Genomic DNA, 57,671 nt, shown 5'->3' with positions numbered 1-57,671 from the left:
GCGCTACCGATGCCGGATCAGGCTGCCATGGCAACCCATACTTATGTCGAGCCGCTGGGTGAAAGGGAAATGGCACTGGCTGAAATTTGGCAAGCATTATTAGGGCTGGAAGAGGTTGGGCGTTATGACCATTTCTTTGAACTGGGCGGTCATTCTTTGATGGTTATCAACCTGATTGAACGACTGCGCAACCGAGGTTGGCAGCTTGATATTCGCGCTGTATTTTCCACACCAACACTGGCTGACATGGCAAAAATAATGCAATCAATTCAAGGTGATGAAGCTACGTTCACTGTGCCGCCCAATCTCATCCCTGAGGGTTGCACTGCCATCACCCCTGATATGCTACCGTTGGTGTCTCTGACGCAACACGAGATTGATACTCTCGCCGCCACCGTTCCCCATGGGGTCACCAATATTCAGGATATCTACCCACTTGCCTCCTTACAGGAAGGCATGCTGTTCCATCATCTACTGCAAACACAAGGCGATGTTTATTTGCTGCACCTCTTGCTTGCCTTCAACACCCGCGAGCGTCTTGATGCTTTTCTGGCTGCTTTGCAACAGGTTATTAATCGCCACGATATTCTACGTACGGCCATCTGCTGGCAGGGTTTAACGCAGCCTGTACAGGTTGTTTGGCGTCAGGCTCCCCTGCGCATCAAGACTTTTGTGCCGGATAACGATAAGGCGGTGCCGTCCCAGTTGTTGGCACACACCGATCCCTACCAGAAGCGCCTTGATATCAGTCAGGCGCCACTATGTTCTGCTGATATCACCTATGATCCCAATCAGGGTGAGTGGTTGTTGGCGCTCTGTTGCCACCATATCCTCAATGATCATATGTCGCTGGATATTATCATGGCTGAAATTAATGAACTTCTGCATCATCATACTCAGCAACTCCCGCCCGTATTGCCGTACCGCCATTTTATCGCCCAAACCCTGCGGAAGCCGATGCCCGATCACGAAGCCTATTTCCGGCAAAGACTTGCTGATGTCGATACACCGACAACGCCTTTCGACATCGTGGATGTTCATAGTGGGGACAGGCCAGCAACGGAGGTGACCAGGCCACTGAATGCGGCACTGGCCAGGGCTATCCGCAAACAGGCACGCCGGCAAGGCGTCAGCTCAGGCGTCATGTTCCATGTTGCGCTGGCACAAGTTCTGGCAAAAATCAGTGGGCGAGATGATATCGTCTTCGGGACAGTCTTGCTGGGACGCATGCAAGGCAGTGTCGATATAGAGCGCATTTTGGGGCTGTTTATCAACACCCTGCCCGTGCGGATCACGCTGGCGGGAAACAGCACACAGGAAACCGTGCAAGCGGCTTACCGCAATTTGACGCAGTTACTTGAACACGAACAAGCACCACTGGCACTGGCTCAACGTTGCAGCGGCGTAGCACATCCTTTGCCGCTTTTTAATACACTCCTGAATTATCGCCATAGCCCATCGAATGTTACCCATACCCTATGGGAAGGCATACGGCTGGTGACAGGGCGAGAAAGGACTCACTATCCCATCTACCTGGCCGTCGATGATTTGGGTAAAGGTTTCCTGTTGACAGTTCAGACTACATCAGGCATCGATCCGGCACGCCTGATGACTTATATGACTCATGCTTTAGCGGATCTGGTAAAAACATTGGAAACCGAGCCCCAAAAACCCATCATGGACATTGCCACCCTGCCCGCCACAGCACGCCAGCAGTTACTGACTGATTTCAACGCTATTTGGGCTGACTTACCGCAAACTGCACTGACATCAGGCCAATCTATGGTCGGAACAACTTCCGATTATGAAGCGCCTCTTGGTGAAGTGGAAACTGCATTAGCCGAGATTTGGCAAAAATTGCTGAAACGACCACAGATCGGTCGCCATGACAATTTCTTTGTATTGGGAGGACATTCATTGATAGCCATACAGTTGTTGGCGCGTCTGCGTGAACAAAACATAGAAATTCCCTTAGCAACTTTGTTTACCCATCCTACATTGTGTGAACTGGCCGGGGCTATCAGCCTAAGTCTTTCAAACTGACCACAAAAATCAAGTGGTTCCACGCCCCCGTGGAGCCACTTTTCAATTGCTGAGCTAACCGGCAATACCTTCGCTGATAAGCCCTATTTTCTGGAACGTATTTTTCAGAAAACCCCGTTAGTTAAAATTAGGTTGGCCATTGGATGCCGTTACGCCGCCATCTATCGGCAAATTCACCCCATTAATGAAACTGGCATCTTCGCTGGCTAAAAAAGCAATGGCTGCCGCCACCTCAAAAGGTTGACCCGCCCTTTTTAACGGAATACGGCTATCGAAATACGCCAGGGTTTCATCATCAAAACGTTCAACCATCGGGGTCAATACTAAACTGGGACAAACCGCATTGACACGGATCCCCTGTGAGCCGTAATCCAGCGCCATTGCACGGGTTAGATTCACGACAGCGCCTTTCGCAGCGCAATAGTGAGCGCCGCCCCAATCCCCTCCCAAGCCAGATACCGAAGCATTATTGACAATACACCCTTTGCTTTTCAGCAAATGAGGCAAGGCAGCATAACTGCAATTAAGTACACCATTGAGATTCGTCGCCAGTACTGTATCACCCTCTTCTTGTGAAACGCTTAATAAATCACCCACTACGTACAAGCCCGCGTTATTCACCAGAATATCTATCCGGCCAAAATGCCTGAGCGTTTCATCAACCATATTCTGCGCCGATCCCCGGTTAGCAACGTCAGTCTGGATCACCAACGCTTTACTCGATGGCAGTTCACTGAATACACGGTTAAGTTTCTCCGTGTCCCGTCCAGCCAATACCACAATGGCACCCTCTTGTGAGAAACGCTTTGCTGTAGCCTCGCCAATACCGCTACCTGCGCCAGTAATAATGACAACCTTATCCTCAAATCGAATCATGTTATTACCCTTATGGAGATATTTTTAAAGCTCATCGTGTAATATCAAATACAATTAATGCATTGGTTTCATTTTTTAAAATTTCAAAAAACAAGATATTCAATCATCACACGCTCTATACCAATCCAACTTCAAGTTTCAGTTTGCAAACCAATGGAAGTGCTTATATCTCCCCGCTGCGGGGAGATATAAAACGCATCTTGAAAGGCGATGGGTATATACGCATGCAACTTCAAGTTGCAATTTACAACACTATATGAAACCTGATTTCTCCCCGCTTCGCGGGGAGAAATCACACGCATCTTGAAGTTAGATTGTATATAATATTATTTATCAATCATCTTACTATGTCTTTTTTTATATCTTGTTGACCATTAAAGAATAGATAGCAATCAGGCCAGAATTTGTCCACCATAAATTTTAAGTTGCAGATCTTTATTATCATCAATAAAAATTAATCAGTTAATTGCCATGTAAAATATAACTTGTTTAACATTAAAAAAGAGCGTATTAATTTATGTGGTTAACTATTATAACCAGTTATCAACAATTTTTAGTACTGTTTATATATTACCACTCATTTAGCTTACCAGGTAAAATCAATCAACTGATTTAAGGATATCAATATGACAATTGAAGAAATTTTGCATGATGCCATGCAAGCGGCCAGAGCAGTATTTAAGGGAAAATCATGTAATGTTAATTATTATGATCCTAATATTTTGCCAGCCGAAAAGAGGATTTTTTATTCTGACCTAGGAATTGAAAAAAGGGGCGAAATTTTTATCACTTTACGCAATAGATTATTAGAAGAACATTTACCTTACAAAGAAATATATGACTTCCTGAACAGGAATAAAAATAAACTTTTAGTCGGCAATTGTGTGTTATTATCTCTTTATGCCTTATATTATTTAAAGAAAAAACATAAAGATAGACTCTTTCATTTATTTTATAACCCAACATTATCCTATACAGGTTATCAGCCATTATCTTTACAGATTGTTGGTTTGTTACCCCCTCATGGTCATGCTTTTGTTATGGTTTGCCCTCCCAGTAACAATCAAGATATCCCAAGACTTAATATGGAATCCCCTCCCAACATATTTCCGCAAAATGCATGGATATGTGATCCGTGGGCAGGTATTGTTTGCCCTGCGATCAATTATAATGATAGATGGAAAATTAAGATGGCTGAATGGAGTTTGAGAGGAAAAACCATTTATATCAATGACAATGATAATACTGACCCTGAGTTTAATGAATCCCCATTAGGTAAATATACTTACACTGCTGTAGGGCATGGAAATAAATTGACTATTTCTAATATTGAAATATACCCAGACAGGAAAGTTATAATAGATGGAGAACCTTCAGCCAGAAAGTGTATAATAATGTGAAAGAACAAGGGAGGTTATGCTAATAAGCATAACCTCCCTTTTCAATGAAAGTTTATAAAATCTGGATACAAATCCTAAACCAAAACATTAAAAGAGAAAAGGCACATATCAAAACAATATGCCATTGAATTAAACTCATTTTTCTAAGAACATCATTAATACGTAACAATATATTTTGCGATTTAGGGGTTCAATGGATCAGATTTTCTCACAAGAAATCTTTTCTTAAGTACGCGTTCCCCTGATTCTGTCAATACCAACTCCCGGCTGAAAGTCGCCGCCATTATCCGTGATTATGGGATGCACATATCGGAGGGGTAACCTGAAAATTAAGGCATAAAAGGAAATCAATAAGCCCTTACTTTCTTCTGTTTGAGAGAAAAAGTAAGGGCGATATAACGGGAGTCAGAGTGTACGGCCAATAAGCTGTAATGTGAAAATTAGGAACGATACCAAGCTTAATTAACGAGACATCTCAAATAAAGACATGCCCTTTAAGTCAGAAAAAACTTTATAGGAAGCCTGTAACGCAGTCTTCTCTTGTTGATAACTGGAAATGGCGGAAACCCAATCGGCATCGACTAATTCACTCATGCGGACTTGATTGGCAATACTGCGTTCACTGGCTAACGCATCCAGTTTATCCATTTCCTGAAGTTGTAGCCCCAAGGTCGCGTTTGCCGAATATAAGTTGTTCAGGCTATTATGTATACCGCGGTTAGCCTTATCAATCAAACCCCGTGCTTCCGCTTTTTCTGCTTCGCTGGCGTCCGTAAATGGCTTTCTAAGCGCTTCGATAGCGAAATCAATAGTGGCAAAAATATCTGATTCTACACTGCCATCAGGCTCTTTTTTCGGGTTGGACGTTGCCGATAAAAAAACCTTGTCCCCGGTATGGGCGATAATCATGGAACGATTGTCATCCACATTTTGGGTTATCGCCTCATACCCACCTTTGTAGTGAACTTTTCCACTGCTATCCGCCTCGAAAGGTGGAACATCAGTCTTATAACCCGCAAAAATATAGCGGCCATTGCCATCGGTTTTATTACCTAGGTTCAGCAGTTGCTGTTTAAGCCCGTCTAACTGCTGGGCATAAGATTCACGATCGTGATCACTTTGTTCATCCGCCGCTGCAACTAATGTTTCCAGAACATTTTGGGCCACCAATACGGCACTGTCGATCGTGCTCGATTGGGTTGACATCGTGTTTTTGGCAAAGACACGTGCCATTAAAAATTGCTGATTCTGTGATTCAGACTGGGCAACCATAATACTCTGTGAAGCCGCCAAGGGATCATCAGAAGGATTGAGAACACGTTTCCCGCTGGATAACTGTTCACCGTATTGCATCCATTTCGCCTGGGAGCCTAAAATGCCATCCATTTTTTGGCTATATAAAAGATTCGTACTTATGCGCACAATATGATTTCCTTTTTCTCTTTAGCCACTGATGATTAACGAATGTCCAAAATGGCATTAAACAGTGTCGATGCAGTCTGGATAACACGGGCATTTGACAAATAGTATTGCTGCAAGCGTTGCAGTTCACCGTATTCCTCATCCAGACTGACCCCAGAAATAGACTCGCGAACTTTTTTAAGCGCCTGTACGTTGATATTTTGCGCTTCCGCACTACGTTGGGCGCTATTGGTTTTACTGCCTACCGTACTGACCAGCGATGCATAAGCATCAGTCAAACTATGCTTGCCGTTAATCAGCTTTTCTTTTTGCAGGTTAACGAATTTCTTTGCATTGTTGTTATCACTTGGGCCAGAATCTTTGGCACCCGCCATTGCCAGTTGGGAGGGATCCTTAATATTGACTTCAAGTGTCGCGATGGCACTACTGACTGTTTTCAGTGTATACCGATCATTATCTTGTGGATGAGCCGCAGTGATTTCGACTGTCAGGCCGTCAAATTCCAGCGTATCACCCTTTTTGGTGACAGCGATCATTTCCCGGTCAGCAACACGCTGTACTTTCCAATCCCCGCCTTCGTACTGGAGGGTGTAGTCGCTGTCTTTGACTTTAGTGGTATCGGCGTATGCCACTTTAATTTCGGCCGTACCTTTATTATTGCTGTTAGCAATAGTCTCTGGCTGCGAAAAGTTGAAGAAATCAATACCGGAATTACCGTTTAGATCGAAACCCTTGCGTTGAACCTGATTGAATTGATCCGCCATCACTAAGCCCAACTGGTTTAATTGATTGCGGGTTGTATCTATCATTTCACTACGCACCCGCAAGGCACCACCCAGCATGCCTTGCGAGATAAAGCGTTCATCAATCTCTTTCGTTCCTACCGTGCCGTTATTATAGCCCAGCGTAATACGACGACTATCTGCACTGGAGGGGATCGCTTCCAACCGATAAGATTTACTGCCCGACACCAGTGACATGCCACCACCAAATGAAACGTTGTAAACCCCCCCATCTTGCTGGGTCATTTCCACGTCAATCCGTCGATTCAACTCATACAGCGCATTATCACGTTTATCCAGTAAGGCCAGCGGTTCGCCATCCCCGGCACCACGCATGCGAGAAACTTCACCGTTCAGGAAGGCAATTTCTTCCGCATATTTATTGATATCTTTGACATTTTGCTCAATTTGGCTATTGAGACCGCTGTCCATATCACGGAGAGAGAGATCGGCTTCTTTAAATCGGTTAACCAGCCCCTCCGCTTTGTCCCGCACGGTGGTTCTTGCCGCACTGTCTTCTGCATTACCGGCAAGTACACTCATGCTGTTAAAGAAATCGTCCATCGAGCTGGAAAGGCTGGTTACCTTATCCGCCAGTAGGTCGTCAACTTGGAAGGCCTGATTTTTGTATGTGACCAGTGCATCAAGTTTGGTCTGTGCGGTGCTATATTGCTGATTAACAAATTCATCATATTGACGATTAACGGAGTTAACATGCGCACCATTGCCAATAAAGCCAACGGGTGACATGCTGCCACTATTTTGCGACATGACTGTTGTCTGGCGGTGATATCCCTCAACCCTGGCATTAGCAATATTATTACCCACTACGCTCATCGCCACCTGCGCAGAATTAATACCACTCATGGCAGTATTTATCAGATTATTGGACATGTGTAGATCCTTTTACGTTTTCGTTATGCCTCCATCGTGGGAGGTAATGCACTGCTACAGTTATCGGCAAAATCTCCTGATCCTTGAGCGAAAATAGCACTAAACTCAGTGCCACTTTTTTTGGCGTTATTTCAATAAGCATCCCTGAAATTAATCGCTTCAAAACAGGTTATCGAAATCATAGGCATAGGCTTTTGCCATTTGATTGCCGGTGATTTTTAACTGCTGGATCAATGACACTAATTTTTGGGCATAGCCGGGATCGGTGGCGTATCCTGCCTCTTGTAAGGAATAGGCACCCTGCTCCGCTGTGGTTGACTGTACAACCTTGGCGTAACGGGGGTTTTCCGTCAGCAAGTTAACGTAATCCGTTATCGCTTCCACATAAGAGCCATAGACGCGAAAACTGTCCTGCATTTTTTTCGGCTCACCATCAATATATTCTGTCGTCATAATCTGGGTAACTGGCCCTTGCCAGTGTTTCCCTGCCTTAATGCCAAACACGTTATAACTTGGTTTGCCTTCTTTCGTCAGGATCTCCCGCTGCCCCCAACCAGACTCCAGTGCAGCCTGTGCAATAATCAATAAATGGGGAATACCACTTTGCTGGCTTGCCAACTGTGCCGGTACGGAAAGCATGGAAACAAAGCGGGTGCTGTGCATCGGCAATGGCTTTGGCTGGGTTGGGTTATATTGAGAGGCGTCATACTGAGTCGAACCCTTGGCGAGCGCCGAAGAAGAGCTTTTAGACAGTGTCCTAAAATCAGGTATCGCGCGACGGATAACTTGCTCCAATGCCTGCTTTGGTAAGGTTTGCAGGGTTTCATTATCCAGTGGCATCGGCATCGTGCCCGCTAATTCACTGGGCATATTATTGGCATTAGAGAATTGCTTAACGATCATGTCAGCAAATCCCAATCCCTTTTGGGAAAGATCCTGGGCAATTTGTTGGTCGTATATCGACGTATAAAACCGGGTCTGCTCACTGCTTAACATGCCATCCTGCGGCAATGAAGAACGCATACTTTTCAGCATCATCTGCACGAAGACGCCTTCCAGTTGTTGGGCTACTTCCCGTAGCCCTTGTTGTGGTTCCTGTGACAGTTTAGCTTTCAATGAATGCAATGAGTTAACATCGTAAGCCGCATTGGACATCGTCAGAACATCATTCATCAGATAATCTCCAATTTCGCACGCAGACAACCTGCGCTCTCCATTGCCTGCAAGATCGACATTAAATCTGTCGGCGTTGCCCCCAACGTATTCAATGCACGCACAACTTGCGTCAGATTCGCACTGGCACTGAGCTGCTGCAATGCACCACCCTGCTCCTGAATCCCAATGCCAGTATTACGGGTCACGACGGTATTACCTCCCGCCAATGGCGTATTGGGCTGATTGACCACGACCTGACGTTCAACCGTCACCGATAAGCTACCATGCGCAATCGCACAACTGTCGAGGGTCACATTGCGGTTCATCACCACGGAGCCTGTTCGGGAGTTGAAAATCACTTTGGCGTCACCGGCATCCACACGGATAGACAAGTTTTGCACTTGAGCCAGAAACTTCACCTGTTCGCTGTTATCAATCGGCAAACGTAACTGAACCGTGCGGGAGTCCAACGGGGTTGCTGTCCCTGTTCCCTTCAATCGGTTGATCACATCGCTGATTTTCTGAGCCAGCCCGAAATCATCATCATTCAGTTGCAGGTTCAGCGTGCTTTTCTGGCCGAACTGGGTTGGCAATTCACGCTCAATCACCGCACCGTTGGAGATCCGCCCACCGGCAAGCTGATTAACTTTGATGCTGTTCCCACCGGCACTCGCACCGGCTCCCCCCACGAGAATATTGCCCTGAGCCAAGGCGTAAACCTGGTTATCGACCCCTTTTAACGGCGTCATCAACAAGGTGCCTCCACGCAAACTTTTGGCATTGCCCAGCGAGGAAACGACAATATCAATGTTCTGCCCGGCACGCGCAAAAGGGGGCAATTTTGCCGTCACCATCACGGCAGCAACGTTTTTAAGTTGCATATTCGTCCCGGCGGGTACGGTGATCCCTAACTGCGACAACATGTTGTTCAGGCTTTGGGTGGTAAAGGGCGTCTGCATAGTCTGGTCACCCGTTCCATCCAGACCAACCACCAGACCATAACCAATCAGCGCGTTATCCCTGACGCCCTCAATCGTCGTCAAATCACGAATGCGTTCTGCAAAAACACCGGGAGAGGTGAACGTACTGGACAGCACCAACAAAAATGTAAAAAGGCTGGCGACTAATTTTCTCATCCTGACCATCCTGTTTTAAAACGGTGAGATATTGATAAAGAAACGTTGCAACCAACCCATGTGTTGTGCTTCGTTGATATAACCATCACCAACATACTCAATACGGGCATCAGCAACCTGATTAGAACTCACCGTGTTGTTGCCCGTGATCGTGCGCGGGTTAACAACACCAGAAAAACGAATGAACTCCGTTCCCTGATTAATCGCGATCTGTTTTTCCCCCACCACATGCAGGTTGCCATTGGCCAGCAGTCTATCCACCGTCACCGTAATTGTTCCCCGGAAGGTATTGTTGGCATTCGCACCACCTTTACCGCCAAATTCGTTATTTCCTTCCATCCCTAAATCGGTTTTTCCACCGCCCATCAAGCCCTGTAAAAAACGGGGGGTCAAAGCAGCCGCGAAACTGGTTTTCCCATTACGGCTGGCATTGGCGGAAGAGTTTTTGCTCGCACTGACATTCTCTTGCAAGATAATCGTCAGCGTATCACCGATATTACGTGGACGGCGGTCTTCAAACAGCGGTTGATAGCCGTAATAGACCGGTTGGACAGTTTGAAAAATGGAACCATTTGGCATTGGCGCGGGCGCTTCGGCAGGGTTTGCTGTTGTTTGCCCTTTCACCAGCGGTTTGTGCGGCAGATAAGCACAGCCCCCTAATGTCAGTGCCGACAATGCGAGTACCGCCACAGATATACTGATACGCCACTTATTTCTCTGGTTTTTCCGTAAACCAGTGGAGCCATAAGCTACATGGTTGCTAGCATGGCTTTCGGCAACGGGCATTGTATCCATCTTCTATGCTCTTAAATTTATCGTCGAAATAGTGGAGGAATGTGTTCCCCCACCTTTAACGGTTAGGTTATAACTGAGTCAGTTTTTGCAGCATCTGATCAGAGGTCGATACCGCTTTGCTGTTGATTTCATAGGCTCGCTGAACCTGAATCATATTGACCAACTCTTCCGCCACATTGACGTTAGAGGTTTCAACATAGCCTTGGTAGAGCAATCCAGCGCCATTAATGCCTGGTGCGTTTTCCACGGGGACACCAGAACTGTTCGTTTCCAGATACAGGTTTTCACCGATACTTTCCAAACCGCTCTCGTTGATGAACGTGGTCAGTGTCAGTTGTCCAACCTGCTGGGGCGCACTTTGCCCCTGCACATTGACACTGACGATACCGTCACGGGCAATATTGAGTTTGGTGGCGTTGTCTGGAATGATGATGGCCGGCATAACCTGAAATCCCCCGGCTGTCACTAACTGGCCATTTTGATCCACCTGGAATGAACCATCACGGGTATAGCCCGCAGTACCATCCGGCATCTGGATCTGGAAAAGACCCTGACCCTTGATGGCCACATCTTTGCTGTTGCTGGTCTGTGCCAGATTACCTTGATTGTGCAACCGCTCGGTTGCGACTGGACGTGCCCCCGTACCAATCTGCAAACCGGATGGCAGGTTAGTCTGTTCAGATGACATCGCCCCAGGCTGGCGTTCAGTTTGATAGAGCAAATCTTCAAACACCGCACGCTGACGTTTAAAGCCATTGGTGCTGACGTTTGCCAAGTTGTTAGCAATAACATCCATATTGGTTTGCTGAGCATCCAGCCCAGTCTTTGCAATCCATAAAGATCGGATCATAAATTTATCCTCCCGATTAGCTCATAGCGAGAATTTGGTTGGCCCGCTGAGCATTTTCATCGGAACTGTGTATGACTTTCATCTGCATCTCAAAGCGACGCGCATTGGCGATCATATTCACCATGCTTTCCACTGGATTAACATTGCTGCCTTCCAGTACACCCGGCATGATTTTTACTTCTGTGCTGGCGGCTAATTCATCGCCCTGCTGTGCCCGTGCCTGTGGCGTTAAATGGAACAAACCATCATCGCCGCGCACCAGTTGGTTGGTTTCCGGTTTGACGATTTTCAGCTTGCCAATCTGCCCCAACAACGTTGGTGGATCGCTGGCAATCAAGGCAGAAATGGCACCATCAGCCGCAATAGTCAGTTCGGCCTGCGGCGGAACATCAATTGGCCCGTTCTCCCCCGATAACATGCGCCCCTGTACCATCAGTTGCCCTTCGGATGAGATCTGAATGCTGCCGTTACGGGTATAGGCTTCGGTCCCATCTTCGAGCTGGACAGCCAAAAAGCCCCCCTGTCCGACAGCCACATCTAACGGCCGGGAGGTATAATTCATTGGCCCTTGACGGCTATCCATGCCGGGGGTAGAAGCAACGACCAGTGCGCGTGTCGGCAAGGTGTCACCTTCAACTGGCACGGCACGCAATGCGGCAAGCTGGGCTTTAAAGCCCGGCGTTGACGCATTGGCAAGATTGTTAGCTGTGACAGCTTGATGCTCCAGCGTTTGGCGCGCAGCTCCCATAGCGGTATAAATGACGTGATCCATAAAGCTATCCGCCTGAGCTTATTAACGCATGCTGACCAGCGTTTGCAGGATTTGATCCTGCGTCTTGATGGTCTGGGCGTTGGATTGGTAGTTACGCTGGGCGACGATCATACTGACCAGCTCCTGGCTCATATCAACATTTGATGATTCCAATGAGCTACTGATCAATTTACCGAAGTTACCTGAACCCGCAGTGCCCACAACCGGGCTACCGGATGCACCGGTTTCGATCCAAACGTTATCACCCTGTGAAGCCAGGCCGGCTGGGTTGGAGAAATTCGCCAGTACGACTTGTCCCAACACTTGTTTCTGTTCGTTAGAATAGAGGCCGTAAATCTTGCCATCACCTTCAATCTGGTAGTTGGTAAAGTGACCGGCCGCATAACCGTCTTGCTTCTGTTTAGAAACGGAGTTTTCCTTTACGCTTAGCTGTTTACTACCGTTAAAGTCAAACTCAATTTCCGTGGGGTTAGAGCCATTCAAGGCAGGCATATTGAATGTAAATGTGTTGTCCGCTTTGACTAATTGGCCGCTGCCATTAAATTCAACGCTATCTGTATTCAATTTTTGCGGTGTTGCGCCTTTAACCGCCGTATCCAGGGCATGGATATCCCACTTATTATCATCTGTCTTGACAAAGAACATGTTGATATTGTGCTCATTGCCGAGACTGTCGTATACCGTGATACCGGAGCTGTAGTTAAACGTATCTTTATTATCTGAGGCGAATTCTTTGCCTTTGACTGTCCCGTCGATTTTTTTACTCATCGAATTCAGGTTAGCCGTCATGGTGACTTTTGTTGTCGCCTTGGCGGGTAACATGTCAGTGGGGATTGAGATGGGTCCAGGTGCTGCACCTTGTTGGATTTCAGGCCCATTATTGCCCTGAATGGCCGGATAACCCGTTAACTTCATCCCTTGCATATCGATCACATTGCGATCGGCATCCATTTTAAATTGACCATTGCGGGAATAAAAAATATTGCCGTTGGTATCCTGCATACGGAAAAAACCGCCTTGCGTGATCGCCATATGCAACTGTTCATTGGTTTTAGTGATTGAACCATCCTTAAAGTTCTGCGCCATGCCAGAAACCTTAACGCCCAACCCGACATCTGAACCACTGAATACATCGGCAAAAGCCACTGAGCTGGATTTAAATCCATAGGTTGCCGAGTTTGCGATGTTATTACCAATAACATCTAAGTTGCTCGCTGCCGCATTCAAGCCACTGACCGCTTGTGAAAAAGCCATATGTCCTCCGTTTAATTAAAGAATCTGACGAACTTCGTCCATGTTTACCGTGCCCCCTTTCAGCCCTAAATCCAATTTAGTGCTATTTTCCTGCCGCATAACGCCATAAACCTCGGCATATTTCAGGGAGTCGACCATCAACACTTGATCTTGCTGGCTGGCGGAAACGGTGAACTCATAAGCCCCCGCTTCCACGACATTGCCGCCCGCGTCTTTACCGTCCCATTTAAAACTGTGTACACCCGCATTCAAATATTCGTTGGATAAGTTAGGATCTGTTTTATTGAATTCTATCTCCTTAACTACGGTGCCATTTTTACCTTTGATGGTGACTTTAACGATATCTGCGGGTCGGTTCAGTTCGAAGCCAATGGGTGCTACGCTGATGCCTTCTTTTTCATTCACACCAACCAATAAATCATTGCCTGGGATCATGACACCTCGACCAATCAATGCCACTGTCTGCATGGCCTGATTACTGGCATGATTACTGTCCATTTGTCCGACAATGGAACCCAGTGTCTTATTGAGTTTCTCAATCCCCTCAACAGCACTGATTTGCGCAATCTGTGAAGTCAATTCACTGTTTTGCATTGGGTTGGTCGGATCTTGGTTTTTAAGCTGGGCAACCAATACATTCAAGAAGTTATCTTTAATATCACGACTGCTTTGCGGTTTTTGGCTGTTCAACTTAGACAGTTCACCGACTGTTGAACTATCTAATGATTCATTAATTGAAGCGGTAATTCCCATAACGTAATTCCTGTTATTGGCCCAGCGTCAGTGTTTTCAACATGATGGACTTAGTGGTATTAAGCACTTCAACGTTGGCCTGATAACTGCGGGAAGCCGAGATGGTATTCACCATTTCCCCGACGACATCCACATTTGGCATACGGACATAACCTTTTTCATCGGACAGCGGGTGGCCTGGCTGGTATTCAAGGCGGAAAGGTGAAGGATCATCCACCACTTCGCTAACGCGAACGCCGCCAATTTCTTGCCCCGCGGGGGCGGCAACCCGGAAGACCACTTGCTTGGCTCGATATGGCTCACCATCCGGCCCCACGACACTGTCGGCATTCGCCATATTGCTGGCGCTGACATTCAATCGCTGGGATTGGGCAGAAAGCGCGGAGCTGGCAATATCAAAAATACTCAGTAAAGACATTCCCATTATCCTTGTGACTGTAGAACTGACATCATGCTTTTGATTTGCGCATTCGTCATAGTAAGTTCGGCCTGATATTTCAGGCTGTTATCTGCGAAATTGCTGCGTTCTATATCCATGTCAACGGAATTTCCATCCATGGACGTCTGGTATGGCACACGATACAGCAAATCCATCTCCAGACGTTTTTGCGGCTGAACAGGAATATGTCGATCGGAAGTCAGCGTTAGCCCAATTCCATTTTCCGTCACACGACCCTGTGCCATGACTTTTTTTAGTTGAGCAGCAAAATCGATATCACGCGCCTGATAGCCGGGGGTATCCGCATTAGCAATATTGGCAGACAAAATTTCCTGCCGCTGGTGGCGGAGCGCCAGCGCTTCTTGTCGAAATTGAAAGGCGGCGTCTAATTTATCGAGCATATTCCTCCCTCAGTTTAGTTCTGTCGGGGCAAGCCCCAATAACGCATCAAGAGCCTATCGCCCTGTCTTCATTCATGGGGCGGTACACCCACCGTGCTGTACATGAAATCTCCAGATCATAAGCTCCAGGTAGCTAACAGAATAAACGGAGAAGAAAAAGGTAATTCGAAGAATAGAAACAAATTGAATTGCTATTTATCCCATTAACGAATGATCAATCGAGTTACACTACTCATATCCAACAGGTGCTGAATATTTTTTGAAATCATGGCTCACTAACGGGTTTTAAGGTGGTGACATGCCTGCATTAAAGTTTATCGGGTTCTTTACCTTTTCCCTTAATCTATTTTGGGGTTTTGGCAGCCCTTTAGCTTGGGGAAATCCTTTACCACAATTAATAGACGACTATTTCAGGCAGCTCCATGACACAGCGAACCGTAAAGTCTCAGTAGTCATTAAAACCCCTGAGCAACAATGGCCGACTTGTGGATTGCCTGAAATACAGCCGTTACTTAATAACAAAAATTGGGGTAACCTTTCCGTTCCTGTGACTTGTGACCAGCAACGCCGTTTTATTCAGGTTTACGTCAATGTTATCGGCCCTTATTTGGTTTCTAAGCAGGCCATTAATCGCAATGCAGTCCTGACAGAAAAAGATTTTCAAGTCAAAACAGGCTCATTAGATAAACTGCCAAATGACATCATCCGTAACAGAAAGGCCATACAAAATGGTATTGCGCTTCGCAACATATCTGCCGGACAATTCATCACACGCAATATGATCCGGCGTCCGTGGGCAATTAAAGCCGGACAAAATGTGGTCGTCACCGTAGATGGACACCATTTTCAGGTACGTTATGAAGGAAAAGCGATTAACAACGCCGCAAGTTTTGATAATATTCGTGTCCGCCTGAACTCCGGACAGGTTATTACTGGTGAAGCTCAAGAAAATGGTAGTGTAAAAATGATGTTATAAATGGCTAAAGTTTTATTTCCTCAAGCCGATATAACCAACAGACCATGATTTACAGGCATGCCAGCGGTATATCGCCTGCTACCTAAGACAAATAAATAATGCCTGATTAAAGGATTACGATTATGAGTATTGAACGCACTCAACCTCTACTGGCTATTGCAGCTTTGCAACAACGTAATGCCAATGAAGGTGCTCAGAGCACTCGCAGAATTGTGGCTGTCGCAGAAAAAAGCGCTGATACACAAGTTAAGTTGAGCGAAGCGCAGAAAAAGCTCGTTCAGCCAAGCAGTCAGGATATCAATATCCAGAAAGTACAACAATTAAAAGAAGCCATTGCAAAGGGAACCCTAACGATGGATAGCGGCAAAATTGCTGATGCCCTATTCAGGGAGGCCCTTGAAAACATGGAATATGATAAATAAACAGTAAAATCATAAAGAGCCATAAATGGAAGAACTTCAACTCTTGCTTGAACAGCAAAGCGCGCATTTAAATTCGCTTTCGCAAACTATGGCAGAAGAACAACGCATATTGAACGAAGGCTTTATTGAAGTGAATCATTTACATCGCGTGACGGAACAAAAAACATTTTTGCTTTCAGCACTCGATCACGCTGAACGAAAACGCCAGCAATTAAATGAAACGCTGAAAATAAATGCGCCTTATACTGACCATAAAAGACTGGCAGTATTATGGAGCCAAATTAGTCAATCTGTTGAACGTATTCGTGATTTAAATTCGCATAACGGATTTTTACTGAAACAACATATTGAATTGAACAGTCAAGCAATCGCTTTTCTGAAAACTCACCATAGCCCTTCTCTTTATGGGGCAGACGGCCAGGCTCGTCGTCATTCAACGCTATCAGGCCACAAGATCAGCGTTTGATTTATCCGATTACTGCCCAGCAGTAAGCTCTACAGACCTCTTGGTTTATTGGCAATGATAAGGGGTCTGTTTCTGTATATTTATATTTTACTTTCTTATAGAAAAGAAAATGATTCTCATTATTATATTTAAGTAGTGATATACCAAATTGGAATAATCCACCAGCAAGAATAAGCTCAAAAACACGACCTCCCCAGGGAGTGGTTTTAGAATAACAATAAAAATAACGAATATTTATTGAAAGTAACCCCCATTTAATTAATAAATAAAAAAACATCAAATAATTTGAAAGATGATAAATGGTGCAAGCTTATATTACTCATAACTCATCGTGAATGTTGCTGTCGCATTCACTGTCCCTTCTTTAACGCGACCATAGCGATAATAACGCGCTTTCAATGGAATAGTGGCAGGCCCTTCTGTTCGCGTTTCGATATATCCAATTTTTTTACCCAGGGGAATAGGTATTGACTTCTTACCATCCAAAATTTGAATACCAAGACCACTGGCTGAATAGGCATTAGGATTAAGTTTGATAACCCCGTTTTGCGGATCATAAGCTCCCTGCGAACCCGCCTGCAAAAGCATATTAACTTTGATACGTGCGTCACAATTTAACGGAATAGCAAATGCCCTTTCTGCGGCCGTAGAACCCAATTGGGGTAACTGCGTACTCGTTATGGGTTCCAATGCAACCGGAATGGGGTTGTTATCAAAAGCACAGGATCGCGACTCAACGATGATATTGCCCGTGCTGAATTGCCCTGCTTCGATAAACTTACCGGAACCACTTTCCCCCCTATTTCGTAACGTTACCGTCGCATTTGCCACCGGCTGGGAAGGATATTGGCCAGGTCTCACTTGACCGATACGGTAAAATACCAATGCAATGCCAACACTGATCCTTCCTCCCTGATCTCGTAAGGCAACCGTTTTAAGTACCGTACTGTTATTATTTCCCCGGACATATTTTCTATCATAAGGATCACCCGTCAGACCTCGAATCGCATACCCAATGCCACTATTTCCCAACAGAAAAATTTTTCTGCCATTAATGATTTTTGACGATGCGCCATATGCCTTGATACCAAGAACAGCTTCAATGTTGTCCAGAGACTTTCCTTGACAAGTAATCATCGGGCTGGCATCCATCCTCAATCTGTTATCCGATTTTTCCAGTTCTTGGCCTACCGGTGTATCGGCGGGAATGGATATCTTATAGGGATTCAATGTCTGAGCAGGGGCAGTGCAAGTCACATCGGTATAAGCGTACCCTGTGCAGGAAGACAAAAATATTGGTACAAATAGCAACCATGAAGAAATTGATACATTCACAAGTAATCCCTTTATCATTTATCGTTATGTCGAGCTTCTATACCCGTCGTCTTTCAAGATGCGTCTTATATCTCCCCGTACAGCGGGGAGATATAAACACGCTCATTGGTTTGCAAACTGCAACTTGAAGTTGGGTTGGTATATGCTGATTTACCTTGATGGATGACAATCCGCCTTTATTGAAACCACCATAGCTTTACTTTTCGGCAACAGAAAATGTGCCTTGCATTGTTCAAACTGACCACCTCCCCATTGGACTGACAATTGGCCTTGTTCTGGAACCCCGCCGAAATAGACTTCTCCCCCGTTACCAACAATGCCTTGGTTTACGGCCAAAGGATGGGCGTTATTTTCCTCATTCAAAGTCGCTATTGCGCCAAAAGGAATCGGTTTGCCCTGATAAGCTAGGTTGAACAACACCCTGTGACCGATCCGGGTTTGGAAATCCGCTAAAACCATGGCGCCCTGTGTTGGGATCACCGTCTGGATATTCGATCCAATCTCCACCCCTTCCCCAAAAGAGTCCGGTGACAAAGCGATACGGTTACGGTGATAAGGGCTGACATAAGGTAGTACAGCGTAACCTTGTCCATCCGTTTCCACACCGTTATAGCCTGTAACCTTAACGCCAGCAGCCCCCGATGTTTTGACCAAAACCAGCGTCTCACCCAGCGGTTGCGATAAAGTCAGCCCATGACGATGGGCAACTACACCTCCCCTAAGGCCATAGCTCATTTGCCGGGAGTTATCACTATAGTGATACCCGCCAGACAACACACCATAGCAACCTTTATAGCTAAGGTTTATATTACCGCTACTGTCCTGACCGTGATTACTATGACTTTGTTGCAGGGAGTAGTTCAGCCTACCTAACGCCGTACCATTTAATCCAACCGACTGGTTGATGTCTCCCCGACGGTTTTGATTGATACCGTAAGTTACCCAGCTCCCTGACAGCCAACGGGCGAGCGGGATCTGTACATTAAACGCCAGTTGATTATCCCTCCTTGAGCGGCCTTGATCCCTGTTCTGGGCGTAATTCAGGGTGTAATGAATATTGGAATAACTGACACCGTACCCAATATTCAAACTGCGTGTTGTACTTCTATCTTCCCGATTATTCTGCAAATAACCGGAAAAATAGAGGCTGCCGTAATCTGACAAGCTCTGGCTCAATGTGAATTGAAATTTATGTTTATTTTGATTTGATGGTTCATCATCATACATCGCCCTGTTATTGACATCCTGAAATTCATAAAAATGCGCTGAAGGGTAATAATGACTGGTCAGGGACACGCTCGTACCCGTCTGTTCGAAGTCTTTGGCGTACTGTGCCCGATAGACCCAGCCCCGTTGTTGGCGCTGATTGATAGCATTAACTTGTGACTGGGTGATATCTAATGCCAACGATCCCCAGTCACCAAGGCTGTATCCTATACCCACGGTATACGCCTGATATCTTGAGGACAGCAACATACCGCCATACATTGTTGTTGCATATGGCAGACCGTAATAAACCTCACTCTGCATAAAGAATGGCTGATAGTCATTGGCATGCGAATTACGGTATTTTCCCGCAGTAAAACTGTATTTGAAGCGTCCTTCCCTCAACATAACCGGAATTGATGAAAATGGCTGAACAAAATGGCGTTCACGGCCATCAGCTTCCCGGATCATAACATCCAAATTCCCCCCAGAAGAGGTTGGATAAAGATCATCAATGACAAAAGCGCCAGGTGGAACATTGGCCTGGTAAATGATGTAGCCGTTTTGACGAATAGTGATCTGCGCATTGCTTTCTGCGATCCCCCGTACCACTGGGGCAAACCCCCGTTGACTATCCGGTAGCATGTTATCATCCGACATCAAGGTGACCCCTCGAAAAGCAAACCCACTAAACAGATCGCCTGATGTATTTGTTTCACCCACCACGAACTGGCTTTTTAGGGCATGGATATCACGCTGCAACGAGGTACTCAGGTTTTCCCAACGGGATTTGTCATCACTGTTATCACGATGATGTCTGCCAAAATTTCGATAATAGGTGGAATAATTTCGTAAGCGCCAGCTTCCCCAATTTAATCCACTACGCAGATTCATATAGACATTATTCGTACCTGAATTTTCCCCCCAAGTGTTAACACCACTGAAATCATAACTGGCCCATAACGCGGGTTCACCTGACTGCCAAAGTGACGGATCAATCGCATCATGGGCGACTATTGTCATCGCCGCCTGGGGAACAGTGATCAGCAGAGTTTGTTGGCTCAGTTGTAGTGATGAACTGGCATAAGGAATAACATCAGCGAGATCAGATAATGGCGCTTCTGGCTTCAAACCCTGAAAAGCAGATACATTAACCCCCCAGTCAACTAATTGTTGAACCGACAAAACAGGCTGTAGTTTTTTGCCTGCCCCGATCACAAATTGGATATCCTGTGTGCCTTTGTCCTGATCATTGACACGGATAGCAACCCTGTACGTTCCCGGCGCACTGCCACCTTTTTCGGCAAAATAACTTAAGTCCGGCAGAGGAGCGGATGGATCATCGACTTCCAAGGCATTTAAATCAAAATATTCACTGGCATACCCAACGGTCGGCACCAGCAGCAACATGACAACCAACAATAACCGTCTACAGACAGCAAGAATAATCAAGCTCATGACACCAGGCATCTTTTAACTGGTAAGTGATTACAGGGGTGATAATGTTTGGTGCTGAGGTTCAGTAACGCCACCATAATCATTGATGGCTCTCCAGCTAATGCTATCACCAGAGCCTATGGGTAACGGCCATTGCCGACGGCCAAACGGCGCCACCATGCCAGCCTCTGGTAACGCATTTTCCCCAAGTTTAATGTCATAAAAAGTGATATAAAAAGGCGTGGGATTTTGCACCGTCAACTGCCCTGCCTGACGGGAAAAAATGAGTTGTTGGTAAGCCATCGCCGCGAGTTGTTCGGTCAATCCCGCTGGACGATAAAAAAGTTTTATCCGGTTTTTCAGCGAGATCAACAAACGATTTGATTCCTCTTTTTTCAAGGCAGGAATGGCCTTAACATTAAACCAAAAGAGTGATTCACGATCCTGCGGCAGTGTGTTATCCATTAAAACAATGCGCAGACGATTTTCCTGTTCACCATCCAGACGAAATAAAGGTGGCGTGACTAAAAAGGGGGCTTTGTGGTCAGTAGATCCGACCGTTGGGGTAAACATATCGACCCAAGACTGGATCAGATAGACATCATTTTTGCCATCATTGATGACTGAAATCGCGACTTCACGTTGTGAGGCTTCATAGATCACACGGGTACTACTGAGGGCTATTCCTGCATGGGCGGGAATGGCAAGAAGAAATAATAGCCCAATTAAAAGACATTTTGACATAACGATATATCCCTACATAAATTCAAAACAAGGGATATTCCCACCCAATATGGCAGGAATATCACAGATACCCTAAAAAGAAAAAATGAAAATGTAAGGAATCGGAATTAATCGTATTCTACAGTAAATCCTGCTCCGGCCTGAACCAGACCAGATGTAATTTTATCTTTTGTCGCGACATACTTAGCAATAAAGTGCAATTCTTTAGTCGTATCTCTAGCCCTTAAGGTATCAACTGCCACAACTGAATCCCCTATGCCGATTTGCTCCCCTGAAGACTTATAAATGCCAATGCCTATCCCTTGGGCAGAAGATCCCGGAGCGCTATTCTTTAATATCTTGCGATTGTCATTATCTGAGTAACCCGTAAATCCAACTTTTACTGAGGAATCATTCGATGACTTACAATGGGTTAGTTTTATTATAAAACGTGTATCACCTTTAGTGTCACCTGCTTTGGAAAAATCCCCCACCCCAACGTCAGCCATAGAGACATTGCCACTATCACCCGCTACAGCCGAAGAACAGGTTCCTTTAGTCACTTTACCGGTAAAATTAATATTGCCATAATTACTAATAGCAAATGCAGAAACGATCATAGAACTCCAAATTGCCACGACACCCACTGATTTCACTAATAACTTCATTTCTTTTTCCATTTATATATTATGTGTATAAAATTTATCAAAATGAAAATATCTTCGATTAAAAGATCAGAAGATATATAAAAAAATAAACAACAATTTTAAAGCGCTATATTTTAGCATTTAATAAATACACCACTAATATCGGGTATTATTAACAAATATATCCCTGATGATAAAAAAAGGGAAAGGAGATATATCTACCCCTATTTTAGATCACTATCATCCAAACATCAGTCGCTAATTTTTAATATTTTTCTGCTAATCATGCGATTATATATTTATAAAAATCACTCAATTTTTTGGTAAAACACCATCCCGCTTGTGACAAATAGGTTATCTTTTATACTGCAGAGAGAGAATGTCCATACCTAAAAATACACTCACACTCTCCATTTCCTACATTGTTATTATAAATTTAGCTTATATCAACATATTGTATGAACAAGAATAATAAAACCCCTATTTTCGGAGGAGCAAAGATACACTAACTCATTTTGTCATTAAAATTGTTATTAACTATTTATTAGAATTTATCAATAGTTAAAATCTATCAAAATACGTACTTAGAGCGCCATATCCCCACCGCCTTCCAAGATGCGTCTTATCTCTACTTCACAATAGTTAATTATTTTGTCGAAACGTGAGAGCCTAACTAGAATAAGTAAATTGCGACATGCATTCAGGCAATCAATAGCCAAAATAAATATTATCACCCCAAATTATGTCTATGAGCCGTGAGATGAAAAAAGATTAATTGATTTTTAATCCCCTGATAATGAGGGGAAGTTTTAAAAAATAAATTTTATACTCGATAAACTTCAAGTTGTAATCCGCAAAACGGAGCAAGGCCTTATATTTCCCCGCTGCGCGGGGAAATATAACACGCATCTTGAAGTTGGGTTGGTATATGTACTCAATCGATAAAAAGGTGATCATCGAAACGATCACCTTTTTTCTTGTCAACACACGGTACTTGTCGATAACTATCTTGTACCACCAATCGTTGCCGTCATCCTGATTTGACGGTTATCGGTGATTTCAAGGTTGGACAGTACAACCAATCGAGGCAATACCCGACGCAAGAAACGAGACAACAGAGGACGAAGTGCATGGTTGACCAAGAGTACTGGAGGCGCACCCAACATTTCCTGACGCTCCAATGCCTCTGCCGCCTGACGCTCCAGACTCTCTGCCAGGCCAGGCTCCAACCCGCCGCCATTTTGCAATGCCTGGAGCAGCAATCTTTCCAACCCGGCATCCAAGCCTATGACGTTAATTTCATCCGCACCTGGGAACCATTTCTGGGCAATCGCCCGGCCAAGTGCAATCCGGATCACGGCAGTCAATTCATACGGATCTTTCTGTACCGGAGCATGTTCTGCCAAGGTTTCGATAATGGTTCGCATATCGCGGATCGGCACTTGTTCCGCCAGCAGGTTTTGCAAGACCTTATGCAAGGTTGTCAGGCTCACAACATCAGGAATAAAATCTTCCGTTAATTTTGGCATTTCCTGACTGACGCGTTCAAATAATTGCTGCGCTTCCTGTCTTCCAAACAGTTCACTGGAATGCTGGGATAACAAATGGTTTAAGTGAGTGGCAACAACAGTGCTGGCCGCCACAACGGTATAACCTTGGACTTGCGCCTGCTCCCTTAAGCTGTCATCAATCCAGACCGCAGCCAGACCAAAGGCCGGATCGGTCGTCAAGTCACCTTGCAATTCCCCCACCGCTCCCCCCGGATTAATCGCCAACCAACGTCCCGGATGGGCTTCACCCCGCCCAATTTCTACGCCTTTCATCATGATACGGTAGCTGGCCGGTGCCAATTCAAGGTTGTCACAAATATGCACGACAGGTGGCAGATACCCCACTTCTTGGGCGAATTTTTTGCGAATACTGCTAATACGGCCAAGTAATTCACCGTCTTGGCGAAAATCCACCATGGGTATCAAACGATAACCCACTTCCATTCCCAGTGGATCTTCCAGTTGCACATCTTCCCATGAGGCTTCTGCGGTTTGTTGCTGCTCTTCCACCGCTTTCATCTCTTCATGTTGTGTCACCCGCGGATTTTTGTCTTTGCGCAATAAGAAATAACCCACGCCCGCTAAGGCCGCCGTAAATAACAAGAAGACGAAATTAGGCATTCCCGGCACTAAACCCAACAGGCCGAGGACACCCGCACTTAACATCAATACCTTGGGGTTGTTGAAAAGCTGGGTCACCATTTGTTGACCAACATCTTCATCCGTCGCGACGCGAGTGACAATAACCCCCGCTGCGGTGGAGATGATTAATGCCGGTAACTGGGCAACCAATCCATCACCAATGGTCAGCAGGGTATACGCTTCTGCGGCATCCCCCAAAGACAACCCGTGTTGGGCAACACCCACGATCAGCCCACCAATGATATTAATCACCAATATCATCAATCCGGCAATCGCATCACCGCGCACGAATTTGCTCGCACCGTCCATGGAACCGTAAAAATCCGCTTCCTGTGTCACCTCGGCACGACGATTTTTAGCTTCATCTTCGCCGATTAACCCGGCATTTAAATCAGCATCAATCGCCATCTGTTTGCCAGGCATTCCATCCAGTACAAAGCGCGCACCGACTTCGGCAATACGCCCTGCACCTTTGGTAATCACCATAAAGTTAATCAGGATCAAAATCACGAAGACCACGATGCCAATGGCAAAATTACCGCCAACCAGAAAGTGACCGAAGGCTTCCACAACCTGCCCTGCCGCGGCAGATCCTGTGTGCCCTTCCATCAGGATAATTCGCGTGGAAGCAACGTTGAGTGACAGGCGCAATAAGGTCGAGAACAACAAAATGGTCGGGAATGCGGCAAAATCCAGCGTCCGGCGGGTGAACATGGCCACCAGCAAGACCATAATGGACAGTGCGATGTTGAAGGTAAATAGCAGATCCAACAGAAATGGTGGTAACGGCAATACCATCATCGACAAGATCATGAGGATCAATACAGGCCCCGCAAGCATTTGCCACTGGGAGCCTTTTATATTCCCCGATAAACGAAGTAATGAGGCCAGATTAGCCATGACGATTATTTTCTCCAGCAAAATCCAGTGCTGGCGGCACTGGCAGATTTTCAGGTTTTTTCGGTTTCAGGCCACCTTCCTGTTTCCAACGTTTCAATTGGTAAACCCAGGCAAGCACTTCTGCGACCGCAGCATAGAGCGCCGCAGGAATAAAGCCGCCGATCTCAGCATGACGAAACAGCGCCCGTGCCAAGGGCGGGGCTTCCAGTAATGGAATGCGATTTTCTGCACCCATTTCTTTAATGCGCAAGGCAATGAGTCCGGCTCCTTTTGCCAATACTTTGGGCGCACTCATTTTTTTGCTGTCATATTGCAAGGCAACGGCATAATGGGTCGGGTTTGTGACAATAACGTCCGCCTTCGGCACATCCGCCATCATGCGCTTACGCGCTGCCGCTCGCTGTTGTTGACGAATTCTTGCCTTTACATGCGGATCCCCTTCTTGCTCCTTAAATTCATCCTTGATCTCTTGACGGGTCATTCTCAATTTTTTCAGGTGGCTGCGGATTTGATAAAGCACGTCAAACGCCACCATGGGGATCAGCATAAATAAGACAATATAGCTGGCAAAAATCAGCATCATCATGGCATCGCTCAGTGCTATCAACGGATGTTGACCCGTCAGGTTGAGCATGGCGGGCCAATTAAGCCAGATAAATAAAGCCGCACCACCTCCCACGAGTGAAGCTTTCAAGATGGCTTTGAACAGTTCCGCCAACGCATTCATGGAGAAGATTTTTTTCAAGCCAGAAATGGGATCCAGCTTAGTCAGGTCAAATTTGATGGATTTTGAGCTGAAGATAAGCCCGCCCATTAGCGCTGGCGCACCAAGGGCAACCAAGACTAATCCGGCAAAAACCGGCAACAATGCCCAAACCGCCTGTTTGAGTAACCGGCCGACTTGTTGCACCATCTGTTTGTCATTACTGACCATGTTATGGTCGAAGTTGAACCCTTCAAACACCATCAGGGAAAGTTCATGGGTGATCGATTGTCCGCTCATCCAGAGCAGACTGACTCCTCCCGCTAACATCAGGATTGAGGTGAGCTCCTTGGAACGCGCAATTTGCCCCTCTTTGCGAGCTTTTTCCCGTTTATGGGGCGTGGGTTCTTCGGTTTTTTCGAGATCGCTATCTTCAGCCACAGCTTTCCTTGGTGAGCTTGCGTGATTACCTGCAGGAAATTTGCCTTTAGGAAAGGACAAATAAAATTGTGCTAAGCATGACAAAAGCCCAGAAATTCAATGGCGGGAACACTGCAAAATTTACGAGGGTATTTGAGGCATTATGACAACTATCTTGAAGAGAGATGGCTGGTGACAGCCATCTCTACACGTTTTTCAATCCGTTTTAACGGGCGCCTTAATATCAATATTATCGGCATTCACATCATGGATATGTTCTTTCGTTAGACGGTAGACAACCGGACTAAGAAAGGCAATCGCTATCAGGTTGGGGATCGCCATCATGGCATTGAGGGTATCCGCCAGCAACCAGACAAACGACAACGACTGGGTGGCACCAATCGGCAAGGCGATGATCCAAACAATACGGAAAGGGATTATGGCTTTTGGTCCCAACAAATATTGGATACATTTCTCACCGTAAAAGCTCCATCCCAAAATGGTTGTAAAGGCAAAAATGGCCAAAGCAACAGCAACGACATAGTTGCCACCTGGGATCACTGATGAGAAGGAAGCCGCGGTCAGGGTGGCGCCGGTTTGGCCGGTCAGCCAACCACCCGTGATAATAATGGTTAAGCCGGTAATGGAACAGACAATAATCGTGTCAATAAAGGTCCCCAGCATCGCAATTAATCCCTGCCGGATGGGGTTTTGGGTTTTTGCCACGGCGTGGGCAATAGGTGCACTTCCCATGCCCGCTTCGTTAGAAAATACACCACGGGCAATACCAAAACGGATCGCCGCCCAAACGGCTGCGCCGGCAAATCCCCCCTGTGCCGCAACGGGAGTGAAAGCCGATTTGATGATTAAAACAAATGCATCGGGAATAGCTGTAAAATTGAGTCCCAGGACAATAATACCTGCCCCAAAGTAACCGACAGTCATCACAGGCACTAGCTTACCGGCAACATCAGCAATGCGCTTGATGCCGCCAATCAACACGGCACCAACCAAAACGACCAATATCCCGGCTGTGATGGTTTTTTCAATCCCGAAATTACTTTGCAACACATCAGCGACAGAGTTGGCTTGCACGGTATTGCCGATACCAAAACCGGCAATACTGCCAAAGAAGGCGAAAAGTGTTCCCAGCCAAACCCATTTTTTTCCCAGGCCATTTTTGATGTAATACATCGGGCCACCAACGTAATTCCCGTTTTTATCGGTTTCACGAAAGCGTACCGCCAGCACCGCTTCTGAATATTTCGTCGCCATACCCACCAATGCGGTCATCCACATCCAGAACATAGCGCCAGGCCCGCCCAAAACAATGGCGGTTGCCACTCCTGCGATATTTCCAGTCCCGATTGTCGCTGACAGTGCTGTCATGAGTGCGTTAAAAGGTGAGATTTGGCCGTCACCTCGTTGTTCATTTTTTTGAAAGAGTAATTTGAACCCCATGCCTAATTTACGGATCGGTAAGAAGGACAATCGGATTTGCATGAAGATACCAATACCCAACAACCCAATTAGCATGGGAACTCCCCATACTACCCCGTTTAGTGCACTTAACCATTGTGTAATCAATTCCATATACACCCCCGGCATTTAACATAACAAGTTGGCAACAAAATTATTTCAATTAAATAAAGAGCATTTTGGGAAAATAAGCGAGGATTAATTGAGTCTCTTTGGCAAGAAAAAATCGATACTGTGAGTTGAGTCACTCGTTATGGTTAACCTTTATCAATCTTATTAATAATCATTCTTACGACATCACTTATCCTGATATCCCCTCTCCGAAGCCAGATTTTTATCTCGACATTAAATAAATTAAAGATTTTTTATAGTAAATAAATAGGTATTATTTGCTTAGAAATAGTTTCAAGTGAAACAAAAGGATTATCTGTGGCAAGAATCGGTTACATCAGAGTGTCAACAAATGACCAAAATAGTGATTTACAAAGAAATGCGTTAGTCGGTATTCACTGTGAGCTGATTTTTGAAGATAAAATCAGCGGGAAGACGGCTAATCGACCAGGGCTAAAACGCGCCTTAAAACATCTTAAGCCGGGTGATACGCTGGTGGTCTGGAAACTGGATCGGCTGGGGCGCAGCGTGAAAAACCTGGTCACGCTGATTTCAGAATTGCATGAACGCGAAGTGCATTTTCAAAGCCTCACTGACAGTATTGATACCAGCACGGCAATGGGGCGGTTTTTCTTTCATGTGATGAGTGCACTGGCAGAAATGGAACGTGAACTGATTGTAGAAAGAACGAATGCAGGCTTAGCCGCGGCACGGGAGCAGGGGCGAATTGGCGGGCGACCGGTGATATTTACTGAAGCAGATCGACAACAAGCCGCCAGATTACTGAGTAAAGGGCATAGCCGGAAGCAGTTGTCGATTATTTACAATGTATCGTTATCAACGATTTACAAGTATTTACCAGTAGGGAAAGTGGTTAATTAGTTTATAAAAGATTTTATCAAATTAACCCACTCTGTCGGCTTTTCCATTTACACTGCATGGCCGCTATTGATTTCTTTGTACGTACTATTGTTAATATTTTTATAAACATCACGTACCCGATAAGGCGGGATTAACGTGTCATTGTTTAACCCAATCACCAACGTGTCTTTATCTATTTGAATAAGATGTTTTTTTATATCTATGGATAACCCCAAAGCAATACGTTTGGCTATCCCTTTTTCTGCCGGTTGAGCGCAGATCCGCTGTAGGGTTTCATATCCCAGTGATGAGATAAATTCAGGGCTTAAGGCATGTGACAAAGCGAAAGCCATTGCCGATGCATGATCATTCAATTCCAAATGCAACCAGGTATTGAATATCAATTGATGGCGCGGATCATCATTTGTCGCCCACGGTGCAGTCAGTATTAATTTATCGATAAGATTCGGGTACTTAGCGGCGACCACCGCTGCGACCTCCGCTCCCAAAGAAACCCCCACCAAATCAACAGAAATGTGACTGCTATCTTCGATTACGGCAGCAACTTGCTCCGCCAGATGCTCAATGGTTAATGTTTCTGGTGGCAGTTCAGAATTCCCACATCCGGCATAATCAGGCATGATAACGATCCGGTCACGGCTAAATGCTTTTTTTATCTCGCCAAAACTACTGTTACCACTGCTATTTGTGCCATGCAGAAAAACAATGGGGTTTTTATTACTTTGCGGATCTTCTGAAAATTCCTTACGGTAAGAAATCAATGAACCTTTTAACTTAATGGCCTTATCAATCGATTTCACAATATTGCCCCTGCATTATCTGAATTAATGTGTTTTTATACACTAAGTCACATAGATAACGCTGTGATCTAATCTTCTTTTCGATATCAGGCCGTCAAAACAGGCGCCTGGGTCAGCCATCCTGCTCACCCAAGCGCACTTAAAGTATCAAGACTCTGTTCGTTAAAACAATGACACTCGTTATCAAAAACCTAAACTATCCAACAAATCATCAACCTGTGCCTGGTTGGTAATCACACCCGCACCATTTTGGTTAACCTGAGGACCGTTAAGCAGGCTGTCGTTCTCTTTTTTCGCTTTAGCCATCTGGTCGGAAGGCATATTTTCCATCAATACCATGACCAACTGTTTTTCCAGCTCCTGAATGACTTCCATCATCCGTTTGATCACCTGCCCAGTCAGATCCTGAAAGTCTTGCGCCATCATAATCTCCAACAATTGGGTATTGGTAAATGAGACATGCTCAGGCACGAGATTCAGATAATTTCTCGTATCTGTGACCAGTGAACGGGCATCGGTCAGATCCAAATTTTTAGGATCTGCAAACCACTCATCCCAACGTTGGGTCAAGGCTTTGGCAGACACTTCCAATTCGTTCTGGCGGGGCTGTGCGACTTCTACGCAGTTCAGGACTCTTTCCGCCGCTTGTGCCGTCATTTGGACAACGTAATTCAATCGTTCTCTCGCATCGGGGATAGCTTCAGCCGCCTGAGCGATAGTTTGATCCAATCCCAGTTCACGTAAACTATCGCGTAGCATTCTGGTTAACTGCCCAATACGGCTAATTATCTCACTGGTTGAGATCGCCTCATCTCTCGGCATGACTGGATTTTCACTCATTTTGTCTCCTTAGAGCCCCAATTTTTCAAATATTTTATTGAGTTTCTCTTCCAACGTGGCCGCAGTAAACGGTTTCACGACATAACCACTGGCCCCGGCTTGTGCTGCTGCAATGATGTTCTCTTTTTTCGCCTCTGCCGTGACCATCAGGACAGGTAAGGCAGCCAGTTGTTCTTCACTGCGAATGGCTTTCAACAATTCAAGGCCATCAATATTTGGCATGTTCCAGTCAGAAATAACAAAATCAAATTCAGCAGAGCGAAGTTTAGCCAACGCTTCCGCGCCATCTTGTGCTTCATCTACATTGTTGAATCCCAGCTCTTTGAGTAGATTGCGCACAATTCGGCGCATAGTTGAAAAATCATCGACGACCAAAAATCTTAGATCCTTACTTGCCATAAAAACTCCTTGGAATTTCACTTATCCAGCAGCACAGCGCTGCAAAAGTTAACATCAAATATAACTACCAAATACAACGACTAAATACGAACCGATTGCCCCACGCTGATTTTAGCCAGCATCGTTTTACTGATTTTTTGCAGATCCATGACTTCATCCACCGCCCCCAACTGGATAGCGGCACGTGGCATTCCAAATACCACACAACTTTTTTCACTTTGCGCCAATGTGTAAGCGCCTGCCTGCTTCATTTCCAGCATCCCCGCAGCGCCATCATTGCCCATACCGGTTAAAATAACGCCTACAGCATTACGCCCGGCGTGTTTAGCAACGGAACGAAACAGAACATCAACAGAAGGACGATGACGATTCACTGGCTGGGTGTGGGTTATCATGATTTGATAATTGGCCCCGCTACGGCAAAGTTCCATATGGCGATCACCAGGTGCAATATAGGCATGCCCTGGCAGGACGCGTTCTCCATCCTCTGCTTCTTTTACCGTGATCTGGCTCAGTTTATTGAGCCGTTCCGCAAAAGAACGTGTGAAACCAGGGGGCATATGTTGAGTGATTAATAAAGCCGGACTGGTGATCGGCAGGGGTTGCAGCAGGTTTTTGATGGCTTCTGTCCCTCCTGTCGATGCCCCTACTGCGATGAGTTTTTCACTGGATAAGAGTGGCTTGAAATGCAATGGCGCCATATTGGCAGATGCCGGCTCCGCAACACTGATTTTAGCTTGGGCGGCAGCCCGGATTTTTTCAGCAATCAGTTCGCTATAAGCCAGCATACCTTCACGAATACCTAATTGTGGCTTGGTTACAAAATCCACCGCCCCCAGCTCCAACGCCTTCAATGTAATTTCCGAGCCTTTTGCCGTCAGAGAGGAAACCATGACAACAGGCATCGGACGTAACCGCATTAATTTTTCCAAAAAATCAATGCCATCCATACGCGGCATCTCGACATCCAATGTTAATACCTGCGGGTTGTGCCTTTTAATTAAATCGCGGGCAACGAATGGATCTGGCGCACAGTCCACAACTTCCATATCCGGGTGACTATTGATAATTTCCCGCATGATTTGACGCATCAACGCCGAATCATCCACACAAAGAACAGTTATTTTATTCATGACCCCTCCTTGCCCGACTGACACCGTAAACGGTTTGTCCTTGCAAGTAGAACTCTCGGCTGATTTGAGTGACGTTTTCGGAATGCCCTGCAAAGAGCAAACCATCCGGTTTTAAGAAACTAACAAAACGACGCAATATCCTTTCTTGTGTTTTTTTGTCAAAATAAATCATGACATTACGGCAGAATATTGCATCAAACTTGCCTTCGAGTGCCCAATCAGAATCCAGTAGATTCAAATGTTGAAAACTCACCAGTTCAGTAAGTAAAGGACGAACCCTGGCATATCCTTCAAAGCGGCCTACCCCTTTGAAAAAATATTTTTTCTTTTGGCTTTCACTCAGATACTGTAATTCCTCCAGTCGGTAAACCCCCCGCCTGGCTTTTTCCAGTACACTGGTATCAATATCACTACCAATGATTTTTATTCGATTTGACCGATGCCCCAATGCATCACACAAAGTCATTGCAATAGAATATGGCTCCTCACCCGTTGAAGCGGCAGCGCTCCAAACGCGGTATGTTCCACCATTTTTTTTGCTGGCATGTGCCGCCAGAATAGGAAAATGGTGGGACTCCCTGAAAAATGCCGTGAGATTGGTGGTCAATGCATTGATGAACGCTTCCCACTCTTTACTGTGGCTGTCTTGTTCCAGAATTGACAGATATTGACCAAAATCATCCAGTCCTAATACACGAAGCCGCCTGACCAAACGGTTGTATACCATCTCACGCTTATTTTTTGCCAGTACTATGCCAGCCTGTTGATAGATAAACTGGCAGATGCGCTCAAATTGCGCATCCGACAAAGCATGCCGCTGAAACATAAAGTTCGGCAATGCGGTAGCATCAACGTCTGAAACTATTGAATTGGCTCTCATCTGACCTCAGCGTAGTTGGCTCACAGCATGCTCATCAGCCATGTTTAATGTAGCGGTCACCTGATTATCGTACTCATCTTCCAGGTTTTCAGGCAGTTCAAATTGAGCAACGGTTTTCACCAACATGTCTGCCTTGTCTTCAAGGGCAGCAGCGGCTGCGGCAGATTGTTCCACCAAGGCAGCATTTTGCTGGGTGACTTGATCCATCTGACTAACAGCTTGGGCAACTTGATGAATACCTCGGCTCTGCTCATCAGAAGCAGAGGCTATTTCTGCCATTAAATCAGTAACTTGATTTACCGATTTAACCAATTCATCCATCGTCTCGCCGGCATTATTCACCAGCGCTGAGCCTTGGTTAACACGATGGACAGATTCATCAATTAAGGTTTTGATTTCTTTCGCGGCTTCAGCGCTACGTTGTGCCAAGTCACGTACTTCACCGGCGACGACAGAGAATCCACGTCCCTGTTCACCAGCACGTGCCGCTTCAACGGCAGCATTCAGTGCCAGGATATTGGTCTGGAAGGCAATGCCATCAATAACGCTAATGATGGCGCTAATTTTCTTCGAACTTTTGGCGATTTCATCCATCGTGACCACAACACTTGTGGTCAGTTCGCCACCTTTTGAGGCGGTTTGGGAAGCCGATACTGCCAGTTCGCTGGCTTGGCGGGCATTTTCCGCATTCTGCTTAACCGTTACCGTCAGCTCTTCCATACTGGCGGCCGTTTCTTCCAGAGATGCTGCCTGTTGTTCTGTACGCGAAGATAAGTCCGTATTACCTTGAGTGATTTCTTGGATGCCAGAATACATCTGGTTGGTATTTTCACGCACAGCAGCAATGGATTTAATTAATGATGCCTGCATGTCGCGTAGCTTGCGGAAAATATCACCGATTTCATCATGGGTGAACACCGCAATTTCTTTATCTAAGCGCCCTTCCGCTACATCCTGGAAGCAGGTTTGCATATTCGAAAATGGCCTGAGCAGATTGCGTTTCAGCCAGAAATTGGCCGCTATTGAAACAACAAATACCATCAAGATGGCACCAAAGAACATGGCAATGGAGACTTTGTAGTAGAATTTCCCCTCAGAAACGGCTGAGCTGATGTTAGCGCCGAGGTACTGCATATAGTTGTTGTAGGCAACTTCCATCTTACGCTGGTGATCTTCGGTTGGTTGATCAAGGAAAGCCTGAAACTTCCCTTCATAAAGAAAAGTTTTTAGCTCTTTTAATGCGTTGATATATTCCTGATAAGCATGTTCAACCTCCGCCAATAAAGTTGCGCCATGGTCAGTTTGTTCCATTCGGGGGAGTGAGCTGAATTTGGCAAAACTTCGGTCTGCTTCATTTATCGAGCTTTTTAGTAACGCCTCCATTGCCTCTATCTGCGTTTGTGGCTGCCCCACCTTCTGAGCAATTGCGATTTTGTTCAGAGTATTACGCGTTTGTAACAATGCCGCCCAACTCAAACCAAGAATATCTCTTCGTTGAGTTCCCAGATCAATTCTTTCGATATATGTTTGGTCTGTATGAATTATTCCCAGAGACAACCCACTTGAAATAATTTGCATAACACAAAACATCATCAGTAACAGATACAAACTGGTTGATATGCGAAGCTTGCCTAACATGTAATCACCTCGTTTAACGGCTGCAGAGTGCAGCCGTGGTTATCGCTATTATTTTTTAGAATGTTTCCCAATTAGAGGGGTCTTCCACATTGCTGTCTTTCTTCAGCACGGGAGAATTTTTTTTATTAGCTGGAGGGGTCGATAAAACTTCATGTCTTCTTTTTTCAGGCTGCATCCTTTCTGCCTGCTCCGGTAACTGGAACATCGCAACTGCTTTGGTTAATATCTTGGCCTGCTCTTCCAATGCGGCGGCAGCGGCAGCAGACTGTTCAACCAATGACGCATTTTGCTGTGTCACTCTGTCCATTTCGGAAATAGCGACACCCACTTGCGTGATCCCTCTGCTCTGTTCATCAGAAGCCGATGCAATTTCCCCCATAATGTCAGTCACGCGGGTCACAGAATCGACAATTTTGTTCATGGTTTCGCCAGCACTTTCTACCTGTATGGAGCCGGTATCGGTACGGTTTACCGAGTCTTCGATCAGTGCCTTGATTTCTTTCGCCGCTTCTGCGCTGCGCTGGGCCAGGTTGCGCACTTCACCGGCCACTACAGCAAAACCGCGGCCATGCTCACCGGCACGGGCAGCTTCCACGGCGGCGTTAAGGGCGAGAATGTTGGTTTGGAAGGCAATTGCATCAATGACGCCAGTGATATCAGAGATTTTGCGGGAACTGTCTGCAATTTCATGCATCGTTTCTACGACATTGGCCACCACTTTGCCTCCCTGACGGGCGATTTCAGAGGCATTGTCAGCCAGGTTGCTGGCTTGACGGGCATTGTCGGCATTTTGTTTAACTGTTGCCGTCAACTGTTCCATGCTGGCAGCCGTTTCTTCCAACGAAGCCACTTGCTGCTCAGTACGGGAGGAAAGATCATTGTTACCCGCCGCAATTTCGCTGGTGCCGGTATAGATGGTTTCGGTGCTTTGATGAACACTTCTGACCGTATTGATCAGTTCTTCCTGCATGTGTTTCAAACCAACGGCCAGCATCCCCATCTCATTATTGCCCATGACGGTGATCGTCTGGGTCAAGTCCCCTCTTGAGAAGGATTTGATATTGTCCAGCAATTTGTGCAGCGGATCGATCAACGCCTTACGTAAGCCAATCCAGCTTATTGTCATCACCACACACAGCAGAACCATCACCAGTATCAGAGAAACAATGACATTGCTGTATGCTTTGTCAGCTTCCTGTGACACCTGTTCATAAAATTTTGCGTTCTGGGTTAAATAAACGTTAAATTCCGCATCAAATGCGTTCTGGTAATCCGTGGTTTTTTGCAGGAAAAATTCCTCAAATTTGTTGTTCGCCAGCATGTTATCTAGCGCTTTCAGCGCATTCAGATAGTCCTGGTGGGTTTGTTTCAAACGTTGAAGACTTTCTGGATCATAAAAAGACAGCCTTTCTGTCTGTTCATATTTTTCGAAGTGCCGTTCAGCACGGGCAATATTAGCTTTGGCTTCTGACAGGGCGTCATCAACTTTATAGCTACCTTCAACACCGCGAGCTTTCATCATGTACATGATGCCAACACGGTTCAGGTTATTACGGGCTTGCAACAGGTTAACCCAGCTTTCATCCAGATAGATTTGCTGTTCTCGCATTTTATCTATTAAATCAAATGCTTCCACATCATTCTTCAACCCTTTGAAGAACAATCCCCCGGAGATAATTTGCAAAGCACCAAACAATATGATGACTGAGATTAATCCCGTCACGATTTTCATTCGGTTAAACATGACTTCCCTTTTTTCATAAATTTCTATGCCAGTGTTATCGGCACACTTAAAGGGAACTTTACGTATAATTCTATAAATTGATTTTTTGCCGTATTTTTTTGATCTAGAACAAAAGGGCTGCAGTTTTTTTATTGAGCAGCCCCAAAACATCAATCTTTACATCAACCTTTGGCAACTGAATCAACCAATGCCATTTCTTCGCTGTTGAGAAGTTTTTCGATATCAACCAGGATCAGCATTCGTTCATCAATAGAGCCAAGCCCCGTGAGGTATTCTGTTGATAAAGTGACGGCAAATTCTGGCGCAGGGCAAATCTGATTTTCTTTCAGCGACAGCACGTCAGACACACCGTCAACCACAATTCCAACAACCCGGTTAAGCAGGTTCAGCACAATGACAACGGTATTGTCGTTATAGGTGACATCTTCCTGCGAGAACTTGATCCTCAGATCGATAATAGGAACAATCACGCCACGCAGATTGGTGATCCCCTTTATAAAAGCCGGCGTGTTCGCAATGCGGGTAACTTGGTCATAACCGCGAATTTCCTGTACTTTTAATATCTCAATTCCATACTCTTCATCACCCAAGGTGAAAACCAGATATTCCTTTCCGGCTGTTTCCCCCGATAATTTATTCAATTCTTCTATGGCTGACATGATGTTACCTTTTAGTGTGAAATATTTTTACCCTTCGCCTTTCAAGCCGCCTTTTTGTGGGCATACCCCAGCTTGAAATCTATTGGGTATCTCCTATTTGTTATTCGTCAATTCCGCTTTGCGCTCAGCCAATTGTTCATGGTTAAGTTTCTGCAAAGCAGGGATATCAATAATGAGTGCAACACTACCATCCCCCATAATGGTGGCCGCCGAAATACCGGGTACTTTGCGGTAATTACTCTCAATATTTTTAACAACGACTTGATGCTGCCCCACCAGCTTATCCACCAGCAAGGCATAGCGGCGTCCGGCACTTTGCACGATCACAGCGATACCTTTGGTCGGATCAGTGATCCCATTAGGAATATCGAATATGCGATACAGTTCAAGCAGCGGCAAATATTCCCCACGTACCTGCAATAATTTTTCATCACCCGCTAACGGATAGATATCTTCCTGTTGTGGTTGCAATGAACTGACGACGGCACTCAATGGCAGGATGAAAACTTCACCATTAACCCTGACTGACATGCCATCGAGTATTGCCAAAGTTAGTGGCAGCAAAATACGGATGACGGTTCCCTTCCCTTCCTGGAAGTTAATCTGAATTTGCCCGCCCATATCCTGAATGTTGCGCTTGACCACATCCATACCAACACCACGGCCAGAAACATCAGTGACCACTTCTGCGGTAGAGAAGCCAGGAGCAAAAATCAGCATAGCGACTTCTTCGTTGCTCATATTTTCACTGACGTTTAAGCCCTGGGATTGTGCTTTTGCCAAGATTTTCTCTCGGTTTAGGCCAGCGCCATCGTCAATGACTTCAATGCAGATATTGCCACCTTGATGCTCAGCCGCCAGAGTTAAATTACCCGTTTCTGATTTACCCGCCGCAAGACGTTTTTCAGGATTTTCAATACCGTGGTCAAGACTATTTCGCACCAGATGGGTTAGAGGATCGATAATCCGTTCAATTAAACTCTTATCCAGCTCTGTCGAACTACCAATCAATGTCAGTTCTACTTTCTTATTGAGTTTTCCAGCCAAATCTCGCACCAAACGCGGATAACGGCTAAAAACGTATTCCATTGGCATCATGCGAATTGACATGACAGATTCTTGTAAGTCACGGGAATTACGCTGCAATTGAGCCATACAACTCAACAGTTCACTGTGTTTGGTCGGTTCCAGGCCGTTACAGTGTTGAGCCAGCATAGACTGAGTAATAACCAATTCACCCACTAAATTGATAAGCTGGTCAACTTTTTCAACGGCAACACGAATACTGGATGATTCTGCACGTTGGCGTGGCGATCCCGCGGCCGGGCGTGGCGCTGGCCGCCCAACTTCATGTACATCTGTTTTTGGCGGGGTATTCGTTGGCTGTGAATGAGTTGCAGCTATTTTATCTGTTGCTGTAGTGGTATCTTCTGCTGTATTACGGTCTTCTGTGCTATTTTTTGCCGAAATTTTTACTGTATCCGGTTTTACAGCAGGATCTTGTTCCGTTTTAGCATTCGCACTTTCCGGCTGAGATCCCTTTGTTGGTAAGAAAGTGATTTGCTCCGGCTCAATGACAAAGCACAACACAGCCGTAATATCATCTTCTGTCGCAGATGTTATCAATGAGGCTTCAAGACTGTTGGTTGTCTGTTCTACATCATAAATCTCACCAAGATGTCCCAATTCATCCTTCATTAAACTGACTTCGCGTTCTTTCAATCCAGACAAATGAACACGTATCTGTCCATGGTTGGATTTGTCGGCTGAAGAAGGTTTCTCTTCCGGCTGTGTTTCTTCGGACTGAATTGATGTTACTGCCTGTTTTTCCTCAATTTCATTTACAACATCTTCCGTGACAGGCTCAGCCTGAATTGCAGACAATTTTTCTTCTTGCTGCTCTTGCTGTAGTTCTAATGCAAGCTGACGCAGTGTCTCGCAGATATAATTGAATGTGTCTTCATCCGGCTCCTGGGAACTTTTATAGGCATCCAATTGTTGCTGCATAATATCTTTCGCTTCTAAAAACAGGTTGATAATGTCAATGGTCAAACGTATTTCATCACGTCTGGCGCTATCGAGCAGATTTTCCAGAACATGCGTGGTCTGTTGCAGCTTGGTAAAGCCAAAAGTCGCAGCGCCCCCCTTAATGGAGTGGGCGCTGCGAAATATTGCGTTTAGCTGTTCACGATCAGGCTCATCAGCATCAAGCAGCAATAAATGCTGCTCCATATCAGCCAATAGTTCATCTGCTTCATCAAAGAAAGTTTGATAAAACGCGGTAATATCCATCGTTCTTACTCTGTCATCTTGTTATCACTTGGCGGTTCAGCCATTGGCTGTTCCGATTTTATGATTTCATGTTTTATGATCACATGGGATTGCTCGGTGGGTTGTTGAGCCGTCGTTCCCTCATTTGAATCCATTCTGATGACTTCTTGCATATCCATACTATTGTTAGCAGTCATGGCGTTACCGCCACTGTTTTCCTGCTCAATCCGTTTTTCTGCATCTTTATTCAGTACAATGATGCTGATACGACGGTTAACCGGCGCATTAGGATCGATACCTTTTTGCATACTAACCGTGGATGCCATCCCCACAACCCGCAGAACTTTGGCTTCATCGAGTCCACCTATCAGCAATTCACGCCTTGATGCATTGGCGCGATCTGAAGAAAGCTCCCAGTTGCTGTAACCTCGCTGGCCATTGACATACTGTAAATTATCAGTGTGACCAGAAAGGCTAACTTTGTTTGGAATGTCGTTTAAAATTGGTGCAATAGCCCGCAAGATATCGCTCATATAACTTTCAACTTTTGCACTACCAATCTTAAACATTGGACGATTTTCTCGATCGATAATCTGGATGCGCAAACCTTCTTCCATCATGTCAATCAATAGATGGGGACGCAGCTCTTTAAGGCGAGGATCGGTAATAATCAATTGGTCAAGTTGTCGGTGCAACCGATTTAATCGGCGATTTTCTTCTTGAGTTTCAACGACATTGGATTGACGGGAAACTTCCCCATCCTGCTGAAAAACATCATCCCCTCCCCCTGGGATCGGGTTAGTGCTATCACTGCTTTTCGGGCCATGGTTAATAGCTACCTTCAAAGGGGTACGGAAATACTCGGCAATGCTGGTCAACTCCTGTGGGCTGGCTATCGATATCAACCACATCACCAGAAAGAACGCCATCATTGCGGTCATAAAATCAGCATAGGCAATCTTCCATGATCCGCCGGCATGGTGCGAGTCATGTTTTTTACGCTTCTTTATTCTGATGACGGAAACATTATTCGCTCTCATAATTATTCTTCAACTTCTTGTTGTACAGGAGATTTAACCCGACGAACATGTTCTTCCAGTTCTGTGAACGAAGGGCGATCTGTGAGGAATAATGTTTTACGACCGAATTCAACTGCAATTTGTGGTGCATAACCATGCAAACTGGAAAGCAGCGTCACCTTGATACATTGCATCATTTTGACCTGCTCGCTGCTGCGTTGACGAAGGAGTGTCGCCAAAGGGGAAACAAAACCATAAGAGAGTAAGATCCCAAGAAATGTTCCCACCATGGCATGTGCAATCAATCCCCCCAATTCCCCTGCCGGACGATCTGCTGCTCCCAAAGCATGGACAACGCCCATGACAGCCGCAACAATTCCGAATGCGGGCAATGAATCTCCTACCATTGCCAAACTCGTGGCGGGGGCTTCACTTTCCTGTTCGTAAGTCTCGATCTCTTCGTCCATCAAGGCTTCGATTTCATGCGGGTTCATGTTACCGCCGATGATCAGGCGCAAGTAATCAGTGATAAAATCCATCAAATGCTGATCTTTCAACAAACGGGGATACTGTGTGAAGATATCGCTCTGGTGTGGGTTTTCAATATCCCGCTCCAGAGCCAATAGTCCATTCTGGCGGGATTTGGACAACAGGCGAAACTGTAATGCCATGAGATCCATGTACATCGCCTTGTTGTATTTCGATCTGCGCAATATTTTAGGTAAAACACGCAGTGTTGCCTTTATCGCCTTGCCATTATTGCCTACGATAAAAGCGCCAATTCCCGCACCTGCAATAATTAAAAATTCCGCTGGCTGGTAAAGTGCGCCCATGTGACCACCGACAAGTAAGTAGCCACCAATTACCGCACCAAAAACCACGATATATCCTAAAAGTACTAACACGCGATATCCTTTAGCTAAGTTGGTGAGCAGATGGGATTTGAACAGGGAGAATTCATAAACAGAGAAGAGTGTGACAACAGGTTACAGAGTTTATGATCAAACCTGTAACCTGAATTTTACTTTCCCATTTAAATTCACACAGCTTGCTGAGCAAATCCATCCAGCAGTTGTGAATTAGTATCGGCAGGTTGAGGGGAAAGTTTACGTTTTTTTACTGCCCGCGAAGGGGGCTGACAGAGACTACAAACAAAGCTATTTACCGGTTGGTGGGCATGTGTGATAAAAGTTCCGCCACAGCAGCGGCATTGTGTTGGTTGTAACATCCCGCTGTCAACAAAGCGAACCAATGTCCACGCTCTGGTTAATGCCAAAACAGGCCCTTCTTCTCTCGCCGGAGGGCATTGTTCAAGATATAGACGATATGCTTTGACAACAGCCTCGACCCCTGCACAATGTCCACTTTTCAACAGAAAACGGTAAGCATTGTAGAACATTGACGAATGAATATTTTGTTCCCAAGTCATAAACCAATCCGTCGAAAAGGGGAGCATCCCTTTAGGCGGAGGGCTTCCCCGCAACTCCTTATACAACCGGATCAATCGGCCTCTACTTAGCTGAGTTTCACTTTCAAGCATTTGCAATCGTGCGCCTAAAGTGATGAGTTCCATTGCCAGTTGAATATCTTTCGCTTCCTGAACAATACTTTTTTCAACCATCTTTACGCTCTTTTCTTGATTGATGTGTCATCCTGGGCGGATAACTGCTGAAAAAGATGAGTAGACAGCAAGATACCTGTATGAATTTGTTGCAGATCGTCCACCCGTGATTCTTTAGTTAACTGCTGTACGGTTTCGTGATCTTCAAACCGAAAATGGCAAATCAGTTGGTTTGTTTCAGCTAATTTTACTAACTGAGGCAATGTCAGCTCGGCCAACGTATCAGCCATCGATTCACTAATACCTAAACGGAATATCGCAGATGCTTTCTCATGGTTAATTAGCCGTTGTGCCAAAAGCAAATACGATAAATTTATGTCATAAATATGTTTGAGCAATTCAGCCGTACTCATTTCTATATATCCCGTCCGATTACATGAAAAAATCAAATTAAGTGATCAAAGAATCACTCACGACAAAATTACCAGTAGCATGAGATTCAATAATCTCCGACATAACTGAAATATACATCTTTAGCCAGAGCAGTAACTGTCCTTTGTATTACTCTTGGGATCGCCCAATTTCTAAAATATTTCGGTAATGGGTTGTAAAAGTATTATTGCGTCATCTGGGTAATGCACTTGCCAAAATTGATTAAGAATATTCTTAATGCTAATTAACTTTACTCCTGAATCATCAACTTATACAACGGAGAATATATGTCATTTTAAATACTATGTGATCTAGATCACAAAACTAGTGCTTTTTATTATGATTCTAGCTCATTAACTATTCAAGCGATAAAAAACGGAAAATAGTCTACAATTAATAAGTTAAATTATTTAAATAAAAATATTAGTGACCGTTTTTGGTTTTACACGATCTATTAAACTTACAAATCCAAAATAACGATAAAAAATCCTTCCTTTAGTTAAATTATCAATATCACAATAAAATTTGCACCTTGATAATGCAGGTAGGCACTCATCTTCCACTATAACTTGATTTAGATCATAGTCATGCCAAATTTATTAATTATATGTGAATACTAGTTATTAAAAAGCTATCAGTCTGATCATTTTTAGTTTACGATCGCCCTATTTTCAAACAGAAAAAAAAGAACCCGTAGTCCCACTTTGAGTACAAACATTACACAGATCACAAAAATAAGATAAAATACAGTATGATATTGAAATAAAAAACATCTGTATCTTTTTCCTCCCACAAACCCAACTAGCAAGGCTTTGCTAATTAAGCAAAATTCAATCTGCTCCACGATCTACCAAGGATGTCTTACTCCATTACAATCAATAAATTTTACTAAACCAAACAAACACATAAACAGCCAGCTTGTGACATAAATTTAACTCAATGTCTGTTGCTGATTATTTCCTCGCATTGGCTAGCTTATACGCACAATAAATAAGAAAAATTAATAATTAAATTTTGCACTCACGACCAAAATGATAAGTATGGCAAATGTTTTGTGGGGTTTTTCAGAACAGACAAATCAGCAACTAGATTTTCAAACAAGGCGGCTTATTGACCAAAAATGAATTTGCTTAAATAACAAAAAATATAAAGATAAAATAATTCCCAAATGCAAATTTGGCAACAATATATTATTACATAAAACCCAATTAAAAGAGGAATAACGAGCCTAAATAAAAAATAAAATCAGATATGGAAACAGATATTAAAAAAGCAAATTATCCTATTTGGCTTTGGGGAAAAATAGCAATAAGGAGATTAAATTGACGATTCAAATAAAAAGAATAAAGGGCAAATGTAACTCTATTGCCTCCTTAATTTTATTTATATTGTGATAGACGATTCATGTTTAAAGAATAACATCAATACCTATTCTAAATATTTGTAAAAAGTTCGTCATGATGAGAGTCAGAATGTCATCCATCCCATATGGATTATTCCCTTAACCCATACAGAATAAGATATTAATTAATGAGAATTATTTACAACCATCCACCAAATCGATGAATGTAAAACCGCTTCATCATTTGAGCGATGATACAGTAGCTTATTAATGTCCCAATTAGCCATGGGAAATATTCCCAAGGTAGTGGTTGTAACCCAATTAGGTTACCAAATGGAGAGAATGGAATGTAAATACCAAGTGCCATTATTATTAGTGTCGTTAATAAAACAGGGAGTGCCGCGGTACTTTGTACAAAAGGAATTTTTTGTGTGCGTAACATATGCACAACCAAAGTCTGCGACAATAACCCCTCGACAAACCACCCGGATTGGAATAATGCCTGATGTTCTAGACTGTTAGCTGCAAATACGTACCACATAACAGCATAAGTCGTGATGTCGAAGATAGATGAAGTAGGGCCAATCCAGAGCATAAAACGCCCTATATTCTTTGCATCCCATTTACGGGGCTTTTTCAGAAACTCCTTATCCATTTTGTCCCACGGCAAAGACAGTTGGGAAATATCGTACATTAGGTTTTGTACAAGCAAATGAATGGCTAACATCGGTAAAAATGGAATAAATGCACTGGCAACCAATACAGAAAATACATTTCCAAAATTTGAACTGGCAGTCATATTTAAATACTTGATGATATTCCCAAACGTTTCCCTTCCCTTAATAACCCCCTCCTCTAATACCATCAAATTCTTTTCAAGTAGAATGATATCTGCTGACTCTTTTGCGATATCAGTCCCTGTATCAACTGAAATTCCAACATCGGCATCCCGTAATGCCGGCGCGTCATTTATTCCATCACCAAGAAAGCCAACAGTATGTCCATTATTTTGCAATGATTTTAAAATGCGTGATTTTTGCAGCGGGGTTAACTTACAAAAGACTGACCTTAATTCCACTTCTTTTGAAAGGTCTTCATCACTCATTAGTTCAATATCAGGGCCAATAAGAATATTTCCAGAATCTAAATCCACATCTCGACAAATTTTAGCCGTAACAACAGGATTATCTCCGGTAAGTACCTTAATCGAAACACCATTCTCCCTGAGTGCCGCAATTGCCATTGCAGCACTTTCTTTTGGTGGATCTAAAAACGTTAATAAACCTTGAAGTACCATGTCCTTTTCATCTGCAACAGAAAGAGGATGTTTCACTTCATCATGACTTAACTCCCGTGTCGCTAAGATTAACACCCTAAAACCTTGTTCGTTATAACTGCTAACTAATTCCATTACATTGTTACGGTTTTCTTCAGTGAGAGGAATAATTTTCTCCTTTATCCTTATATGGGAGCAAACTGATAGCATTTCCTCTGCGGCTCCCTTGCAGACCAATTGATAATTTTTAGACAAATCTTGTATAGAAATTGATAATCTGCGTCTAACAAAATCAAAAGGTAACTCATCAATTTTTCTGTAGCTGCGGAGGAAATCAAGGTCTGAATTGTCGCGTCCATACCTAACAATGGCCTGATCCATTAAATTTTTAGTGCCACTTTGATGAAAACTGTTTAGCCAAGCCCACTGGAGGACAGAAACATCTTCCTTGCCTTCTGTATCTAAATAGTGCTGGAGAATAATTTTATCCTGGGTCAATGTCCCTGTCTTATCTGTACATAATACGTCCATAGCGCCAAAGTTCTGTATTGCATTGAGCCGCTTGACAATGACTTTTTTCTTTGACATAGCAATTGCCCCTTTTGCCAGGTTAGAACTGACAATCATGGGCAGCATTTCAGGCGTTAAACCCACGGCAACCGCCAGTGCAAATAACGCCGCATCAAGCCAATCTCCTTTTGTTAACCCATTAATTAAAAATACAATCGGAACCATAACCAACATAAAACGGATCAATAACCAACTAACGCTATTCACACCACGATCAAATGCAGTTTGTGCCCGTGTTCCTACGATCGATCTGGCCAGTGAACCAAAGTAAGTTTGTTTTCCTGTCGCCACAACCACCGCAGTCGCCGTGCCACTGGCCACATTGGTTCCCATTAAACAGACATTAGAAAGTTCAAGTAGCTCTGTTTCAGAGACATTATCAGGACTCGTGGTCTTGGCACTTACATGGGCCATCGCATCATATTTTTCGACAGGGATCGCTTCTCCCGTCAAAATTGCCTGGCTGATAAATAAATCTCTGGATTGGATTAAGTACAGATCTGCGGGGATCATGTCTCCGGCAGATAAATAGACAATATCTCCCGGAACCAGGTACTTGATTGGAATTTCTTTTTTTTGTGGTTTGGTATTATCGGAAGGACGTCTCAAAACGGTTGCTGTTGTATTGACCATTGATTTCAAGGCTTCCGATGCCTTGCCTGTTCGATATTCCTGCCAAAATCGAAGCAATCCGCTTAATGTAATCATTATCAAAATAATAATGACGCCAGTAAGATTAGTTTCTTCCCTGTTGAATGATGGCAGCAAGTAATCAGTACAAAAGCTGATTGTAGCAAGTAGTAGTAATACATAGATAAACGGATTATGGAAAGCGGTAATAAGCTGCATCAGGGCATGAGGTGTTTTTTCATGTGCAACTTCATTAATACCGTACTGTCTTATACGTTCTACGCCATTATCATCAGTTAAACCAAATGTACTACCGTTAAGATCAGTAAGGATATGATCAAGGCTCTGATTGGCTCGTTTCGCAACGATAAATTCCTTGAAAAAATGGGCTGATTTATTTGTGTATTTCTCAGTCATAACGCTTTCTCTATATTCAATTTGCAATAGCCATCACCCTTTGCTGTAAGGGATAATTTCTATATAAAGTTTTTGTGCGTTGCCTATCTGAGAAACGAAATTACTCCATAGGCAACACCTTATTCAATGTGAGAGGTGGGGGGGCATCGTCCATATTGGCTCCTTATCAATATAAAATTATAGAATCAATAATAAAAAAATATTCTAAGCAGGGAGTTCGGCGGCGATTTTCCAATTAACTGAACTCACACTTCTTTCTAAACTTACTCGACAGACAATCGACTCAATTTCTTTTTGATCTGCAGGTGTTGCCAATATTTCAGCACAAACCTCAAGCCTGCCAGATTGAATGGCATCAGCACTACTCAATGACTGCAATCGGACACCTAATCCATTAAGGGCTTGCAAGATCAAAGTCCTTACCAGGATTTCATCATTTATGTCGCAGATAACGTGGATTTTATAACGTTGCTCTAAATCTAAGGCTTGATGGTGAGGTTGGGTATTAATTCGTTGCGCAATTTCCCGCAATAAAATGTTCGCACAAAGGATAATTGCTGTAGCAATACCTGCTGCCCAATATTGCCCCATGCCACATAACTCCCCTATTCCTGCTGAACACCATAATGTTGCTGCTGTATTTAAACCACGGATGCTCATTCCCTGACGCATGATCACACCAGCACCAAGAAAACCAACCCCTGAGATAATTTGTGCAGCAATGCGATCAGGACTTCCCCCAGAAGCATTCATTGCAGTAATCATGAAAAGTGCGGCACCTGTTGATACCAAAGCGTTGGTTCTTAGCCCCGCCATACGTTGACGCCATTGGCGTTCAGCGCCAATCAAAGCCCCAAAACACAGTGCGGATAGTAAATGCGTTGCAATAGATGTTAACAACATGGCATTCTCCATAACATCAAATGGATAAAGATACTCTAAGTCTCTCAAATTATTGATTTTAACTTGATTGATTAGTGCAGGCTTAAAATCTATTAGGTATAGAAAACCATGTACACAAGGCTCGCTCAGTTAACTTTATTTACCGAACGCTATTGGTTGAGTTTTTTAATTCACTATAAAACCAACACACAAAGAATAGCCTGAAGAGGGCATCTCTTCATCGTACACGGAATATTCTGATGACGAATATTTAATCGATTATTCGTATGTTCCCGGAGGGAATAAGGAATGAGTATATGACCACATCATGTATACCCCGTATACCTTCAGTTGACACCTTACTAAGAATCTCATTCAACAGATCCTTAATAACGGATAATTTCTCTTCGGGTGGGTACAGCTCATGAAGTTAAAGTAGTACCGCCCACCATTTCAGGTAAGCAGCAAATCGAGGGATATGAACAGCTTACCGGATTATTTTTTTGTTTAACCTAAAACTTTGACTGTCCAATGAATTGTTCTCCAATAGAATTTGCGGGGAGTATAAACAGTTAGAATTAACAAGTAAAGATTTTAATCAGGAAGATTATTTTGTGGCTTTCTATTTTTAGTGGGTAATAGTACACCCCATTATTTTCATTAAGTTATTTTTTATAACTTAATAATAAAGAAAGGGAATTTTAAATTTGGATACATAAATAAGATGCGCGATGAATACAAAAAATAAGATACAGAAAAGCAAAAAGCCCGCCACGGCATTTACGCTGGCGAGCTTAAAATAAGGCATAAAGGCTAAATTAGATAGCAGTCACGTTTGCTGCTGCTGGGCCTTTGGCACCATTTTCAATGGTGAATTCTACGTTCTGGCCTTCAGCCAGAGTTTTGAAGCCGTTACCTTGAATGGCAGAGAAATGTACGAATACGTCTTTGCTACCATCAGCTGGAGTGATGAAACCAAAGCCTTTAGATTCGTTGAACCACTTCACTTGACCTTTCATTTTGTCAGACATTTGACTTTCCTATATATCAAAAAAAACTCGCCACCTCGGGCATGTGTTGGCCAGTATCAGCTATTACTTATGGAGGCACTAAGAAGGAAACGGTCAACAAAGGCTACCAAGGATAGCACTTACACATAACGCATTAACTCAAGATGTCGTACATAAAGTAGGTCTGTTAATCAGGCCAAACGCATTAACGCATGACCGCACACGAATAGCAACCTTTTTATGTATTATCTCTTAAAAAAAAATTCAGGCGCTCAATATTAGAACAGAATAACATAATAAAAAGGAGTTTTTATAATTTTATTTGATTTATTCAACTTTTCTCTTAGCAAGAATACAGATATTGCACACCAACAATAACAATTTGCCAAATAAATTAAAACGATTGCTATACAGATATAGGTTCAGGGCATGCTAACCTTGAAAATGCCATAACTTTCAATTCGATCACGATTTTTACAGCATTTTTTCTCCAAATAAGTGGGTTAGTATTATGAAAATCATAAAACAGATATTGATTCAAGATCTTGAACGGATCAATCTTAAAGAGCATCGTGATGGTAAAGTACATTTCAACAGCATTTTCATTCGCCATCATCCCTACCTGTGCCTGGCGATGGTCATTGCTTATGCTTTTCTTGCTATGCTCATGTGGTACGCGCCCTATTTTGGCACGTGGTCTCTTTTTGCATTTACTCTGGCCTTTATTGCTATGGCAGCCGTTCTGTTATTTGATATCAAGCCAGTTTACCATTTCGAAGATATTGACGTACTCGATTTACGGGTATGTTATAACGGTGAATGGTTTGTCAACGAGCAAGTTTCTGAAAAAGCGATCAATGAAATACTCGCTCATCCTCAAGTACCGGATGAAATCAGAGATGGCATCAAGCGCATCCTGCAAAAAAAACAAAAAGTTTGTTTTTATGATGTGTTTATGATCGCCTGTTCGGAACAATCACCTTACGCTCAATCTATTAACATGGTTAATAACAGCGCAAGAATTTAATAAATTCAATAGAATAGTACGATGATAAATCAAAAAGCTCACATGATGAGCAAACAGTAAGAAAAAAGAATTTTTTGCGTTGACACTATTCCAGTTCATCGCTAATATTCGCCCCGTTCTCAGGAACAACCCAATTCCTCCATAGTTCAGTCGGTAGAACGGCGGACTGTTAATCCGTATGTCGCTGGTTCGAGTCCAGCTGGAGGAGCCAAATTCAGATATCTCGCTAGCTAAATCAGCGTGATGCTAAGGTTAAGAAAGATAATTTTCCTAAACCGATTTAAGCGGCTTCCCATGGGAAGCCGCTTTTTTATTTTCCCTTTTTGAACCCCACACACCTGTTAACTCCTTCTATTGAAAATCAATTATACACCTGACTGCTTTGTAAGATTTTGTACCTGTTCACTTCATCTTCATAAAAAAGTAAAAATAAACACAATAATCGCAAGATAGCTCTAGTTTTACCAATATAAACAATTGATACTAAGGATTATAAAATCAATAAACATTCAATTTATTAGCCATTTTTAGACAACAAACAACAAAAAAACACTATTTTGACTGTAAATTAATCGACTGAGCTTATTTTTGCTTTTTTTACTTTACAGTATCAGGTCATTCACTGTATTATTCGCCCCGTTCTCAGGAACAACCCAATTCCTCCATAGTTCAGTCGGTAGAACGGCGGACTGTTAATCCGTATGTCACTGGTTCGAGTCCAGTTGGAGGAGCCAGATTTTTGAAAGTCCCGATTAGCATTGCTGGTCGGGATTTTTGCTTTTTAATACCAATCACCCATTCTGGTCTTTTACTGTAATCACCTTTACTCTACTCTCCACTTCATTCTTACGGCGTTCACATCTCACATAGCAATGCTCAACTTGAAGTTTCTTACTCAATAAATTCAAGTTACATTTCCGACGTGATTACCCATGCTAAAAACACAGATAAGATCAAAAACAGCCCAATAAGTACATATTGCAAGCAATCAAACGGTTATTGTTATTTTCTGCTTTGACAAACGTAAAAAGTGCCGTTAATATTCACCCCGCTTTGAAGGAGTTCCTCCATAGTTCAGTCGGTAGAACGGCGGACTGTTAATCCGTATGTCACTGGTTCGAGTCCAGTTGGAGGAGCCAAATATTCTGGAAGACCTGGTTAGTTTTGCTAATCAGGTTTTTTGCTATCTGCCCTTCTATTTTTCATATTCCTCTTTCCTGTTTTTAACACCCTATTGTTTCTCTTGATGCTTACTTTCGGTTACTTACCTTTCCTATTTTTGTTCCCCAATTCACTGTAGTTCAATCAGTTTTATACCAATCCAACTTCAAGTTGCAGTTTGCAAGCCAATGAGAGTGCTTATATCTCCCCGCTACGCGGGGAGATATAAGACGCATCTTGAAAGGCGACTGGTATAAGTCAAAAAACACCCGCAATGCACAGATTCTCAGCAATCAAACGGTTATTGCTATTTTCTGCTTTGACAAACGTAAAAAGTGCCGTTAATATTCACCCCGTCTTGAAGGAGTTCCTCCATAGTTCAGTCGGTAGAACGGCGGACTGTTAATCCGTATGTCGCTGGTTCGAGTCCAGCTGGAGGAGCCAAATTTAATTCACCCTCGTGTTATTACTTCTATTTTTTCCTTTTTTGATACGATAATTTCCTCTGAATACCCTAAACCAAATAAGTATAAGATTCTAATTCTCCAAAATTCAGAGAATATTATCATTCAATAATAGCTATTTAGCTGTTTTCACTTTATCATCCTCCTCCGGCTTAGGGATTGCTGAATCAGCATCCATCATTTTTCACTTATATTCTGGAGCCGGTTCCATGACCACTGAATCATATACCATTAAAATCCGCCGCCCCGACGACTGGCATGTCCATTTTCGTGATGGTGATATGCTAAAAACCATTGTCCCCCATACCAGCCGTTTCTTTGGTCGGGCTATCGTCATGCCCAACCTTGTCCCTCCAGTGACAGATGTTGCCAGCGCTAAGGCCTACAAGGAGCGGATAATCGCAGCTATTCCGCCAGATCACCATTTCCAACCTCTTATGACTTGCTATCTGACGGATTCGACAGCCAGCGACCAAATTGAGATGGGTTACCAAGCAGGGATCTTTACCGCTTGCAAACTTTATCCTGCCAATGCAACAACTAACTCCAGCCATGGCGTTTCTGATATCAAAAAGATCTACCCATTATTGGAAACCTTGGAAAAAATAGGCATGCCATTGCTAATCCATGGGGAAGTCACCGCCTCTCATATTGATATTTTTGACCGTGAGGCGCGCTTTATCGAGCAGATAATGGAACCATTGCGTCAGCAATTTCCTGAATTAAAAGTTGTTTTTGAGCACATTACAACCAAAGAAGCCGCAGAATACGTTCTTGAAGGTAACGATAAATTAGGTGCCACACTGACACCACAGCACTTAATGTTCAATCGTAACCATATGCTGGTTGGTGGTATTCGCCCTCATCTTTACTGTTTACCCGTGCTAAAACGCAATGTTCATCAAGAAGCCCTTCGAGCCGCTGTTGCCAGTGGCTGTAACCGCTTTTTCTTAGGCACCGATTCCGCCCCCCATCTACTGCACCGCAAAGAATCCTCTTGTGGCTGTGCGGGCGTTTTTAATGCCCCAACCGCCCTGGCAGCCTATGCCACTGTTTTTGAAGAAATGGGCGCAATGGCGCATTTTGAGTCCTTCTGTTCCTTGAATGGTCCCGCATTTTACGGTTTACCAATTAATGATGGCTTTATCGAACTCACACGCAAACCAACCTCAGTTGTTGAATATATCGAGTGTGGTGACGAAAAGTTAATTCCATTTCTTGCCGGAGAAGATGCAAGATGGGACGTCAGGGTATGTGAGTAACTCTCCTTCGTGCGGAAATTACGCTTTATTTCCGCACAGTTTCGGTTTTATAAAAAGCAGAAATCGTCTGCCATGGCCCCTCCCAACCCTAAAGCAAAAAATCCTGTTTTTTCACTTCTTAGATTGCCAAAAAGGTTTATACTGCTAAGGGCTGGTCTTAGATGAGATCTGCTGCTCTTAGTCAATTAAATCAATAATGATGCTGTAGTCTGATTAGGAGGTTATATGGGAAAAGAAAATGAAATAATTCAAACTCATCCTGTTGTAGGCTGGGATATTAGTACTGTCGATGCCTATGACGCCATGATGATACGCCTTCACTACTCATCCACCCAAGATCAAACCACAGGGAATGTCAGTGTTGACAAAACGTTATGGTTAACAACGGGTGTAGCTAAACAGCTTATCCTCATTTTACAAGCGGGAATTGCAAAAATAGAAGCCTCAGAATACAGCCAGCACGACCATATTAGGCATTAACAATAAATAAACTCAGACACTTCCAACACATTTGGACACTCAATACATCGAGTGTCCCAAATCAAAAACTGAACACATATCAACCAACGAAACTATCCATATGGTTTATTATTCTTCATAATATTGAATTATACTTCCGTGTTCATCCACCTGATGCTTAGCGATTAAGCGGATTATTCAAATATATCCATAGTAGAACAAGGATGTTCAAGTAATAAAACTATTAATCATTGATGAATGCCATTATACCCGTCTGGGACTTATTGAATCTCTAAAAGAAAATACCGATATCCTTTCTTTAAGAACCACATTAATACTGGATGCCATAGATATTCTTACCACCTTCTCTCCAGATGTCATTTTGGTTAATTTGACCCGTTATGGTTACTATACCAATCCAACTTCAAGTTGCCGTTTGCAAGCCAATGAGAGTGCTTATATCTCCCCGCTACGCGGGGAGATATAAGACGCATCTTGAAAGGCGACTGGTATATACGCATTAAACTTCAAGTTGCAATTTACAACACTATATGAAACCTGATTTCTCCCCGCTTCGCGGGGAGAAATCACACGCATATTGAAGTTAGATTGGTATAGAAAAAATAGATGTTTCTAATAAAATAGAGTTACTTTTTATTTATAATAGCTTTAAATATTTTTGTTAACTCTTTTGAATAGCCTGTTTTAGTATAAATAACCTGATGCTATTTATCACCAATGATCCAAAGTTGCCAGTTATGGTAATAGAATAAATTCCCAGCCACATAATTTGTTATGTGACTGGGGAAACAGCAAAATCACTGAGAATGACTACTTAATAGATTGCAGTGATGTAATCTTCAAGCCATCATTTAATCGATAGCGGGACTTATTAAAAATCTTAGCCCCATTCTCTCTTCCTGCCCGACGGGTACGCTGTTCTTCTTCCGGCAATTTCATCTCTTCGCGACAAGCATCGCTGCAACAACCTTCAAAACGCGCTGCACAAGATGGGCACTGGATAAACAGCAAATGGCAACCATCATTTTTGCAGTTGGTATGGCTATCACACGCCGTTCCACATTGATGGCAGTGCGCGATAACGTCTTCAGTAATACGTTCACCCATGCGTTCATCAAAGACAAAATTCTTGCCAATAAATCGAACGGGCAAGCCTTGTTCTTTCGCTTTACGGGCATACTCAATAATGCCACCTTCTACGTGATAAACGTTGCTAAAGCCGTTATGCAGCATATAAGCACTCGCTTTTTCACAACGAATTCCGCCAGTACAGTACATAACGATATTTTTATCTTTATTGTCCTTTAGCATCTCGACAGCCATTGGTAGCTGCTCACGAAATGTATCTGATGGAATTTCAATCGCGTTTTCGAAATGCCCAACTTCATATTCGTAATGGTTACGCATATCGATAAAGACAGCATCAGGATTATCCAACATTTGGTTAACCTGCTCCGCCTTCAAGTATTCGCCTGTTTTAGATGAATTAAAAGTGTCATCTTCAATGCCATCTGCAACAATGCGCTCACGCACCTTCATGCGCAATACCCAGAATGATTTACCGTCATCTTCCAGCGCAATATTCAGGCGCAAATTGTATAATGCCGGATCGGTTTTATCCAATAATGTCCTTAACGCATCGACATTTTTGGAAGGCACACTAATTTGTGCATTGATACCTTCTTTGGCGATATACACCCGACCAAAGACAGATAACTCAGTAAACTTTTGATACAGGTTATCGCGAAAAACATCTGGTTCGGAAATGGTAAAATATTTATAAAAAGAGATCGTCGTGCGCGGCTCAGTTTCGGCCAACATGCGCTCTTTCAGCTCTTTATTAGAAATACGGTTATGTAACACTGGCATGGTGTTCAAAATATCCTTGTAGTCTATTGATATTTATACATTTATGTCTATCTGTGTCCACAGAGTGTCCACACTAGACCATTATCGATAATTTTTAACTAAAAACCCCTCGTATCATACTAGGGGTTTTTTATTTTCTATAATATTACTTTTTCCTGTGATCAGGATCTATCAATCTACGAAACTCTTCTTGATTTTCGAGAGACTTTCTCTATCAAATTATCAGACTGATTTCACACCTATATGATATAAAACTTGATTATTGTTTGTTGTATGCAATATTTATCTGCCCTCATACTTATGAAAATCAAGGATTATTTGAATGAAGAAATATATAGTTACATTACTTTTGCTAACCTCATTCGGTGTTTTTGCTCAATCAACAAATCACTCAGTTTTGCAAAAATCAATGCGGATGTGGCAACCACTTTCGATTAGTGACAGTGAAGGTATCGTTACGCTCACGATGAATGAAGACAGGGTGACCGACAAGATTTATCATGCAGTCATTAACATGGGTGTCTGTAGCCCACTTTGACTTGATGAAAAAAAATCATACCTAAAAAATACAAAAGAAGTCCGCGTCCTTAACAGACATAATCATTCTGGCTTCGTTTTTGAGAATCCGCGTACATCATGTGATGAGGCTGGTAAGGCAACAAATGATAAAGTTGGACTTATTATTTCATCTCATACTCACGGCCATACGAATAGTTGATCTCACCTCTATAATGTAAAAGCCCCTCACATTTGAGGGGTTTTCTATGTTTCCTTTTTGACCTTCTGAATCATAGATATGCCACACGCTTTTTTTCATTTTATTGTGGGCTATCGAAACACATCACCGTTTGCTGACCGCGTACAGGATGTGGCTGTGCAAACTCAACCAGAGTCGGCTGAGTCACCCAACGCACAAAAGTTTCATGACTGACGAACGTGGCACCACAATTGATGTTCTGGCATTGGTTATAGCGCTCTTTGGTTTGGGGGGTGTGTTCAAAACTACTGCGGGTATGGGCAACATGGCCGCACAGGGGGCATCTCATCATAATGTGAGCACCTCAATCATCAGGAAAGCGCCCGTTGTGTTAGGCGATGGCGCGATTATAGCAAATCATTCACCCATGTCAGCATCCGAAATCGTCACTTCCAGTTCTAACGCCGACGTCAACCCGCTGTCATTCAGCGTATGGGTGACCGTGACCAGCGTCCAGTCAGCATTATCAATTTCGGGTTTAAAGCCGGACACCCTGACCGGCATTTCAGGGAACAACTCCGGTCGGCCGGTTGCCAGTTGAATGGAAAACGACGCAACACCGCGTTGGATTTTTTCCCATTCGGCTTTGGCTGCCCGTTCCGCATTGGATCTATTGGAATAGGTATGCTTCATTACCAATACATTGCCCTCACTGCCAACCAGATAGCCCCCGTGTTTTTCTTCTTTTTGCGGATTGGCCTTGCGGGTTTTTCGCCGCTTGCGTTTCACCGTGACCTGTTCTTTTTTCTTTGGTTCACGGGTGTTCAGCCAACTGGCCGATACACCGGTATAGGCGCTGCGATCGGCCAGTGAAAAACGATAACCGTCACCGGATTGGCGGGTAATGTTTATCAATGGCAACGGACGGCCGCGGGCGGTTTTGTTCTGCCCTGCGCGGATAAACAGCAAACAGCCGTTCTTGACAGTGGCAATGGCGCCCTCCTGTTTTGCCAGCCGGGTTAAGAAGCTGCCGTCAGATTCATTGGTCTGGTCAATATGATTGAGCCGGATATCGGCCAGTGCGGTGTCGATTTCTGGTTTCAGGTTATTACGTGTGGCGATAGTGCGCACAATATCACTCAGGGTTTTCTGATGATACGACAACTCACGGCTGATATTGAGGCTCGCCCGAAAATCAGCACTGCGGGCACGGATATTGATTTTATCCGGTGCCCCGCTGTATTCAATCTCATCCACAATAAACTGTCCTTTATGAATAAGGGCGTCGCCCCAGCCCAAGTGCAAGGACAAGTCCATCCCGCGACGGGGCAACGATAACCGGCCGTCGCTGTCGTCCAGTTCAATATCCAGCTGATCCGCTTCAAAGCCCCGATTATCGGTCAGGCTCAGGGAAATCAGTCTGTCCTGAATGCGGGCATTGATATTTTCCTCCCCGGCACTCAGCACATAGACGGGGGTGTGAGTGTTGCCGGTGATCCAGTCCAATTTGGGTGACATCATGAAAGCAATCCCGTGATTTTATCGGTGACTGCCGTTTTAACAGCATCCAGTTGGATACGCAGATCCCCGAACATTTGCCCTAAATTTTCATCTACCCGGCGCAGGGTGACGGTAAAATCAATTTTTCGGGCGGCACCGTCAACAAAGAACTCGGTTTTTGTCTGGTCAATACTCTCGATGATAAACATGCCGTAAATCGTGCCGTGACCATCCAGAAATGACCACGCTTTGCCACTGTCCGCCATCAGTTGCAATGCCAAAAGGGACAGGCGCCCACCTGTAATTTCAGGGTACAGGGTGCCCGATAGCGTGATGGTGTCATTGTTCGGCCCTATAAACTGGAACGCCGGACGGGCGCCAATCCGGTTATTGAACCCAAATCGCCATGATTGTTGGTGTTGCAGGCTCTGGTAAGGTGTTGTTTTCAACATAAAGACAAATAAACCCAATGCGGCCATCATGATTAATAATCCTCCCTATCGGAAAATGCACTGCGGGCGCGGGCACGTTGCTGTTGTTCACGACGATCTATTTCCTGTGCCACCAGACGCGCAATGTCCGGCGCCGAATGTGCCGGCGTGGCGTGAATATGGATTTCATAAGCAGGGCGGTCATTACGCTGGTTTTGGTTGATAACCGTTATCCCGGCAGTTTGGTAGTGCGCGGCGGGCAGGCTGTGGGGATGCAGCGGAGCCTGTTGAGCACGGGCAGCCGATACGCTGCCCATGGACAGTGCCGCCGCTGCCATGCCAGCGAGAGCGGCAGTCTGGCGGCGACTGGTCACACGGGCAGGGCCGTTAATCAGTTCAGGGCCAT

50 protein-coding genes and 4 tRNA genes (2 of these 54 only partly in view) are annotated in these 57,671 nt (G+C 44.1%); 14 read left to right on the top strand and 40 right to left on the bottom strand.

Annotated features, from left to right (window positions below; genetic code table 11):
* A protein-coding gene (locus Xkoz_RS08000) for a non-ribosomal peptide synthetase (RefSeq protein ID WP_099141660.1) crosses the window boundary here: on the top strand, window positions 1-2,043 show its 3' portion. It extends 9,582 nt beyond the left edge of the window; the window shows 2,043 of its 11,625 coding nt (coding positions 9,583-11,625); the start codon falls outside the window, past its left edge; the stop codon is at window positions 2,041-2,043.
* Window positions 2,044-2,160: 117 nt separating this feature from the next.
* On the opposite strand, the gene budC is transcribed toward Xkoz_RS08000, so the two are convergent.
* Window positions 2,161-2,919 (bottom strand): meso-2,3-butanediol dehydrogenase, encoded by a 759-nt coding sequence (gene budC / locus Xkoz_RS07995; protein ID WP_208615227.1) that lies wholly within the window; start codon window positions 2,917-2,919, stop codon window positions 2,161-2,163.
* 626 nt (window positions 2,920-3,545) lie between these two features.
* Here budC and Xkoz_RS07990 point away from each other — a divergent pair.
* Window positions 3,546-4,319: a hypothetical protein gene (locus Xkoz_RS07990; protein WP_099141659.1), complete on the top strand. Its 774-nt coding sequence runs from the start codon at window positions 3,546-3,548 to the stop codon at window positions 4,317-4,319.
* 462 nt (window positions 4,320-4,781) lie between these two features.
* Here the strand turns inward: Xkoz_RS07990 and flgL are convergent, their stop codons facing one another.
* From flgL to flgB, 11 genes are all read right to left on the bottom strand, one after another.
* Window positions 4,782-5,741 (bottom strand): flagellar hook-associated protein FlgL, encoded by a 960-nt coding sequence (gene flgL, locus Xkoz_RS07985; protein ID WP_099141658.1) that lies wholly within the window; start codon window positions 5,739-5,741, stop codon window positions 4,782-4,784.
* A gap of 35 nt (window positions 5,742-5,776) precedes the next feature.
* Window positions 5,777-7,417: a flagellar hook-associated protein FlgK gene (flgK, locus tag Xkoz_RS07980; RefSeq protein WP_099141657.1), complete on the bottom strand. Its 1,641-nt coding sequence runs from the start codon at window positions 7,415-7,417 to the stop codon at window positions 5,777-5,779.
* 159 nt (window positions 7,418-7,576) lie between these two features.
* Window positions 7,577-8,593 (bottom strand): flagellar assembly peptidoglycan hydrolase FlgJ, encoded by a 1,017-nt coding sequence (flgJ, locus tag Xkoz_RS07975; RefSeq protein ID WP_208615231.1) that lies wholly within the window; start codon window positions 8,591-8,593, stop codon window positions 7,577-7,579.
* Window positions 8,590-9,708, bottom strand: a complete 1,119-nt coding sequence (locus Xkoz_RS07970) for a flagellar basal body P-ring protein FlgI (RefSeq protein WP_099141655.1) — start codon at window positions 9,706-9,708, stop codon at window positions 8,590-8,592. The genes flgJ and Xkoz_RS07970 overlap by 4 nt, the downstream gene beginning before the upstream one ends.
* Window positions 9,709-9,723: 15 nt before the next feature.
* A complete protein-coding gene (locus tag Xkoz_RS07965) occupies window positions 9,724-10,503 on the bottom strand; it encodes a flagellar basal body L-ring protein FlgH (RefSeq protein ID WP_099141654.1) in 780 nt (259 codons plus the stop codon).
* A 67-nt stretch (window positions 10,504-10,570) separates the two neighbouring features.
* On the bottom strand, window positions 10,571-11,353 hold the full coding sequence (gene flgG / locus Xkoz_RS07960) for a flagellar basal-body rod protein FlgG (RefSeq protein ID WP_099141653.1): 783 nt from the start codon (window positions 11,351-11,353) through the stop codon (window positions 10,571-10,573).
* A gap of 16 nt (window positions 11,354-11,369) precedes the next feature.
* Window positions 11,370-12,125 (bottom strand): flagellar basal body rod protein FlgF, encoded by a 756-nt coding sequence (locus tag Xkoz_RS07955; RefSeq protein WP_099141652.1) that lies wholly within the window; start codon window positions 12,123-12,125, stop codon window positions 11,370-11,372.
* Window positions 12,126-12,146: 21 nt separating this feature from the next.
* Window positions 12,147-13,379 carry a flagellar hook protein FlgE gene (gene flgE, locus Xkoz_RS07950; protein ID WP_099141651.1) on the bottom strand — a complete coding sequence of 411 codons (1,233 nt, stop codon included), beginning with the start codon at window positions 13,377-13,379 and terminating at the stop codon, window positions 12,147-12,149.
* Window positions 13,380-13,394: 15 nt separating this feature from the next.
* On the bottom strand, window positions 13,395-14,132 hold the full coding sequence (locus Xkoz_RS07945; RefSeq protein ID WP_099141650.1) for a flagellar hook assembly protein FlgD: 738 nt from the start codon (window positions 14,130-14,132) through the stop codon (window positions 13,395-13,397).
* Window positions 14,133-14,145: 13 nt separating this feature from the next.
* Complete coding sequence (gene flgC, locus Xkoz_RS07940) at window positions 14,146-14,550, bottom strand: flagellar basal body rod protein FlgC (protein ID WP_099141649.1); 405 nt, start codon at window positions 14,548-14,550, stop codon at window positions 14,146-14,148.
* A 5-nt stretch (window positions 14,551-14,555) separates the two neighbouring features.
* Window positions 14,556-14,972: a flagellar basal body rod protein FlgB gene (gene flgB, locus Xkoz_RS07935; RefSeq protein ID WP_099141648.1), complete on the bottom strand. Its 417-nt coding sequence runs from the start codon at window positions 14,970-14,972 to the stop codon at window positions 14,556-14,558.
* Between the two features lie 298 nt (window positions 14,973-15,270).
* Between flgB and flgA the strand changes: the two genes are divergently transcribed.
* The 3 genes from flgA (at window position 15,271) to Xkoz_RS07920 (ending at window position 16,836) form a co-directional block, all read left to right on the top strand.
* Window positions 15,271-15,948 carry a flagellar basal body P-ring formation chaperone FlgA gene (gene flgA, locus Xkoz_RS07930; protein WP_099141647.1) on the top strand — a complete coding sequence of 226 codons (678 nt, stop codon included), beginning with the start codon at window positions 15,271-15,273 and terminating at the stop codon, window positions 15,946-15,948.
* A gap of 122 nt (window positions 15,949-16,070) precedes the next feature.
* Window positions 16,071-16,370 carry a flagellar biosynthesis anti-sigma factor FlgM gene (gene flgM / locus Xkoz_RS07925; protein WP_047770686.1) on the top strand — a complete coding sequence of 100 codons (300 nt, stop codon included), beginning with the start codon at window positions 16,071-16,073 and terminating at the stop codon, window positions 16,368-16,370.
* Window positions 16,371-16,395: 25 nt separating this feature from the next.
* Window positions 16,396-16,836 (top strand): flagella synthesis protein FlgN, encoded by a 441-nt coding sequence (locus Xkoz_RS07920; protein WP_099141646.1) that lies wholly within the window; start codon window positions 16,396-16,398, stop codon window positions 16,834-16,836.
* 315 nt (window positions 16,837-17,151) lie between these two features.
* Here Xkoz_RS07920 and Xkoz_RS07915 read toward each other — a convergent pair whose 3' ends face one another.
* The 7 genes from Xkoz_RS07915 to Xkoz_RS07880 form a co-directional block, all read right to left on the bottom strand.
* Window positions 17,152-18,171: a fimbrial protein gene (locus tag Xkoz_RS07915; RefSeq protein ID WP_167386571.1), complete on the bottom strand. Its 1,020-nt coding sequence runs from the start codon at window positions 18,169-18,171 to the stop codon at window positions 17,152-17,154.
* A 150-nt stretch (window positions 18,172-18,321) separates the two neighbouring features.
* Window positions 18,322-20,835, bottom strand: coding sequence for a fimbria/pilus outer membrane usher protein (locus Xkoz_RS07910; RefSeq protein WP_099141644.1), 2,514 nt, complete (start codon window positions 20,833-20,835; stop codon window positions 18,322-18,324).
* Between the two features lie 30 nt (window positions 20,836-20,865).
* Window positions 20,866-21,558: a fimbrial biogenesis chaperone gene (locus tag Xkoz_RS07905; protein WP_099141643.1), complete on the bottom strand. Its 693-nt coding sequence runs from the start codon at window positions 21,556-21,558 to the stop codon at window positions 20,866-20,868.
* Window positions 21,559-21,665: 107 nt separating this feature from the next.
* Complete coding sequence (locus Xkoz_RS07900; RefSeq protein ID WP_099141642.1) at window positions 21,666-22,217, bottom strand: fimbrial protein; 552 nt, start codon at window positions 22,215-22,217, stop codon at window positions 21,666-21,668.
* Between the two features lie 971 nt (window positions 22,218-23,188).
* Complete coding sequence (flhA, locus tag Xkoz_RS07890; protein WP_099141640.1) at window positions 23,189-25,276, bottom strand: flagellar biosynthesis protein FlhA; 2,088 nt, start codon at window positions 25,274-25,276, stop codon at window positions 23,189-23,191.
* Window positions 25,269-26,420, bottom strand: coding sequence for a flagellar biosynthesis protein FlhB (gene flhB, locus Xkoz_RS07885; protein WP_099141639.1), 1,152 nt, complete (start codon window positions 26,418-26,420; stop codon window positions 25,269-25,271). Before flhB ends, flhA begins: the two co-directional genes overlap by 8 nt.
* A 195-nt stretch (window positions 26,421-26,615) precedes the next feature.
* Window positions 26,616-27,992: an alanine/glycine:cation symporter family protein gene (locus Xkoz_RS07880; RefSeq protein WP_099141638.1), complete on the bottom strand. Its 1,377-nt coding sequence runs from the start codon at window positions 27,990-27,992 to the stop codon at window positions 26,616-26,618.
* Between the two features lie 315 nt (window positions 27,993-28,307).
* On the opposite strand from Xkoz_RS07880, the gene Xkoz_RS07875 reads away from it, so the two are divergent.
* Entirely contained in the window at window positions 28,308-28,871 is a 564-nt protein-coding gene (locus Xkoz_RS07875) for a recombinase family protein (protein WP_099141637.1), read from the top strand.
* A gap of 47 nt (window positions 28,872-28,918) precedes the next feature.
* Here the strand turns inward: Xkoz_RS07875 and Xkoz_RS07870 are convergent, their stop codons facing one another.
* The 16 genes from Xkoz_RS07870 to cspE form a co-directional block, all read right to left on the bottom strand.
* On the bottom strand, window positions 28,919-29,671 hold the full coding sequence (locus Xkoz_RS07870) for an alpha/beta fold hydrolase (protein WP_167386570.1): 753 nt from the start codon (window positions 29,669-29,671) through the stop codon (window positions 28,919-28,921).
* A gap of 183 nt (window positions 29,672-29,854) precedes the next feature.
* On the bottom strand, window positions 29,855-30,511 hold the full coding sequence (gene cheZ, locus Xkoz_RS07865; RefSeq protein ID WP_099141635.1) for a protein phosphatase CheZ: 657 nt from the start codon (window positions 30,509-30,511) through the stop codon (window positions 29,855-29,857).
* Window positions 30,512-30,520: 9 nt separating this feature from the next.
* Complete coding sequence (gene cheY, locus Xkoz_RS07860; RefSeq protein ID WP_099141634.1) at window positions 30,521-30,910, bottom strand: chemotaxis response regulator CheY; 390 nt, start codon at window positions 30,908-30,910, stop codon at window positions 30,521-30,523.
* Between the two features lie 80 nt (window positions 30,911-30,990).
* Complete coding sequence (locus Xkoz_RS07855) at window positions 30,991-32,043, bottom strand: protein-glutamate methylesterase/protein-glutamine glutaminase (protein WP_099141633.1); 1,053 nt, start codon at window positions 32,041-32,043, stop codon at window positions 30,991-30,993.
* Entirely contained in the window at window positions 32,036-32,923 is an 888-nt protein-coding gene (cheR, locus tag Xkoz_RS07850; protein ID WP_099141632.1) for a protein-glutamate O-methyltransferase CheR, read from the bottom strand. Before cheR ends, Xkoz_RS07855 begins: the two co-directional genes overlap by 8 nt.
* 6 nt (window positions 32,924-32,929) lie before the next feature.
* Window positions 32,930-34,561, bottom strand: a complete 1,632-nt coding sequence (locus Xkoz_RS07845) for a methyl-accepting chemotaxis protein (RefSeq protein WP_099141631.1) — start codon at window positions 34,559-34,561, stop codon at window positions 32,930-32,932.
* A 55-nt stretch (window positions 34,562-34,616) separates the two neighbouring features.
* Window positions 34,617-36,305 carry a methyl-accepting chemotaxis protein gene (locus Xkoz_RS07840; RefSeq protein ID WP_099141630.1) on the bottom strand — a complete coding sequence of 563 codons (1,689 nt, stop codon included), beginning with the start codon at window positions 36,303-36,305 and terminating at the stop codon, window positions 34,617-34,619.
* Between the two features lie 161 nt (window positions 36,306-36,466).
* Window positions 36,467-36,964: a chemotaxis protein CheW gene (gene cheW / locus Xkoz_RS07835; RefSeq protein WP_099141629.1), complete on the bottom strand. Its 498-nt coding sequence runs from the start codon at window positions 36,962-36,964 to the stop codon at window positions 36,467-36,469.
* Window positions 36,965-37,057: 93 nt separating this feature from the next.
* A complete protein-coding gene (cheA, locus tag Xkoz_RS07830; RefSeq protein WP_422646089.1) occupies window positions 37,058-39,196 on the bottom strand; it encodes a chemotaxis protein CheA in 2,139 nt (712 codons plus the stop codon).
* A gap of 65 nt (window positions 39,197-39,261) precedes the next feature.
* The gene (gene motB / locus Xkoz_RS07825; RefSeq protein ID WP_099141627.1) at window positions 39,262-40,275 is read right to left on the bottom strand and encodes a flagellar motor protein MotB; all 1,014 of its coding nucleotides are present in this window, start codon (window positions 40,273-40,275) and stop codon (window positions 39,262-39,264) included.
* A gap of 2 nt (window positions 40,276-40,277) precedes the next feature.
* Window positions 40,278-41,159 (bottom strand): flagellar motor stator protein MotA, encoded by an 882-nt coding sequence (gene motA, locus Xkoz_RS07820; RefSeq protein WP_099141626.1) that lies wholly within the window; start codon window positions 41,157-41,159, stop codon window positions 40,278-40,280.
* Window positions 41,160-41,293: 134 nt separating this feature from the next.
* On the bottom strand, window positions 41,294-41,875 hold the full coding sequence (gene flhC / locus Xkoz_RS07815) for a flagellar transcriptional regulator FlhC (protein ID WP_099141625.1): 582 nt from the start codon (window positions 41,873-41,875) through the stop codon (window positions 41,294-41,296).
* 2 nt (window positions 41,876-41,877) lie between these two features.
* The gene (gene flhD, locus Xkoz_RS07810; protein ID WP_099141624.1) at window positions 41,878-42,228 is read right to left on the bottom strand and encodes a flagellar transcriptional regulator FlhD; all 351 of its coding nucleotides are present in this window, start codon (window positions 42,226-42,228) and stop codon (window positions 41,878-41,880) included.
* Between the two features lie 1,560 nt (window positions 42,229-43,788).
* On the bottom strand, window positions 43,789-46,482 hold the full coding sequence (gene mgtA / locus Xkoz_RS07805; protein WP_099141623.1) for a magnesium-translocating P-type ATPase: 2,694 nt from the start codon (window positions 46,480-46,482) through the stop codon (window positions 43,789-43,791).
* Window positions 46,483-46,686: 204 nt separating this feature from the next.
* The gene (locus tag Xkoz_RS07800) at window positions 46,687-47,385 is read right to left on the bottom strand and encodes an MgtC family protein (RefSeq protein ID WP_244183431.1); all 699 of its coding nucleotides are present in this window, start codon (window positions 47,383-47,385) and stop codon (window positions 46,687-46,689) included.
* Window positions 47,386-48,182: 797 nt separating this feature from the next.
* Window positions 48,183-48,395: a transcription antiterminator/RNA stability regulator CspE gene (cspE, locus tag Xkoz_RS07795; protein WP_010847246.1), complete on the bottom strand. Its 213-nt coding sequence runs from the start codon at window positions 48,393-48,395 to the stop codon at window positions 48,183-48,185.
* A 490-nt stretch (window positions 48,396-48,885) separates the two neighbouring features.
* Here cspE and Xkoz_RS07790 point away from each other — a divergent pair, with 490 nt between their 5' ends.
* From Xkoz_RS07790 to bssS, 7 genes are all read left to right on the top strand, one after another.
* A complete protein-coding gene (locus Xkoz_RS07790; RefSeq protein WP_099141621.1) occupies window positions 48,886-49,401 on the top strand; it encodes a YlaC family protein in 516 nt (171 codons plus the stop codon).
* Window positions 49,402-49,536: 135 nt separating this feature from the next.
* Window positions 49,537-49,612 (top strand) — tRNA-Asn (locus Xkoz_RS07785).
* 447 nt (window positions 49,613-50,059) lie between these two features.
* A tRNA-Asn gene (locus Xkoz_RS07780) sits at window positions 50,060-50,135 on the top strand.
* A gap of 329 nt (window positions 50,136-50,464) precedes the next feature.
* Window positions 50,465-50,540, top strand: a tRNA-Asn gene (locus Xkoz_RS07775).
* 390 nt (window positions 50,541-50,930) lie between these two features.
* Window positions 50,931-51,006: transfer RNA gene (locus tag Xkoz_RS07770), tRNA-Asn, on the top strand.
* A gap of 229 nt (window positions 51,007-51,235) precedes the next feature.
* Window positions 51,236-52,288 carry a dihydroorotase gene (pyrC, locus tag Xkoz_RS07765; protein WP_099141620.1) on the top strand — a complete coding sequence of 351 codons (1,053 nt, stop codon included), beginning with the start codon at window positions 51,236-51,238 and terminating at the stop codon, window positions 52,286-52,288.
* Window positions 52,289-52,513: 225 nt separating this feature from the next.
* A complete protein-coding gene (bssS, locus tag Xkoz_RS07760) occupies window positions 52,514-52,768 on the top strand; it encodes a biofilm formation regulator BssS (protein WP_099141619.1) in 255 nt (84 codons plus the stop codon).
* Window positions 52,769-53,578: 810 nt separating this feature from the next.
* On the opposite strand, the gene trhO is transcribed toward bssS, so the two are convergent.
* Window positions 53,579-54,637 (bottom strand): oxygen-dependent tRNA uridine(34) hydroxylase TrhO, encoded by a 1,059-nt coding sequence (gene trhO, locus Xkoz_RS07755; RefSeq protein WP_099141618.1) that lies wholly within the window; start codon window positions 54,635-54,637, stop codon window positions 53,579-53,581.
* A gap of 322 nt (window positions 54,638-54,959) precedes the next feature.
* On the opposite strand from trhO, the gene Xkoz_RS22920 reads away from it, so the two are divergent.
* The gene (locus Xkoz_RS22920; protein WP_244183430.1) at window positions 54,960-55,175 is read left to right on the top strand and encodes a hypothetical protein; all 216 of its coding nucleotides are present in this window, start codon (window positions 54,960-54,962) and stop codon (window positions 55,173-55,175) included.
* A 280-nt stretch (window positions 55,176-55,455) separates the two neighbouring features.
* Here Xkoz_RS22920 and Xkoz_RS07745 read toward each other — a convergent pair whose 3' ends face one another.
* The 4 genes from Xkoz_RS07745 to Xkoz_RS07730 all read right to left on the bottom strand — a co-directional run.
* Window positions 55,456-55,686 (bottom strand): ogr/Delta-like zinc finger family protein, encoded by a 231-nt coding sequence (locus Xkoz_RS07745; RefSeq protein WP_099141617.1) that lies wholly within the window; start codon window positions 55,684-55,686, stop codon window positions 55,456-55,458.
* Between the two features lie 65 nt (window positions 55,687-55,751).
* Entirely contained in the window at window positions 55,752-56,852 is a 1,101-nt protein-coding gene (locus Xkoz_RS07740) for a phage late control D family protein (protein WP_099141696.1), read from the bottom strand.
* Window positions 56,852-57,316, bottom strand: coding sequence for a phage tail protein (locus Xkoz_RS07735; RefSeq protein WP_099141616.1), 465 nt, complete (start codon window positions 57,314-57,316; stop codon window positions 56,852-56,854). Before Xkoz_RS07735 ends, Xkoz_RS07740 begins: the two co-directional genes overlap by 1 nt.
* 2 nt (window positions 57,317-57,318) lie before the next feature.
* On the bottom strand, window positions 57,319-57,671 hold the 3' portion of the coding sequence (locus tag Xkoz_RS07730) for a phage tail tape measure protein (protein WP_099141615.1). The gene runs 2,332 nt beyond the window's last position; 353 of the gene's 2,685 nt are visible here — the last part of the coding sequence; the start codon falls outside the window, past its right edge; it ends in the stop codon at window positions 57,319-57,321.

The organism is Xenorhabdus kozodoii (genome assembly GCF_002632875.1).
Lineage (GTDB): Bacteria > Pseudomonadota > Gammaproteobacteria > Enterobacterales > Enterobacteriaceae > Xenorhabdus > Xenorhabdus kozodoii.
The sequence above is the reverse complement of the archived record's forward strand: the minus strand, read 5'-3'. Positions and strand labels throughout refer to the sequence as shown.

What these genes read in the sequence shown, in the direction of transcription:
- flgB (WP_099141648.1), bottom strand. Translation starts at nt 14,972, where the DNA reads ATGCTCGATAAATTAGACGCCGCCTTTCAATTTCGACAAGAAGCGCTG.
- Xkoz_RS07740 (WP_099141696.1), bottom strand. Translation starts at nt 56,852, where the DNA reads ATGTCACCCAAATTGGACTGGATCACCGGCAACACTCACACCCCCGTC.
- Xkoz_RS07735 (WP_099141616.1), bottom strand. Translation starts at nt 57,316, where the DNA reads ATGATGGCCGCATTGGGTTTATTTGTCTTTATGTTGAAAACAACACCT.
- Xkoz_RS07970 (WP_099141655.1), bottom strand. Translation starts at nt 9,708, where the DNA reads ATGAGAAAATTAGTCGCCAGCCTTTTTACATTTTTGTTGGTGCTGTCC.
- Xkoz_RS07955 (WP_099141652.1), bottom strand. Translation starts at nt 12,125, where the DNA reads ATGGATCACGTCATTTATACCGCTATGGGAGCTGCGCGCCAAACGCTG.
- cheR (WP_099141632.1), bottom strand. Translation starts at nt 32,923, where the DNA reads ATGAGAGCCAATTCAATAGTTTCAGACGTTGATGCTACCGCATTGCCG.
- flgC (WP_099141649.1), bottom strand. Translation starts at nt 14,550, where the DNA reads ATGTCTTTACTGAGTATTTTTGATATTGCCAGCTCCGCGCTTTCTGCC.
- flgE (WP_099141651.1), bottom strand. Translation starts at nt 13,379, where the DNA reads ATGGCTTTTTCACAAGCGGTCAGTGGCTTGAATGCGGCAGCGAGCAAC.
- Xkoz_RS07855 (WP_099141633.1), bottom strand. Translation starts at nt 32,043, where the DNA reads ATGAATAAAATAACTGTTCTTTGTGTGGATGATTCGGCGTTGATGCGT.
- Xkoz_RS07965 (WP_099141654.1), bottom strand. Translation starts at nt 10,503, where the DNA reads ATGGATACAATGCCCGTTGCCGAAAGCCATGCTAGCAACCATGTAGCT.
- pyrC (WP_099141620.1), top strand. Translation starts at nt 51,236, where the DNA reads ATGACCACTGAATCATATACCATTAAAATCCGCCGCCCCGACGACTGG.
- Xkoz_RS07945 (WP_099141650.1), bottom strand. Translation starts at nt 14,132, where the DNA reads ATGGGAATTACCGCTTCAATTAATGAATCATTAGATAGTTCAACAGTC.
- Xkoz_RS07880 (WP_099141638.1), bottom strand. Translation starts at nt 27,992, where the DNA reads ATGGAATTGATTACACAATGGTTAAGTGCACTAAACGGGGTAGTATGG.
- mgtA (WP_099141623.1), bottom strand. Translation starts at nt 46,482, where the DNA reads ATGACTGAGAAATACACAAATAAATCAGCCCATTTTTTCAAGGAATTT.
- Xkoz_RS07845 (WP_099141631.1), bottom strand. Translation starts at nt 34,561, where the DNA reads ATGTTAGGCAAGCTTCGCATATCAACCAGTTTGTATCTGTTACTGATG.
- flgM (WP_047770686.1), top strand. Translation starts at nt 16,071, where the DNA reads ATGAGTATTGAACGCACTCAACCTCTACTGGCTATTGCAGCTTTGCAA.
- flgG (WP_099141653.1), bottom strand. Translation starts at nt 11,353, where the DNA reads ATGATCCGATCTTTATGGATTGCAAAGACTGGGCTGGATGCTCAGCAA.
- cheA (WP_422646089.1), bottom strand. Translation starts at nt 39,196, where the DNA reads ATGGAGCAGCATTTATTGCTGCTTGATGCTGATGAGCCTGATCGTGAA.
- flhA (WP_099141640.1), bottom strand. Translation starts at nt 25,276, where the DNA reads ATGGCTAATCTGGCCTCATTACTTCGTTTATCGGGGAATATAAAAGGC.
- Xkoz_RS07790 (WP_099141621.1), top strand. Translation starts at nt 48,886, where the DNA reads ATGAAAATCATAAAACAGATATTGATTCAAGATCTTGAACGGATCAAT.
- flhD (WP_099141624.1), bottom strand. Translation starts at nt 42,228, where the DNA reads ATGAGTACGGCTGAATTGCTCAAACATATTTATGACATAAATTTATCG.
- cheZ (WP_099141635.1), bottom strand. Translation starts at nt 30,511, where the DNA reads ATGAGTGAAAATCCAGTCATGCCGAGAGATGAGGCGATCTCAACCAGT.
- trhO (WP_099141618.1), bottom strand. Translation starts at nt 54,637, where the DNA reads ATGCCAGTGTTACATAACCGTATTTCTAATAAAGAGCTGAAAGAGCGC.
- flgA (WP_099141647.1), top strand. Translation starts at nt 15,271, where the DNA reads ATGCCTGCATTAAAGTTTATCGGGTTCTTTACCTTTTCCCTTAATCTA.
- Xkoz_RS07905 (WP_099141643.1), bottom strand. Translation starts at nt 21,558, where the DNA reads ATGTCAAAATGTCTTTTAATTGGGCTATTATTTCTTCTTGCCATTCCC.
- budC (WP_208615227.1), bottom strand. Translation starts at nt 2,919, where the DNA reads ATGATTCGATTTGAGGATAAGGTTGTCATTATTACTGGCGCAGGTAGC.
- cheY (WP_099141634.1), bottom strand. Translation starts at nt 30,910, where the DNA reads ATGGCAAGTAAGGATCTAAGATTTTTGGTCGTCGATGATTTTTCAACT.
- flhC (WP_099141625.1), bottom strand. Translation starts at nt 41,875, where the DNA reads ATGGTTGAAAAAAGTATTGTTCAGGAAGCGAAAGATATTCAACTGGCA.
- Xkoz_RS07920 (WP_099141646.1), top strand. Translation starts at nt 16,396, where the DNA reads ATGGAAGAACTTCAACTCTTGCTTGAACAGCAAAGCGCGCATTTAAAT.
- Xkoz_RS07745 (WP_099141617.1), bottom strand. Translation starts at nt 55,686, where the DNA reads ATGATGAGATGCCCCCTGTGCGGCCATGTTGCCCATACCCGCAGTAGT.
- flgK (WP_099141657.1), bottom strand. Translation starts at nt 7,417, where the DNA reads ATGTCCAATAATCTGATAAATACTGCCATGAGTGGTATTAATTCTGCG.
- Xkoz_RS07910 (WP_099141644.1), bottom strand. Translation starts at nt 20,835, where the DNA reads ATGAGCTTGATTATTCTTGCTGTCTGTAGACGGTTATTGTTGGTTGTC.
- Xkoz_RS07990 (WP_099141659.1), top strand. Translation starts at nt 3,546, where the DNA reads ATGACAATTGAAGAAATTTTGCATGATGCCATGCAAGCGGCCAGAGCA.
- Xkoz_RS07900 (WP_099141642.1), bottom strand. Translation starts at nt 22,217, where the DNA reads ATGGAAAAAGAAATGAAGTTATTAGTGAAATCAGTGGGTGTCGTGGCA.
- cheW (WP_099141629.1), bottom strand. Translation starts at nt 36,964, where the DNA reads ATGTCAGCCATAGAAGAATTGAATAAATTATCGGGGGAAACAGCCGGA.
- Xkoz_RS07800 (WP_244183431.1), bottom strand. Translation starts at nt 47,385, where the DNA reads ATGTTGTTAACATCTATTGCAACGCATTTACTATCCGCACTGTGTTTT.
- Xkoz_RS22920 (WP_244183430.1), top strand. Translation starts at nt 54,960, where the DNA reads ATGAAGAAATATATAGTTACATTACTTTTGCTAACCTCATTCGGTGTT.
- cspE (WP_010847246.1), bottom strand. Translation starts at nt 48,395, where the DNA reads ATGTCTGACAAAATGAAAGGTCAAGTGAAGTGGTTCAACGAATCTAAA.
- motB (WP_099141627.1), bottom strand. Translation starts at nt 40,275, where the DNA reads ATGAGAGCGAATAATGTTTCCGTCATCAGAATAAAGAAGCGTAAAAAA.
- bssS (WP_099141619.1), top strand. Translation starts at nt 52,514, where the DNA reads ATGGGAAAAGAAAATGAAATAATTCAAACTCATCCTGTTGTAGGCTGG.
- Xkoz_RS07840 (WP_099141630.1), bottom strand. Translation starts at nt 36,305, where the DNA reads ATGTTTAACCGAATGAAAATCGTGACGGGATTAATCTCAGTCATCATA.